This is a genomic window from Methanosphaera sp. BMS (genome assembly GCF_003268005.1).
Lineage (GTDB): Archaea > Methanobacteriota > Methanobacteria > Methanobacteriales > Methanobacteriaceae > Methanosphaera.
Genome location: NZ_CP014213.1, coordinates 2,182,844 through 2,240,514 on the forward strand (window position 1 = coordinate 2,182,844; position 57,671 = coordinate 2,240,514).

Sequence of the window (57,671 nt, forward strand, 5' to 3'; positions counted from 1 at the left end):
TCTTTTTTACTCTAATTTTTTTTTAAAAAAAATTATTAATATTACTTTTTTCATAAATAACACTTAATTTAATTTGCATCTATTAAACATAATCTTAATTATCCAGGGAGGTTTTTATTATTATTTCAAGAAATAAACTATCAGTAACATTGTTTGTAATTATTCTATTCTTATTTGCAGGTAGTGTTGCCGCCACAGAATCACAAAACAATGTAACTGCCGGTGATAATGCCGTAAAGTTGGATGTTGAGGATAATTCAATCATAACTGCAAAAAACAGTGTGGATATCAGTCATTCAAATATTGAATCTATTGATAAATCATCAAAGAATATCAAAAGTGCAGGTTATTCGGTAAACAATTATGAGGACATGTATAATTTAATAGCATCCAATATATCTCAGAAATCCATTGAAATAAACCTTAAGGGAAGCAGTAAATATGCACTGACAAAGCCGATAGTATTTAATAATAGTATCTATGCAAGCAGTATAACAATCAACGGTAATGGACACACGCTTGATGCAAAAAACAAGAACATATTCATGAACATATCCTATGCAAAGACAGTAACAATCAACAACTTAACCATTATCAACACTAACTATAAGAAGTCATCAACCTTTTCAAACAATGGTACGTTGACATTAAACAACTGCAACTTCACGGACAACTCCATTAAGGAGGGTGGATTGATATTCAACAGGGCCACCTTATACATGGATAATTGCCGTATAAGAAATAGCATTGATGATTTGGAGGAGTTTATAATCTCATATCCTAACGCTAAGGGTACAATCATAAACTATGGTGCTGCATATATCACAAACTCAAACATATCCAACATAGCATCAAGCAGTGCGTCATTTGTCGATAACTATGCATATCTATACTTGAAATCCAATTATTTGAATAATTCCGCTTCAGACTTTGGAAGCATAGTATCCCACATATATTCGGTTGCGGTAATGGAGGATAACATCTTCTCCAATTGTACGTCAACCTATGGCGGTGTTATATCAAATCATGCGGTTATAACGGTCAAAAATAACAAATTCTACTCAAACAGAGCATCCGTCGGAGGGGTATTGTATAATAATGGTAATGTAACATTTACATCCAATCTTTTAAGGGATAATGAGGCATCTCTTGCTGCCTGCATATATAATGAAGCATTTGCCGATAAGAATACGGGTGATGTTTACGGATTCATTAACTGTACTAAAAACACATTTACCTCCAACAAAGCCAGTATTGGTGCGGTACTGTCAAATTATGCAAGTGTCAACTTTGAGGATAATACGGTAAACGCTAACCTTGCAAGTGATGAGGCCTTCTTTGAAAACGATGGAAAAAGTGGGGGAACTGCCATTATAGATAACAATGCCTGGATGAATATACGTAACAATAAATTTAACTCAAATATTGCAAAAAGCTGTGCCGTGTTGTATAACAGGGGTAATGTGTCATTTGTAAAAAACAATCTGACAAGCAACCGTGTTTTGGATAATGATTCATTTGTCATAGAAAACAGTGGCCGGATAAATATCACGAATTCCTACTTCAACAACAATACCGACAACCTCAGGGACATGTTGATATATAGCAGTAATAAAAATTACAATATATCCGGAAACACCTACCTTAACAACAGGTTAAACAATAGCATAAAGACCTCCATTGTAAATAATACAATAAGGGTTCAAGTAAAATTAAGGGACATCTATAACTCAACAGTATACAATGGATCTGTTGTATTATATTCAAATGGTCGCCTGAATAATAATGCTAGTCTAACTAATGGTGTGGCAAATGTGGACGTACTTACAAAAAATGTCTATAAAACAAACAACAACATGACGCTAAATTATGTGTCCTTGGATAAACACTATCTCAACACGACAACCAACTTCAAATATAACTCCAACTTCACCTCTTATGTAACAGTAAACAATATAAATGACGTTACTGCCGGATGCATACTCACAGTCACTGCAAACATCCTTGATAAGAACGGCAAACCGATTAATGAGGGACATGTCATATTTAAGTATAACGGATTAACCATCAGGGATAACAGTTCCCAAACAGTAAAGGTGGATGTTAAAAATGGTAAAGTAACGTATAAGTATGCTATAGCAAACAATACCAAAACATCTAATGCAACGATGGAAGTGGTATATACGGGAACTGCCCGATATGAGGAGTCCCGAATGATGAAAGACTTCAAGGTGATAAACAAGGCAACAATAGTAGTTACTACCAATCAGACAACCGTTAAGATGGATGAAAAGATAAAGTTTATAGCAACAGTCAAATGGGACTCTAAGGTGGTCACTAAAGGATTTGTAATATTTAAGATAAATGGTGTCACGGTAAAGGATGCTAAAAACAATACTGTCAAGGCATATCTTAAAAATGGTGTTGCCAGCTATGACTTTACAATACCTGACGGCTGGAGTGCAAAGCCAAATAAGCTGACGGCTGTATACTCTGAACTGACATATACCCGACTTGAGAATAAGACGTACTTTTCACTTAATAAAACGCAGTCACATTTCAACCTGACAAACATAACCGGTAGACAAAACAAGACAGTTACTATTAAGGGTGGACTGCTTGATGAATATGATCATAGTGTATGTGGAACGTCGACGGCGATTATTAAAATCGATGGAGTAAGCTACTTAAATGATAATGGAAAGGTCAAGGTTTACGCTATTGTAAATGGTACTGTAAATATAAATTTCAGAGTACCTGTTGATTTGAAAAAGGGCAATCATACAATTGAAGTGGTTACAGGTACAAGAAATGCATATATCGGTACGAGGACTAAAATAATCCTCACAGTACAATAATACTTTATTTTTTTTTATAGGTAATATTTGATAATATACGAACATTATAATTCGTTTTTATTCGAACAATAATAAACTTTATATATGATAATCTATTAACCTTACATTATAGGATATAATTGTTAAATTTTTAACTAATTAACAACAAATTTTTAAACTTAAAATATTAAAAGATAATAATCTTTGTTAAATAGGTGATTTAACTTGGCAGAAAATGAAGAAATACGTATGGGAGTATACGTTTGTCACTGTGGAGTAAACATCGGTGGAGTAGTAGACTGTGTAGCAGTAAAAGAATACGCAGAAACACTACCTGATGTAGTAGTAGCACGTGAATACAAATACATGTGTTCAGACCCAGGACAAAAACTCATACAAGACGATATTAAAGAATTAAACTTAAACAGAGTAGTAGTAGCAGCATGTAGTCCTCGTTTACACGAACCTACATTCAGAAGAGCTGTAAAAGAAGCAGGATTAAACGAATACTTATTCGACTTCGTAAACTTAAGAGAACAAGACTCATGGGTACACGGAGACGACCCTGCAGGAGCAACCGAAAAAGCTAAAGATTTAGTAAGAATGGGTTGTGCAAAAACAAGATTACTCAACGCATTAACTGCTGAAAAAGTAGGCGTAAAAGACACTGCAATGGTTATCGGTGGTGGAGTAGCAGGTATCCAAACAGCACTCGACCTCGGTGACATGGGATTCAAAACCTACCTCATCGAAAGAAGACCAACCATCAGTGGAAGAATGGGACAATTAGACAAAACATTCCCAACACTCGACTGTTCAATGTGTATTCTAGCACCTAAAATGGTAGACGCAGGAAAACACGAAAACATCGAATTACTTTCCTACTCAGAAGTAAAAGATGTAGACGGATACATCGGTAACTTCACAGTAACAGTAGAGAAAAAAGCAAGATACGTTGATGAAGCTACCTGTACCGGTTGTGGATTATGTCAAGAAGCTTGTCCAATCGAAATACCAAACTACTTCGACGAAGGAACAGGTATGGTAAAAGCAGCTTACATTCCATTCCCACAAGCAGTACCTCTTGTAGCAACAATCGATAAAGACTACTGTATTAACTGTCACTTATGTGACAAAGCTTGTGAAAAAGGTTGTATTAACCACGACCAAGAACCAGAACTCGTGGAAATCGAAGTTGGTACAATTGTAGTAGCAACAGGTTACGACACATTCGATCCAACAGAAAAAGAAGAATACATCTTCGATCAAGCAGAAAACGTAATTACCGGTTTACAAATTGAAAGATACATAAACGCATCTGGACCAACACAAGGTCACGTAATCCAACCATCATCCGGTGAAACACCTAAAAAAGTTGCATTCATCCAATGTGTAGGTTCCCGTGACGAAAAAGTTGGAAACCCATACTGTTCCAGAGTATGTTGTATGTACGCAATGAAAAACGCACAATTATGTGTAGACCACGAACCAGATACACAAGTAACAATTTACTACATTGATATTCGTGCATTCGGTAAAGGTTACGAAGAATTCTACAGATTATCACAAGAAAAATACGGAATCAAATTTATCAGAGGTAAAGCAGCACAACTTATCGAAAACGAAGATAAGACCATTACAGTACGTGCAGAAGATACCTTACTCGGTAAAGCAACCGCATTTACTTATGACTTAGTAGTATTATCAGTAGGTCTTGTACCTCCTGAAGGACAAGAAACCTTAAGACAAACACTAGGATTATCCAGATCCGCAGACGGATTCTTTATGGAAGCTCACCCTAAACTCAGACCTGTCGACACAATGACCGACGGTATCTACCTAGCAGGTGTAGCACAAGGTCCTAAAGATATTCCTGACACAGTATCACAAGCTTCAGGTGCAGCAGCAAGAGCAGCAATTCCTATGATCCAAGGAGAAGTAGAAATTGAACCTATCATTGCTGAAGTAAATGAAGAAAACTGTGGTGGATGTGAAATCTGTGTTGAATTATGTCCATTCGGAGCTATTTCAATTGAAGATGGTAAATCCACAATCAACGTAGCTTTATGTAAAGGATGTGGAACATGTGTAGCAGCATGTCCAACCGGTGCATTAGACCAAGCACACTTCAAAAACGAACAAATCCTTGCTCAAATCGAAGCAGCTTTAGGAAAATAAGATTCGTAAACAGAACTGATAAGGAGCCTATATCTCCTTATCCTCTTCTTTTAAAATATAACCTCCGATATATAAACTCATATTTTTAATGTGACAATCCCCTTTAATCAATATCTTATTTTAAATATTTAGAACAGTTATTTTTAATAATTCAATGGTATATTTCTATATTTGAGATATTAACCTTAATTTAAGGAATAATCTTTTAACATCTAATTAATAAGAAAAAGAAGCCATGACGATTGAAATGTTTAATGATGAATGTAAAAATATATTGGATTTATGTAACAGTAGTGCTAGATAAAGATACTTTATCCCCTGTATCCATACTCATACACTCTGGAGCATCACACGACATTGTAATATACAAAGAAATATTAAAAGAATTAAAAAGAAGAAGATTATTTACTAAACGAACATTATTATGTCTTGATAGAAGATATTACTCATTAGAAAATTATAAAATAGGAATTAACCGTTATAAAATAGTTCCAATAATAGCCTCAAAATATGATAATACCATCCAAAAAATCAAAGACAATCTTTCATATCCACTCGAAGTATTTAATTCAAATAATAATGAGGACTCAAAAAAATAATATAAAATATTAAAAACAATATCAATAAAACAAATTGAAAATTGGGAAGATTTAAAACCAGTAAGAGGATTAATTGAAGATTTCTTTAAAGTGCCTAAGATGCCTTTGGATTGGGAAAATTCCACAAATATGCAATAAAATCAGTAAAGAAAAGTGTATATTTATGCATATTATTAACAACACTCGGTATACAACAAGGATTTATGACAAAAACAAAATGCAGCAATTATAAGAAGAAAATATAGAAGAAAGATCACCAATTAAACATAAAAGAAAAAATAAAACCGAAGAAACTTATACTAGAACTAATTATTCTGTACTTGAAACAACCAATCAAAAAACATTCTTAGATTACTAAAAAACCAATCAAAAAACATTATTTGATGGTCTTAATTCAAGTACCTATGGTATAAAATTTCGGTAAAAATTATAGTTTAAAAATTTTCATTATGTATTTGAATTATTTCTTCTTTACCATTAAAGCAGTATTACAATCCCTGTCATTAGTTGTTTATAGTGGGATTATGAAGGTAATCTCATATTTCTCTATATGGATATACTTTATTCTCTTCTTTATATTTTTTTAGCCATAACTTGAATATTTCATCATATATGTTATATTCTTTACCATTTTGCTCGATCATCATCATATTTTTAAGTTTAACTAGTGGTTTACTTATAGAACCTGTTGTTACTTTTAATTTTTCAGCTATTTCTTTTCGAATCAATGGTTTTTCTAGTAGTGATGTGATGATTTTTTGTTCTTGTAGAGTTAATCTTGACCAGAGATTGATATTATGTGTAGCCAGTAGTGATACTTTTCGTTTGAATTCATACTTAATATTATTTTCATCTAATCTTTCATTTTGTGGTAAAATGTTTGCAAATATGTTTATATATGCTGGAATTCCTCTTGTACATTTGTAAAATTGTTTTAGACCATTCTCTGTGAATTTAAGTTCAGGAGCTTTTTCTTGCATGTACTTTTTTGTAGTTTCGTATGAAAATGTTCGGATTTCCAAAGTTAACATTCGTCCACCAAATGCCCCTTCATTACCTGCAATCTTTTCTATGAATTCATCTTTTAAACTCATACTACCACTTAAAATATAAGTTACATTCTTATTTTCTTGAATATTACTTCTTAAAAACCATAAAAAACTATCGATATTTTCTAAATTTCTTAATATTTGAAATTCATCAATGAATATTATTATTCCTTTTATTTCTTTAGCATGTTGTCTATAAATATTTTGAGGTAATTTCATTACAAAATTTGCAAATTTTGAGTAATTTTTTTCAGTTGTTATAATGGGGAGGGATATGTATTCATAGTTTGCTATGTCCGCTATGTGAATATCATTCGTTTTTATCATTTTTTTCAATGTTTTATCAATTGTTTTTAAACCTTTTTCTTTGCAGGAATCAATAATTGAATCATATAATACTTGCATGAATGAAATTCTATCTAATCTCTTTTCTTGATATGCATCTGATTTGGAAATATCCATATATATGACTAAGTATTCTTTCATTAATTTATTTTTAATATTTTTCATCAATGCGGTTTTTCCCACTCCTCTAATCCCAGTAAGTAATAATGTTGGGGTTGAATTAGGATTGGCTGTTATTAAACTGGTAATAATATTAATATCCTCTACTCTGTTATAAAATTCACTTTCACTTAATTCAGAATCATTTCCCCATGCTATGTCCATATTATCATCCTTCTTAGTATAATGTGTTCTATGTTTCCCTTACTTTTTATAGTTATTGTTTTTTACAATAATTTTTATAGTTATTGTTTTTTACAATATAACCATATTTTCTTCCATTTACTATTATCCTCTCATTATTAGTTTTTAAGAGATCTAGCTACATATAATAGTTTATTTAAGTTATTATCACATTCCCACCCCCCCCCCCCCCCTTTATATAATTATTTTATTTTGTAATTTATTTACTTTGAGGGGTATAACATTCTTTTATAACTTTATATTAGTTATTCCTTTGAATTTATTGAATTCATTGGATTAAACTAGGTATTTGTTCTTTAAATAATGCCACATAATTATATTAATTAGGTATAATATACATTCTATTAATAATAAAAAAGATATAATGAATTTTCAAGTAATCTTTATAGATAAGTTAATGTAGGCTTTATTTATATTATTTTTTGTTTATTCTGTATTTTAGAATTTTTATCATAAAATACGACTCTTTTTTTGGAGTCTCATCTTTTTTTTATTATTATATGGGATTCTTTTTCATGAAATCTCATATTAAATTATAATATATTAATTGTCGTGATTAATATGAATAAAAATTTCAGTAACATTCGGTCAAGATTAAAAAAAATTGGAAGAAGAGGTATTTATACAATTTAGGGAGGGTAACAAAAATTCATTAGTACCTTATTTAACTTATGATGCTATTAAGATATCCATATGATGGTATGGGAAATATATTAGTTTTTATTGTTTTTTGGGCTCTGTAGAAATCCTATGAAAAAACAATTAAAAGTAATACTTTTATCAAAATATTTATATGCTATTTTAAATAAAATTATTAACTATACCATTAGTAATATTTTATTATATATATTTAATATTTTATTATATATATTTAATATTTTATTATATATATTTAATATTTTATTATTTTTTGTGTGTAGATAGTTGTTATGTATAAGAGTTTTGTTGTTCGTATTTATCCTGATGAAGTTCAGGAGAGTTTTTTTATTAATCAGTTTGGTTGTTGCCGTTTTGTTTTTAACACTTTTCTGGATGCTAAAAAGACTGTATACTCAGATAATGGAGAGTATTTGTCTTTTTATGATTGTTCGACTATGTTGACTGAGTTGAAGAAGTCTAAGACTTGGTTAAAACGAGTTGATTCACAAGCTTTGATTGAATCGTTGAAAAATTTAGAAAATGCTTTTGACAGATTTTTTAAACACCTTAGCAAGTATCCACGCTATAAAAGTAAGTATAATCCGGTACAATCTTATAAAACCAATAATATCAATAACAACATCAGAATTGAGGGTAAACGTATTCGTCTTCCTAAGGTGGGTTGGATTCGATTTCGTACACATCAAAAGATATCCGGCAAAATACAATCTGTCACTGTTAAACAAAAAGCATCCGGTAAGTATTTTGTTTCTATTTTATGTAAAGATGTCACAAGGCATGTTTTTAAGAGTAATGATCGTAGTTGTGGTATAGATTTGGGAATATCACGTTTTGTCACAATAAACACGGGCGAAATAATACATTTCCCACAACAAAACAAGATCATACAATTAGACAAGAAAATACAAAGATTTCAAAGAAAACTATCCAAAAAAGAAATTGGCAGCAAAAACTACAATAAAATCAAAAAGAAGATAGCCTTAGCATATGAAAAAAGACATAACATACTAGACTATCATTTCTATAAGATAGCACAACGATTAACAGAAAAATATCACGTAATCTCTATGGAAACACTAAACATTAAAGGCATGCTAAAAAACAGCAGACTATCACGAAGTATACAAGAAAAATCATGGCACATGTTCACCAGAATACTAGAACAAAAAGCATACGAACACGGACGAAAACTAATACACATAGACCAATGGTACCCATCCAGCAAAACATGCAACAACTGTAAATACCACAAAGAAGACCTAACACTAAACAACCGAACATGGACATGCCCCCATTGTGGTAATAGACATGATAGGGACATTAATGCTGCTAAAAATATACATCAGGAAGGATTAAAAATAATTAATCAAATACAATATTGATTACTATATTTATTTATATGAACCGAGGGTTTCCCGGGGATCGCCTGTACCACTTACTATGCTGCGTTGGCGGCAATTAGGCAGGAATCAAATGACAAATACAATTACTCAATATGAGTGAGAATTGTATATTGATGAAGAAAGGATAATATTGAAATAGAATATATTCCCTCTGTAAAAAATTATATTTGAGTTATTACTCATACTTCACTCAAATCAAGGTTTTCTACAGAGCCGTTTTTTGTTTTCAAGTTGTTATTATCCTATTTTTTTATTGAATTCTTTTTTTATTCTTTTTTTCTTGTATGTATTTTTGTATTTTTTGTTACTTTTTCGGTATATTAATATACTTGTATTATCAATAGTATATATTAGTGATTTAAAATGGCTACTACAATTAGAATTAATGAAGATGTTAAGCAACAATTAAAGATACAGAGTGCTAAATTAGGTGTTAAACAAATTGATTTAGTTAATAGGTATGTTATTGAAGGAATTAAGAGAGACATGCCATGTAATATTAAAAGTATTGAGGATATTGAAAGATTATTGTCACATGATAAACCTGAAGGAAATAATTTAAAATCATTTGTTAATTTAATCGATAATGATGAGTCAATTGATCCTGTTGAAGAGAAAAAATCAGCTTATAGGGGTTATTAAAGTGCTTTTTATCGATAGTTGTTATATTATTGCTTTAATGAATGTTAAAGCTAAAAAACATGACGAATCTTTAAAATTATTGGAGTATATTGATAATGAAAGGACGTTGATAAATTCTACCGTAATTTTGGAAATTTTTAATAATTTGAAGAAGAAACGTTATGAAGCTAAACGTTTGGATATTATCGATTTAATATATTCTATGGATAAAATTCATTATTTGGATGTACTAGAGTATAATAATGCTCTTGATTTGTGTAAATATTATAATTTTAGTGTTAATTATGGTGATTGTACTATAATACAGTCAATGGAAAAATATAATGTTAATAATATAGTTTCATTTGATAATGACTTTGATAAGGTAAAAGGAATTAATAGGGTTTATTTATAATATTTCTCTTATTTTTTTTATTTCAATAGGGGGTCGTGCAACAATTGTTATTTGAGGGTATGTTCTAGGATATACTCCAAGCATAATTCATAGGTCGTAGCTTTACACAAGAATATTATAGACAAATAGAAAAGTATAAACACTTTAAAATTGTCGAAATAAATAAAAATTATGAAGTAACCACAATGATAAACGTGGTATTTGGAAATCCAAGACATTTATGAAGTTTATCTGTTGGATTATGCTAATGTTTTTAGCAAGCAAGGCATTATCTGTTAAGAAAGCGATGTAGCCTAGATGCCTAATGATAATTTACTCATTCAATAGTTGTATGTTATCGGAATTAGTATTGAAATATATCAAGCTGTCAGGGTTAAGAAATGTATTTTTTTTTATTTTAAAATCTGATTTCCAAATTTTTTTCATAGATATATTATTTTTTTTTAATGTTGGGATAATGTTTGAGCTATATTTTTTCTATTAATCCTTCACTTTCCCCCCCCCCCCCCCCCCCCTAAAAATTAGATAATTGTATTGATTTACATGTTCATTGGTTAATCGATGTTTTTCTATTTATTCAGGAGATTTAAATACGCTTTTTATTTGTGTTATTGTTGGGTTAAATTTATTAACTATCTTTGATATAACCAAGTATAGTAGTAAAGATTATGCTAATAATTGTAAATTATTTCTTAAAGGTATATTGATTATGTCCTTAATTAATATTTATTGCTTCTGGGGGATGTGTTTTTTCGAGTTCCGGTAAGTATAGTAACTTACCAAACTTTTAATATATATGTTTTATATATATAATATTATGTCAAGAAAAAGTGAAATTAATGTGGATAATAAAACTAATATTACAGAGATTAGAAAAGAATTAGCTGGATGTAAAGATACTGTAAGGTATTATGAACGTCTAATAGCTATGGAATATATTTTAGAAGGTCATACTATCAAAGAAGCGTCTGAATTTGTTAATGTGTCATATAATACAGTCCATAGATGGGCTAAAATTTGTGAAAAGAGTGGATTAAGTGGTTTAAAACCTAATTTTGGTGGTGGAAGACCCTCTAATTTATCATTTGATCAATTAGTTGAATTGGACCAATATATAATGAATCATAAAGGTATGACCCAATTAGATGTATTAAATCATGTTAAAAATGAATACGAGGTTGAATATAGTTTAAAACAAATAGGGTTTATCGTAAAGAAATTAGGATACAATTATAGTAAAGCATATCCTAGATTTTCTAAAACTCCCGATGATGCCGAAGAACAACTAAAAAAAACTTAAAAGAACATTATGTAACTCAAAAAGACATAATAGTTTTATTTGACGAATCCTCATTTCAAAATCAACCTAATAGAATTAGAACCCTATATAAAAAAGGAACAAAGAATATGGCAATTGTTTCACCATATAAATTTAAAGTAAATGAAACAGGTTCATTAAAATTAATGGTAAAAGTGATTTACTCACTACTCACTCTTCAACAGCTCTAGAAGTAGCTTTAGCATTAATAAATCTTAGATTATCTAATATGAATAATTTAAATAACAAAGATATACTTTCAACAATAATTAATGATATAGACCTTTCTGAAGAAGAAGTAACGAAGGGTTTAAACTCTAAAAATATGCCCAAAGATAAATTCTTAGAACTTATTGGAAAAACACTAGATAAATATAGTGAAGAAAATTTAGAAACTATTGCAAGAATTTTAAGTAAAAAATGTAAAAGCGTTTCGACAGATAATGTCTCTAAAAGAAGAAATGAACAAAGAGAAATTATTCTAGAGTCAATTGATACAGAACTAGTTAGAGAAATATGTAATAAAAAAGACAGAATATGTTTAATTTTAGATAATTACAGCACTCACAGATCAAAATATATTCAAGAAGTGGCTAAAATATTGAATATTACTTTAATTTATTTACCACCTTATTCTCCACATCTAAACCCTATAGAACAGATATGGAGAATATTAAAAAGAAAACTAAAACAATACGACTTAGAATCAGAAGAATTTCTCAATAATACAATAATCCAATCCTATGCTGAAATAATCAATGATAATCATGTCATTGATAACTGGTATGAAAAATATATACCAAAAGTTTGGTAAGTTACTATAATAATTTTTTCAAAGTTTATATTCATCTCATATTTCCAATTGATAAAACTAATATAATATTAAGAATATATATTAATAATATAATAGGATAATATATCCCATAATATTTTTACGTTTATATCAAATTATATTAAATCTTTTTACGGAGGATTATATTGAATGTCTAATTTAGAGAAAGCACAAGAAATAAAAAACTTGACAAAAGAACATCATAAATGGATGAAAAACAGTTTGAACATGATTGCCAGTGAAAACATCACTAGCCGAGCTGTAAGAGAAGCGGTTGCAACTGATCTTTCCCACAGATACGCTGAAGGACTTCCTGGTGAAAGATTATATGAAGGATGTGACTACATTGATGACATTGAACAGATAACAATCGACTTGTCAAAAGAGTTATTCGGCTGTGACCATGCAAATGTACAGCCAACAAGTGGTGTAGTAGCAAACCTTGCATGTTTCTTTGCAGTAGCAAAACCTGGTGACACATTAATGAGTATCAACGTACCTGAAGGAGGACATATCAGTCACGCTGGTGTAAGTGCAGCAGGTATAAGAGGACTTAAGACAACATCCGTTCCAATGGACACCGAAAGGATGAATGTGGACATGGATAAACTTGCAGCAAAAATGAGAGATAAGGAACCTGAAGCAATGGTACTTGGAGGAAGTTTATTCTTATTCCCACAGCCAGTCAAGGAAGCAGTGGAAGTAGCACAGGAAACAGGTACAAAGGTTATTTATGACGGAGCACACGTGTTAGGATTAATTGCAGGAAAACAATTCCAAGACCCGGTAGCAGATGGTGCTGACATGATAACTGGTAGTACACATAAGACCTTCCCTGGACCACAGGGTGGAATCATCCTCTGTAAAGAAGAATTACATAAAAAGATAGATAACTGTGTATTCCCGGGTGTGGTAAGTAACCATCATCTACATCACATGGCAGGACTGGGTATAGCAACAGCTGAAATGCTGGAATTTGGTGAAGACTATGCAAAACAAACCATAGCCAACGCTAAGGCATTAGCCCAAAACCTCTATGAATTAGGATTCAATGTATTATGTGAAGACCAGGGATTTACAGAATCCCATCAGGTAGCTATGGATGTAGCAGAACTTGGTGATGTCTCCAAAATGGCAAAAACACTTCAATACAACAATATAATCCTAAACAAAAACCTTCTTCCATGGGATGACGTAAATAACAGTGACAACCCATCAGGTATCAGAATGGGAACACAGGAATTAACACACCGTGGACTTAAAGAGGACAACATGAAAGACGTGGCCGAATTCATTAAAGCAGTAGTTATGGATAATAAGGATGTAACAGATGATGTAACCGAATATATGAGTAACTACACAACCGTACACTATGCATTTGATGAAGGTGCTGAAGGTTACGACTACATTGAATTTTAAATAAAAACAAGTAAATAAAGGGTTTTAACAACCTTCTTATCCAATTCTTTTTTTGGTATGGATTCTTCTGGGAGGTTATCTAAAATATGTTAAATATTGTCAGAAGAAATCTAGGCAGATTATTTAAGTTATCAATATTTCTCTTTTTAGAGGTATTGTTGTTTTTTATCATTAACAATTATTTTTCACTGATTACAATCACCGACTTCAAAACAACATTCATGATAATTGTTTTTCTATCAATTTTAAATGCAATATTATGGCCGACAATATCATATATTTCACTGAGATTTATTGTATTCACATTGGGCTTTGGAACATTTCTGATTGACGGGTTGCTGCTATGGCTCATGAGTAGTTATCTGGGCGGGTTTCAAATAAGTGGATGGTCACTCTTTCTAGTACCTCTGATAATAGGACTTATAAACTCCCTGCTATCAATACTTCTAAGCGTTGACATGGATGAATCATATTATCAGCGTATTTTAAGAAATCAATTAAACAATGATAAAATCAGTAAAAAGGATGGATATCTCTTTATTGAAATTGATGGACTGGCAAAAGATGTTTTAACTGATGCAATAGATAATGGACATATGCCTCATCTGAAACGATTGCTTGAATCCACACATAAATTATTATCCTGGCAGACAGATTTATCCAGTCAAACCAGTGCATCACAGGCAGGAATATTACATGGAAACAATGAAAATATAGTGGCATTCCGTTGGGTTGAAAAGGAAAATGATAACAGGATAATATCATCAAACTCCTTGGCCGATGCAGGTAAAATAGAAAAAAGAATATCAAACAAGAAAGGACTATTGTCAGATCATGGAGCAAGTAGAAGTAACCTATTTTCAGGTGATGCAGAGGATTATCTTTTAACCTACAGCAAGCTTAAGAATTTCTATTCCAAATCATGGTATTATCTGTATTCAACGCCATATTTCATTGCCAGGTTGTTATTATTGTTCGCATTTGATATGCTGATGGAAGTAACCTCAAGGATAAGACAACTCATTACCAATAAAAAGCCACGTATGCATAGGGGACTTAAATATTTCATTGCAAGGGCGGGGGCAAATGTCGTGATGAGAGAAGCATCAACATACTCATTGATAGGGGATATATATTCAGGTAAATATAACGTGATATACTCGACATACATGGGTTATGATGAAATAGCACATCACTCTGGTATAAGGGATTTTGATTCATTCTATGCATTAAAACAGATTGATAAACAGTTTAAGCACATACTTTATGCTATTGATCATTCAAATCGAAAATATAATATTGTAATTTTATCTGATCATGGACAATCACAGGGGCCAACATTCAAACAGAAATATGATAAGACATTGGATGATTTGGTTCAAGAAAACATACCTGAAACAATGAAAATCCACAGTATACTTCATTCAAATGATGATCACCTGCTTGAGACGATAAAACTTAAGTCATACATGAAATATAATAAGCAAAGAATCACTAAAAAAATCGACAACACCAAAGACAATATCGCCGGGCGTATCGACAATACCAAGGACAGTATCGCAAATCGTCTCGACAATAGTGTGGAAAATATAACCGAACGTGTGGATAGCTCAAGGCAACAACTTTCAAATATCAAAATAAAAGCACGTAATAAATTACCCATAGATGAATTTAAAAATAAGAAGGTTTTAATAAAAGGTAATGAACCAATAATGGATAAATTAAACAAGATAAACGATGAATATTCATTGGATGTGGATTTGAATAATGATGAAGTTATAACTAAGAATGAAGCACAGTCAATAGTACTTGCCTCGGGGAATCTGGGATTAATATACTTTACTGACTGGGGTGGCAGGATGACTTATGAACAGATTGAAGATGCATTTCCTAATCTAATAACTACTCTTGCAAATCACCCCGGAATAGGATTTGTACTGGTAAAATCAGCATTATATGGCAGTATTGTATTGTCTGATGACAATGTATACTATCTGGATGATAATAAACTGGTAGGAGAAGACTTCTTAAAGGTCTATGGAAAGAATATCATTAAACAGCTTAAAAGAACGGACAAATTCAAACATGTACCAGATATACTTGTAAACAGCACATATGATGTTGAAAATGACGAGGTTTATGCCTTCGAAGAGTTGATAGGAAGTCACGGTGGAGCAGGTGGATCACAGCAACAGCCATTTATCCTATGTCCACGTGACTGGTCAGATCCTGGTGAAATATTCGGAGCCCAGAAGGTGTATAAGTTCTTTAAGGAGAATATAAATAGGAAGTAATTGATTAATTTAATTTTTCTTTTTTTCTATTATTTTTTCCATCTTCAATATAACAGGCAGTATGTCATAGGGGTGTCTGCAGGTTTTAATATTCTCTATTTTCTCCAGTTTTCTTGTATTTTCCGCATCTATTGGTCTGATGTATAATTCTATTTCTCTGCCGATGATTATAGCTTCCTCTGGGCACGTGTCAACACATTTTTTGCAGCAGGTACATTTCTTTGTATCAAGTATTGGTGGAGTCAATGCATCAAAAGCACATGCGTTTATACATTTGTTACATTCTATGCATAACTTTTTATCAATGTATGGTGGTATAATGGTGGTAATTAATCCTTCATCATAGTCTACAGGTACAACTACGCATTTTATCTGTCCTTTACCTGATTGTGCGGCTACATTTGTTACAAGGGTATCCGCTATCCCATGCACGATTTTAGCCGTGGTATTTGCCGTGGTAGGGGAGATTACTATCAAGTCATATTTGTCGTGTGTGAGCTTTCCCGAAAAGGGGTAGCTGTATTTTTGTTCTTCTTCTTTTATCATCTTGTTATTGGGATTTCTGTCCATGATTTCTTCAATATTCTTATCATAACCGTATAGTTTAAGAACTTCCCTGCCTGCACATGAGTAGATTATTGTCAGTTCATGTTTGTATGATAACTTTTCTAGTACATCTATACTTTCCTTTAATAGATGACCCGCACCTGTTATTGCCCATAGTATTCTCATATTTCACACCTTTTTCAGTATTATCTTCGTGATTTCCGGTGGACAGTTTATTCTTAGCCAGAATGCGTTTGTTCCAATTCCCCTACTTGTATATTGGATCATTTCATTTACCTTATACTCTCCTGAAGGATATTTAAGGAAATTTTTTCCCCTTATTGGTGTTCCTATCTTGGGTATGCTTATCTGACATCCATGGCTATGGCCGGATAATTGAAGTATGAATGGATCATATCTGCTTGTTATGTCTGCAAAGTCAGGTTCATGTGCCAGCATGATTGCAGGTGAATTTTCATCTATCCTTTCCATTATTTGATTTATATCATCCTTATCATAGGTTATACTGTCTACGCCGGCTATTTGAAGTTTTGAACCATCTTTATATATTGTATATACCTCATTTTCCAGATTTATGATGTTACATCTTTCAAGTGAATGTTTAACTTTAACGGGATTTATCCAATGATCATGATTTCCAAGTACTGATAATATGGCATCTTCTGCTTTCAGGTGTTTTAATGTTTCTTCAAGGTCATCAAGACAATCATCCACCTTATATGATACATAATCTCCAGTTAATACTATTAAATCAGCATTTTCTTTATTAATTAACTCTACAATTCCCATAAGTTTTTCTTTGGTAATCCACTGTCCAAGATGTATGTCTGTTAACTGTATAATTGTATAGTTATCAAATGCACTGTCAATCTTGTCTGATTCGATTTCTACACTTACAACTTCAAACTCATCCACGTTGAACTTTCCTTTCTTTAGCTTGTTTCGTGTATAATTCATGGCTGTTTGTATTTTTTTCCTGGCATAGGGAGGAGTATCGGGTGGTATTTCTTCGTTATTCATAAACATTCACCAACTTGACTTTAGTATTAATCTTTATGTTTTTCATATTTATACTATTTTCTCTTAATTCAAGTATGTATTTTGTATTATCATCTTTTGGTATGAATATATTCCATGGATTTAATGTTGTTGTTTGACTTTTTCTTTCCATAAGTGTTTACACAATATTTATTATATTGTATTGTTTGAAAAGGAAGATCTGAATTAATGTGGGTTAATATATTTTTTATAATTAAAATTTTTTTGATACTTTTTATCTCAGTATTATCTCTTATTGATATTGTTAATCATTTTTTTTGGGAAGTGTTGGGAAGTGTTGGGAAGTGTTGGGAAGTGTTGGGAAGTGTTGGGAAGTGTTGGGAAGTGTTGGGAAGTGTTGGGAAGTGTTACTAAAAGTGTCTAAATCATCGTATTTTTACTTTTAGGGATTTTATTTTATTTTTTTATTCATCATACTATTTCATTATTCTCATCTTTTTGAATTTTTTTTGGTAACTCATGTACTATTTTTGGGAAGTGTTGGGAAAATATTATTAATGACAAAAGTATATAAATTGTATTAATAGTTGGTGTACTTATGGTTCTAAAAATATTTATAAGTAGTGTAAGGAATGAATTTGAAGAAGAACGGATGTATTTAAAACAAAAATTGATGGAAGATTCAAATTTAAATAAGTATATTGAAATATTTTTATTTGAAACGGATGTAGAATCTACTTCACAAGCACCTCCTGAAATTTATATTAATGAAGTAAGAACTTCTGATATTTATATTGGTATAATAGGTTCAACATATGGTAATTTGACTGATAAGGGTATATCTGCTACAGAATTGGAATATAATGAATATAGTAAACTTAAGTCATATTATTACTTCTATGTTAAAAATCTTGAAGAAAGAGAAGAACGTACTTTGGAATTTTTACATAGGATCCAGAATGAAGCAACTTATACTACATTTGATACTAAAGAAGAACTTTTTTATGAAGTAAAAAGAAGTTTATTATCCTATATAAATTCAAAACTTTCTTCATCCGAATTTGATTTATCAATCATAGATAATTCCTCTATTAATAATGTAGATATTAATGTGTATGATAATTATTTCAATATATTAACAGATGATGCATTATTATCTTTAAAACAATATCGAAACAAAGAAGAGATATTAACATTAATTAAAGCAGGTAGTATTTTAAATAATAACTTTCATCTTACAAATGCAGGTGCATTATTTTTTAGTAATGATATAGAAAAATTTGGTATAGAACATGAAATAAAGATGGTTCGTTTCCAAGGAGAAGATAGATTAACCATAATTGATTATCAAGAATCACACGCACCAATTCCTATTCTACTGGATGAGGTTGAAAAGTTTTTTAGAAGAAATACAAGGCATGGTGTAATTGTGAAGGATTGGGGTCGTGTAGCCATTCCGGAATATCCTATTGATGCAATTAAAGAAGCAATAGTTAATGCTATTGCTCATAGGGATTACACCATAGTTGGAGATACAATAACATTTTATATTTATTCTAATCGGATTGAAATAATAAGTCCTGGTCGTTCATTAGTTCCAATAGAAGATTTAGGGAATATAAATCCTGTCCATAGAAATAAAGCATTATGTAATATTTTCAGATATACAAAATATATGGAACATGTTGGGACAGGTATTTTACGCATGAAAGAGTCAATGAAAAATGAAGGATTATCTGAACCTGAATTTCATAATTTCACGAACAATTTCAGAGTAACATTCTATGGTCGTAAAAATACAGAACAATTACCATTAAAATTAACTAATAATGATAAAATAATTAATTTAAATGAATTAAACTTAAAAGATCGTCAGATTACAGCATTAAAAATGATGTTAAATAATAATTATATTTTCACCACTAAGAAATACATTGATAAATTCAAAGTATCTAAATCAACTGCAGCAAGAGATTTAACTGAGTTAGTTGATAAAAATTTAATATCAAAAGAATCAGATAAAAGACCTATATTGTATTTGAAAAAATAATTCATTATACAATCGAAAAAATGGGGAAGTTAAATTATTGAAATTCATATAAATTATTGGAAATAGTAACATCATATTAGTCATATATATTTTCAGAATATAATTTGCTCGAAAAACTTTTTAATCACTTTTTTATATTTTTTTTAATTTTAATTGTATTATTTACTTTTATATCATTATTTTTTATACTATTTTTGGGTAATTCAAGGATATATTTTGTATTATCATCTTTTGGTATGAATATATTCCATGGATTTAATGTTGTTGTTTGACTTATTCTCATATTCTTATCTATGTATATCAAGTCAATGGGTACCAGCATGAAAGAGGTATGTATTGATGAGCAAAATCTATTTGAATATTTTTGTTTGAACAGTAATCCGCTGAATTTTTTCTTTCCCATAAGTCCAAATAATCGTTTTTTGAATGTATCTGCACATTCTACTTCTATATTATAATCATTAATTGTTATTTTATACATAATATTTTAACTAAATAATATTTTTATCAGTATTATTATTTAAAACTTAATCATTGATTAATTCATAGTTTATAATATTAAATAATCTAAGTTGAATAAATTGATTTAGTTTTTATTCAAATATTTGATAGGATTAATTTCGTGTTTCAAATTATTTTTTAATAGTGGTTTTACCAATATGGATAAACTATTAAATATTTAACAGATAAATATATAAATAGGATAAAATTTTTATTAACAATTTTAATCTAAATAATTTCATAAAAATAAGATAACAATAACTTAAAATAATAAAATCACTACCTGAGGTGTATTAATGCGCAATATAAAAATAGAAAAAGCAACTCAAAAACCAATAGAACAAAATGAAATAGAAATAGTTGAAAGAAAAGGAATAGGACATCCTGATAGTATAAGTGATGGAATAGCAGAAGCAGTAAGCCGAGTACTATCACAAACATATAAGGAAAAAGCAGGACATGTACTCCACCACAACACAGATGAAGTACAAATCACTGCCGGTGAATCAGATCCAAAATTCGGTGGAGGACAAATAATAAAACCTATCGAAATCCTACTAACCGGTAGAGCTGCAAAGGAATTCACCCTACCAAACGGTGAAACACACAAGGTAGGAGTAGACACAATAGCAATAGAAGCAGCAAAAGAATTCCTAAAAGATACAATCATAAACCTTGACGTGGAATATGGGACAGTAGTAGAATGTAAAATAGGACAAGGATCAGCAGACCTAAGAGATGTATTCCAAAGAACAGATCAAATACCATCCTCAAACGACACATCATTCGGTGTAGGATTTGCACCACTATCACAGACAGAAAACCTAGTGCTTAAAACAGAAGAACTCTTAAACAGCAAAGACTTCAAAAAACAATATCCTCATGTAGGAGAAGACATCAAAGTAATGGGGCTACGTGAAAAGGATAATATAACACTAACCATTGCAGCAGCATTCGTATCAAAATATGTTGACGATGTAGATGCATACCTAAACATGAAACAGGAATTAAATGACATAGTAAGGGATTTAGCAGCAAAAACAACAGATTACTCAGTAGATACATTAATCAACACAGCAGATGACGAATCCAAAAGAGACGAATCCGGTTACTACTTAACAGTAACAGGTACAAGTGCAGAAATGGGAGATGACGGATCAGTAGGAAGAGGAAACCGTGCAAACGGATTAATCACACCAAACAGGCCAATGAGTATGGAAGCAACCAGTGGTAAAAATCCAATCAACCACGTAGGAAAAATATACAACTTATTATCCAATGAAATAACAAAAGAAGTAGTAAGTGATGTTGAAGGAGTACAAAACATTGACATGATAATCTTAAGTCAAATAGGAAAACCAATCGACCAGCCAAGAACCGCAACAGCACACATACAAACAGAAGAAGGATACTCCGTGGATGATGTAGAAGATGATGTTGCAAAAATCATAGACAAATGGCTTGCAAACATCACAGATATAAAAGACTTCATGCTTGAAGGAAAACTCAGAACATTCTAGATTATGGATAAAAATCCATAACCAAACCACTTTTTTTTTTAAATTTAGAGTGTTGGCATAAATTATGTTTTTTCACTCTTGAGTAATAGTTTTATACACTTACTAATTTATTAGCATCTGTTTTAGTTAAAATTTAAAATAATTATATTATTAATACTTATCATGACTCCCCTTTGAATACTTATCAGATGCTCGCATTTTATTTATATAGTATCTATGAATAATATAATAATATAATCATGTAATATGTTATGTCTTTATAATGGGGGACTGTTATGAATGTTTATCATTAAACATTTAATTGTTAGATATTATGTGATTATGTTTATTCAGTTATTATAGGGGAGGTGAACTAAGATAGGTATTATGTCAGATGATTGTGTTTTATTAACTCAAAGTATTCTTATTCGTGGTCTTACCATGAAACAATATAATGTTTTGGTGGATATTTCCTTGAAACTTAACTCTTTGAGAAATTGTGCGGTGGAAAAGACGCCATTTGTTAAATCTACTGATAAAAAGCATTTTAAGAAAATTAATTTTAAATCAATAATTAGCAAGGTCAAAGAGGAATTTAAGGTGGATTATTCTTTTCTTCAGGCTCATTTAGCTAATGCTGCTATAAAAAAGCATGTTGAATCATTCAATAGCTATGTTGAGTTGAAAAATAAAAAAATTGATGGTGAATATGATCAAAAGGTTAATCCGCCTAAAAAACATGAGAATTATCGATTACATAACATTATAATTCCCCGAGAATCTATTACTTCTTCTAAAAAGAAGCTAAGTGGGGGTTTTATAGAATTGCCATTAAGTAGGGAGTATAAGAAAGTGTTGGAATCAAAGAATTGTAGACCTAGAATAAAAATTCCTGAGAATATACGAGATAAAAAGATTATTCAAGTGGAAATCATTCCTATAAATAATGGAAAGATGTTTAAGGCAAATTTCACTTATGAAGCTGAAAAAGAGCCATTGGATTTGGATAAGGATAAGATTATGGGTATTGATCCTGGTGTAAATAATTTTGCAACAATTGTTACAACCGAAGGGCCTCACGTGCAATTGTGGACGGGAGAAAATTAAAAAATCAAATATACTTCAAATGTAAGAAAACAGCACACTACAGATCAATTCTTGATAAGCAAGGACGTAAAACATCCAATAGAATCCGAAAAATAAACCAAAAATTCAAAAACATACAAGACAACTTCCTCAACCAAACAGTAAACTTCATCATAGAAAGATGTAAAGAACAAGATGTAGGTACAATTGTGCTTGGATACAACAATAATTTCCAGCACAAGACCAATATGGGAAAAAAACAAAACCAAATATTTTCACACATAGCATTCAAACAATTCAAACAAAAACTAGAAACACGATGCCAAATACACGAAATAGACCTTATAATACAGGAAGAATCATACACAAGCCTAAGCAGCTTCCTAGATGAAGACATACTACCAAAATACCAAGAAAAAGATGATGAAAAAGAGGAGGATGATGTGGAATATGAATTCAAAGGTAAGCGAATCAAACGCGGATTATACGAAACACAAAATGGAAAAATTATTAACGCAGATGTAAACGCTGCAGCCAATATTATAAGAAAATGTAAGCATGGGTTCGATTTTGAGCTATTGTGTAAGTGGGTCCAGACTACTCCAAGTAAAATCAAATTATAACCAAGACATCCAGATATATAATAGATGCGATATAAAAAAAATGTTTATCCCTTATTGTCCATTATTGTTATTATCACATGTTTGTTGTTATTTGATTTGAACAAAGGCAAAAGAGAGTATTCCATGCAGTATGATTATTTCTGGGTTTTAAATCTTTTATAATAAAAGAAAGAGAGGTTGTACTGTTTATTGTTTACTTGCTTTAAAATGAAAAAATGGTTGTATTATCTATTATATATGTTTATGGAAGTTTTTTTTCTTCTTGACTTATATGAGTAATACTTTTTTTTGTTTTAAAATACTTTTGGCCAAGTCTCATTTATTTAACCCTACATATTTTATTGATTTTCATCCTTTTGAATACTATTCTTGCTAATAAACTTTAACATTATCTTATAGAATATCTTAAATGGAAGTTTCTTAATTATATTGCATGGAATGTCCGGATGAAATTCACTATCAATTAGATTATTCTCTCTCCAGTACTTAGCATCTATTTCTATTGTATTGCCTGCTGCCATTGCCCTCCAGATGTTATACATGAAGAGTGCCTTCATGCTTGGACTTTTAAGTTTTCCTGATTTAACGCTATTGTAGAAATTCAGGGTAACCTTATCCGTTTTTTCCTTTGTCTTAAGTGGAAGGTATCCATGACCATCATGGGCATGTATGAACGACAATACAAATCTTTGGTTATAACCCATGTTTCTAAGGTTTTCATCCATGTAACTTGCTACCTTCTTATGGCCGTTTCCTGCTGTTGTAACGACTATCAATGCCTTCTTGTTAAAAAAGCATGGTCTGTGATAGCAGTATGCCAGGTGATCAAAGAATGTCTTTATAAGTCCTGTGACATTTAGCACATAAACTGGGCTTGTTATGATAAGTCCGTCACATTCTTTCATCTTCTCAACGATAGGTGCTATTTTATCTTTATGTGGACATTTATCTTCTCCATAGTTAAAGCAGTTATAGCAGGCAGTACATTGTGGTAGGTCTAAGTCAATCAAGTCAATTTCATCATAGGTGTTTTCTTCCTGTTTATCCAATGTTTCCTTAATTCTTTCTACTATTTTCCATGTGTTTGCTCTTCGAGGGCTTCCATTTATAATAAGGTAATTCAATCTTAACACTCCTTGCTATTATATATGTTCTTCTTATGGATATTCTTATCCTTTATAACATATTGTGATAACTTATAAGTTATATCTTTAATATGTGGATTGTCTATTCATATAAGTGTGATTCGTATTATTCTCTATTTTTTGATTAAGTATTTTTTTATAAATTAATTTTTGTTTATTCTTATTTTTAGTTATTATCTCTATTTATTTTTTTATTTAATTAGAGTGTTGGCATAAAGTCTGTTTTTTCACTCTTGAGTAATACTTTTATACGCTTACTATTTATTAGCATCTGTTTTAGTTAAAATTTAAAATAATTATATTATTAATACTTATCATGACTCCCCTTTGAATACTTATCAGATGCTCTCATTTTATTTATATAGTATCTATGAATAATATAATAATATAATCATGTAATATTTTATATCATTATTAATATGAGAGTGTTATGAATGTTTATTTGGGAACATTTTGTTAGATATTATGTGATTATGTTTATTCAGTGATTATAGAGGAGGTGAACTAAGAGAGATTATGTCAGATGAAAATGTTTTATTAACTCAAAGTATTCTTATTCGTGGTCTTACTAAGAAACAATATAATATTTTGGTGGATATTTCCTCGAAACTTAACTATTTGAGAAATTGTGCTGTGGAAAAGACACCATTTGTTAAATCTACTGACAGAAAGCATTTTAAGAAAATAAATTTTAAATCAATAATTAGCAAGGTCAAAGAGGAATTTAAGATGGATTATTCTTTTCTTCAGGCTCATTTAGCTAATGCTGCTGTAAAGAAGCATGTTGAATCATTCAATGGTTATGTTGAGTTGAAAAATAAAAAAATTGATGGTGAATATGATCAAAAGGTTAATCCGCCTAAAAAACATAAGAATTATCGATTACATAACATTATAATTCCAAAAGAATCTATTACTTCTTCTAAAAAGAAGCTAAGGGAGGGTTTTATAGAATTGCCATTAAGTAGGGAGTATAAGAAACTTTTGGAATCAAAGAATTGTAGACCTAGAATAAAAATTCCTGAGAATATACGAGATAAAAAGATTATTCAAGTGGAAATTATTCCTATAAATAATGGAAAGATGTTTAAGGCAAATTTCACTTATGAAGCTGAAAAAGAGCCGTTGGATTTGGATAAGGATAAAATTATGGGTATTGATCCTGGTGTAAATAATTTTGCAACAATTGTTACAACCGAAGGGCCTCCATATATCATGGACGGGAGAAAATTAAAAAATCAAATATACTTCAAATGTAAGAAAACAGCACACTACCAATCAATTCTTGATAAGCAAGGACGTAAAACATCCAATAGAATCCGAAAAATAAACCAAAAATTCAAAAACATACAAGACAACTTCCTCAACCAAACAGTAAACTTCATCATAAAAAAATGCAAACAACAAGATGTAGGTACAATTGTGCTTGGATACAACAATAATTTCCAGCACAAGACCAATATGGGAAAAAAACAAAACCAAATATTTTCACACATAGCATTCAAACAATTCAAACAAAAACTAGAAACACGATGCCAAATACACGAAATAGACCTTATAATACAGGAAGAATCATACACAAGCCTAAGCAGCTTCCTAGATGAAGATATACTACCAGAATACCAAGAAAAAGATGATGAAAAAGAGGAGGATGAAGTGAAATATGAATTTAAGGGCAATAGAATCAAACGTGGATTATACGAAACACAAAATGGAAAAATTATTAACGCAGATGTAAACGCTGCAGCCAATATTATACGAAAATGTAAGCATGGGTTCGATTTTGAGCTATTGTGTAAGTGGGTCCGGACTACTCCAAGTAAAATCAAATTATAACCAAGACATCCAGATATCATAATAGATGCGGTATAAAAAAAATGTTTATCCCTTATTGTCCATTATTGTTATTATCACATGTTTGTCGTTATTTGATTTGAACAAAGGCAAAAGAGAGTTCTCCATGCAGTATGATTGTTTCTGGGTTTTAAATCTTTAATAAGAAAGAAAGAAATGTTATGCTGTTTATTGTTTACTTGCTTTAAGGTGAAAAAATGGGTGTATTATAAAATATATGTTTATGGAAGTTTTTTTTTCTTCTTGACTTATATGAGTAATACTTTTTTTTTGTTTTAAAATACTTTTGGCCAAGTCTCAATTAGATTCATGATTTATAATTCTTATGATTTATTTATTTTGTTTTAATGTGGCGTTTGAAAAGATGGTTGAATTATTATGACTTTCTTTTTTTTCTGAGAAATTTGTCGGATTTATTACAAAAAAATAACATTGTCATATTCTTCTCGTGTTAAAAAAGGAGATTGATTTATGATTAGTTGGTATGGGTTTGTTGGTTGTTTAAGAGTAATGTGAGTTTGTATAAGTCTGTTTCTGTTTTGTATTTTATATTTATATGATTTTTATAAATAATTTGTTAATAATTCTATTATTATTTATTATTTTAATATTTTTATATTATTTTGTTCAGATTTGGTTCTCGTATTTGTGGGGGTAAGTTCTTTTTGTTGATTTCTTCTTAATCCCTTTGTTTGTTGAATAGTTACTTATTATTGTAAGAAGTTACAAATATATAAATCAGTATAATGTTACTTAATCTAAATTTTATGTTAACATTTAATAAACGGGAATTAATCATTTATAAAACCATAAACTCAATTAGGATTAACTTTCCCATCATATAAACTTAAAAGGAGATACTGTATGCCAATACATGAGGTAGAACAGGGTTATAATAAGAATTTAGAAAAGAAAATACAAGATTTCTGGAAAGAAAATGACATATATAATAAGACTAGTCAGTTAAGAGAAAACAGGCCAAAATATTCATTCCTTGACGGACCGCCATACTGTAGTGGTAGAATACACTTGGGAACCGCCTGGAACAAGACAATTAAGGATTCATTTCTTAGATATAAAAGCATGAACGGTTTCAGTCTTAGACGTCAGGCAGGATGGGATACACATGGTCTTCCAATAGAACATAAAGTAGAACAGTTGCTTGAAATTCAAAGTAAACAGGAAATCGAGGAAAAATATGGAATAGATAACTTCGTCGACAAGTGTAAGGAATTTGCAATTAAAAACAAGGAAGATATGACCCAACAGTTTAAGTCAATGGGTGTATGGATGGACTGGGAAGATCCATATGTAACATATGACAACCAGTATATGGAATCCTGCTGGTGGACACTAAAAAAAGCCGATGAAAACGGCCTATTGGAGCATGATAAACGTGTAATCACATGGTGTCCGCATTGTCAGACAGCACTTGCTAATGCAGAGATTGAATATGATGAAATACAGGATCCATCAATCTATGTTAAATTCGAACTTAAAGAACAAGAATTTGAAGGCATGACAAGTTACGTATTAATTTGGACAACCACTCCATGGACAATTCCTGCAAACATGGCAGTAAGTGTACATCCAGACTTTGACTATGCATATGTGAAAGTACAAAACAAAGAAACAGGAAAAGATGAAGTACTTCTAATGGCAGAAGGATTAATAACATCCGTATTTGGCCAAGAAGAAGTGGAAATCATAAAAACAGTCAAAGGAGAACAACTCAAAGGATTGGAATACATTCATCCACTAAAAGAGGAAGTGCCAGCTCAAAAAGAATTCAACCACATGTTAATACTAGGAGACCATGTAACCCTGGAGGATGGTACAGGATGTGTACATACAGCTCCAGGTCATGGGCCTGAGGATTATGAAGTAGGTATGAAAAACGGCATAACACTCTTCTGTCCAGTAGGAGAAGATGGATGCTACACAGAAGAGGCAGGAAAATATAAAGGACAATATATTAAAGACTGCAATCCTGAAATTACACATGACTTATACCATAACAATGCATTACTATATGAAGGAACAATAGACCACCGTGTAGGATTATGTTGGAGATGTAAAACACCAATCATGTACATTGCTACAAAACAATGGTTTATCAAAGTAACTTCAATAAAAGACCAGATGCTAGAACAGGTAGATGCAGTTGAATGGGTACCATCATGGGCAGGAGAAAGCAGATTTAAGGATTGGGTATCAAATGCACGTGACTGGACAATATCCAGACAAAGATACTGGGGAATACCACTGCCAATATGGCTATGTGAAGAATGTGACAATAAGATAGTAGTCGGTTCAAAACAGGAACTAAAGGATTTATCAGGAAATCAAGACCTTACAGGTGACTTTGTACACAGACCACACGTGGATAACATAACAATTCCATGTGAATGTGGAGGACAAATGCATAGGGTACCGGATGTACTTGATGTATGGATAGACAGTGGAGTAGCAGGATGGGCGGCACTACACTATCCGGAAAATCCAACAGAACACTTTGATGAATGGTTCCCATATGACTTTATCACAGAAGGACATGACCAGACACGTGGATGGTTCTACTCACAATTAGGACTGGGAGTAGCAGCATTCGGAAAGGCACCATACAAGAAAGTATTAATGCACGGATTTACCCTAGACTCTGAAGGAAAGAAAATGAGTAAATCCATAGGAAACGTTGTAAGTCCAGAGCAAGTAATAGAAAAATACTCGGCAGACACACTAAGATACTATCTATTGGATGCTAACAAGCCATGGGATGACCTTAAATTCAACTGGGATGAAGTGCAGAATTCATCAAAACTATTTAACATACTATGGAATGTATACTACTTCTCCACTACATACATGAGTCTTGACAACTTCAACCCAACAGAACACAAAAAAGAAGACCTTCACTTCAGACAGGAAGACCTATGGATAAGAAGTCGTATAAACACACTTATCAAAGAGGTAGGAGAAGACATTGAAGCATTAACATTCAACCGTGCAACAGAAAAAATCACGGACTTCATCCTGGAAGATTTAAGCCGCTGGTATGTAAGACTCATCAGGGGAAGAACATGGGTAGAAAGTGACGACCCTGATAAATTGGGTGCTTACTACACATTATACTACACACTAAAAGACCTTATAAGAACATTAGCACCAATAGCACCACACGTAACGGAGGAAATATATCAAAATCTTGTACGTGGAGTGGAAACAGATGAAGTAGAAAGTGTACATATGCTAGACTGGACATACAATGAAGACGAAATAGACACCGAGCTTGAAAACAACATGAACTACATCCGTGACATACTTGAGGCTAGTGCACATGCAAGAGATGTTGCAAGATTCAAGCTACGATGGCCGGTACAAAACATAACAGTAGTGACAGAGGAGGACGATGTAAAAACAGCAATCACATCATTAGAGGATGTGCTTCTTGAACAGGCAAATACAAAAAACATAACCGTAGAGCATGAACTGGAAAACGCCATAGTAATAGCAAAACCTAACATGTCAATTCTCGGACCTAAACTAAGAGGTGACCTGGGTCGTGTAAAGGCATACTTTGAACGTGATGATGTGGATGCAGCTGCAATTCAAAGTGAAGTTCAATCAAACGGTACATATACAATAAGCTTTGATGATAAGGACATAACCCTAAGCGAAGAGGAAATACTATTTGAAAAAGAAGTACCTGAAAACCTTGTAAGCTGTGACTTTGAAGGTGGAAGCGTCTATGTAAATACAGAACTAACACCGGAAATATACTCCGAGGCAATGGCAAGAGAATTAATCCGTCGTATACAGGATATGCGTAAGGACTTGGACTTAAACGTCGAGGCAAATATCCACGTTCAGGTAGAATGCAGTGATGAATTTAAGGAAGCTGTAACACCACATATTGATTACATATCAAATGAAGTACGTACAGAAGATTTGTCATTTGATAAAATCACTGATGGTGATTCATATACAAAAGATTGGAAAATAGAAGAAGAACAGCTAACAATAGCAATAAAAGAATAATATCTAAAAAAATATATACTAAATAAAGGTTGTATGAGTTTATGGTTTTAACTGATGATGAATTAAAATATATAGAAGAAGTATTAGGAAGACAACCTAATGAATTAGAACTTGGAATGATGGACGTAATGTTCTCTGAGCATTGTTCCTACAAAAGCAGTAGACCAATACTAAGAAACTTCCCAACAGATGGGCCTGATGTAATACTCGGTCCGGGGGATGATGCGGGAATAGTAAACCTAACAGATGAATATGCACTTGCAATCGGTATGGAAAGTCATAACCATCCATCAGCCGTCGAACCATACGGTGGAGCAGGTACAGGTATAGGCGGAATCGTACGTGACATCATAAGTATGGGAGCAAAACCGGTAGTGCTACTTGATGCACTAAGATTCGGACATATGGATGATCAAAGGTCAAAATACATCTTCGACTATGTGGTAAAGGGAATCTCCGACTATGGAAACCGTATAGGGGTACCGACGGTAGGTGGAGAAATAGAATTCGACGACAACTTCCAATACAATCCAATGGTAAACGTGGTATGTGCAGGACTAGTAAAGAAGGATGAAATAGTCTACGGATCAGCACCGGTCGTGGGAGACGTATACCTTTTAATGGGTGGAACCACAGGACGTGACGGAATACACGGTGTAACGTTTGCCTCAGAGGAACTGACAAGTAACTCCGAAATAGAGGACAGACCTGCCGTACAGGTAGCAGATCCATTTACCAAGAAACGTGTAATGGAAGCAACATACGAACTCTTGGACACCCTTGACATCCACGGAGTAAAAGACCTTGGTGGTGGAGGACTCACATGTTGTCTATCGGAAATGGCAGATAAGGGTGGAAACGGTTCATGTATCGACCTGGAGAAAATACCGCTAAGAGAGGAAGGTATGACTCCATATGAGATAATGCTATCAGAATCACAGGAAAGAATGGTATTTGCCATAAGTAAGGATGACGTGGAAAAGGCATCCCAGATATGTGACAAGCACGACCTGTCCCATGCTGTTATCGGTGAAATAATAGATAAAAGAGAATTCATAGTTAAACATAACGGTGAGGAAATCTGTCATGCACCAAATATACTCTTTACAGATGCACCTATAATTGAAAGAGAAGCTAAAGCTCCGGAGAAAATCATAAAAGAAGTGGAAATAGAGGATATAGACCCACAGGAAGCACTTCTCAGACTACTTTCAAGTGAGAACATCACAAGCAAAGAATGGGTGTACTCACAGTATGACCATGAAGTACAACTTCACACTGTAGTAAAACCGGGGGATGATGCGGCAGTAATCAAGGTTGATGAGGATACCTCATTTACAATTGGTACAGACTGTAACAGTACACATGTACTCCTTAACCCATATGACGGTGCGGCAAGTGCAGTACTTGAATCAATCAACAATGCTATAACAATGGGTGCAAGACCAGTGGCACTTGTCGATTGTCTTAACTTTGGAAATCCTGAAAAGCCGGAGGTATTCTGGCAATTTACAGAAGCCATTAGTGGTATGAGTGATGTGGCACGTAAATTCAATGTGGCATTTATCAGCGGTAACGTAAGTTTCTATAATGAAACCGAGGGTGTAACAGTAAATCCATCTCCTATTGTAGGATGTGTTGGATTAGTGGATAATAAACATATTAAGACCATGACATATGATGAGGAAGGTGATGTTGTACTATTGCTTGGTAATACATATCCTGAACTTGACGGTTCACAATACTATAAGGAGATATATGACCTGGTACAGGGTTATCCACCTAAACTAAGACTTGAAGAAAACTACTCAGTATCTGTCCTGGTACAGAATTTAATACAAGAATGTAATGATTCAATAACCTCTGTACATGACTTGTCCAAGGGTGGACTTGCAACTGCACTGGCATTAATGAGTATTAAATCAGAAATGGGTCTAAAAGTATGTGTTGAAGATATTCCATCAACAGGTGATTTAACAATCAGTGAAAAATTATTCTCCGAGTCATATAGTAGATTTATAATAACTGTAAAAGAGGATAATCTTGATGAAGTAACATCAATAATTAAAGATGCTGGTGTTGCATATGCAAAAATAGGATTTGTCGGTGGAAATAACCTTGTCATATGCTCTGATGAGGGCAAACTAATCGACGTATCCGTTGATGAATTAAACAAGGCTAACACTACAACCATTGAAGAACACATGGCTTAAACAGTGGATTTAAACATACTTTAAATCCAAACACCTTACTTTTTTAAAGTGATAATGATGAATGTTTTATGGTATTATGCAATAGGCTTTATCATCGTATGGGTTTTGGCATTTCTATTGAAGGGTAAATATAATATAACGATAGATGGTATTGTATTAATGCTTAAAACTGAAAAGTTGGAACATCTGATTACAAGAATTGCCAATATATCTCCTCGTTTTTGGAAGTACCTTATTAACCTGTCGATTCCACTGGGGATATTTTTCATGATACTGATGCTTGTTTCATTAATTATCTCCTTGCAGATGATGTTTAAAACACCAACGGTATCATTAATACTGCCGGGTGTTGATATTCCAGGTTCACCAATATATATCCCATTTGTAACGGGTTTTATAGCACTGGCAACGGTACTTATAATCCATGAAGGAGGCCATGGAGTACTTGCAAGAGCCGAAGGTGTATCAATTGATTCGGTAGGATTAATTCTTCTTGCAATCATACCCGGTGCATTTGTAGAGCCAAATGAAAATGAAATAAAAAAGTTAAACACCTGGAGTAAAATAAGAATATACTTTGCCGGGCCAATGTTCAATATAACGTTGTGTCTAATTGCTCTAATAATAACGGCCGGAATCGGTGGATTCATGGCATCAGAGGACTTGTACACCAGTGATGGAATGGAAATATCCAGTGTAATACCTGCAAGTCCCGCTGAAGGCGTACTGTCAGAGGGTATGGTTATAAACCAAATAAATGGGATAAATACAAATAACTATTCGGCATATACAAAGTATCTTAACACAACCCATGTGGGTGATAATCTCACATTTACAACGGATAAGGGAACATACTCGCTGATAACATCATCAAATCCAAATAATGCTTCACTATCATATATCGGTATACGTTCATCACAGCATGAGGTAGTATCGGATAACGCTAAAGCTAAGTACGGTACAATTATTCCTGCGATTCTTCCAACAATAAATGAAATATTCTATTATATATTCTTTTTGAACTTCGCGGTGGGAACATTCAATCTGCTTCCTATGAAACCGTTGGATGGTGGATTAATACTTGAAGAAATACTTAAGACAAAGATCGTGCCTGAAAGAAGACTGGAATTTAACAAGGCATTAAACAGATACACACGCCTATTTCCAAGAAGCATAAGATGCATTATAAGCAGGATATTTAATGACATTCTTAACTTTATCCATAATCATGAACTATCTGATGAAAAATCAGAGAAGATAACGGTATGGATGAGTACAATATTGATAGTTATATTGGTAATACTTATACTATATGGGTTTGTTCCGGCAATACTCTCACTATTCTAACCTCCATTATTTTTATTTTTTCAATTCAATTGTTGGCAAAAGTAATTATTAGATATCAACTGGCAAAACAACATCAATACACGGGAGACATCCGGACAAGTACATACAATCAGATAACAAACAGCAACGTACCAACAATAAAATATACAAGAAACAATAAAGAAATATTTGCTGTTGATGAAATGGTATTCGATAACTTCATATACAATCCCAACATAATAAAAACAAGCGTTACAATCAATGTTAAAAACACAAGCAGTACAGTTTTTAAAGTGTGAACACATTTTGATTGAAAGTATTGAAACAATAAATTTCGGCCATAACAATGAGATAATTGATTTTAATGATATGGGGCTTGTGGAAGTAAAAAAAGAACATATGTTAATAAATTTAATAATGTAACTCGGAAGATGAGTTAAGGTCTTTATACTCTTTTATATGGGACTAATTGCCGATTAGGAAGATTATTTTCTTTTGTTATTGGTAATGCTTTTTGTTGTGAATTAATTTATGTCAAGTTATTTCACTTAAATAATAATCTTAAATGTATTGAAAGATAAATGTATACATAGAATTATAATTTTATCAAAGATGTGGTAATATATGAAATCTAATAAAATGAATATTGTGGGAATTGGTCCTGGAGCTAAAGAGTATTTGACGTTAGGTGTTGTGGAAGTTATAGAAAACAGTGACGTGCTTGTCGGAAGTCAAAGATCACTTGACTTATTTGATTACGTTAATGCTGAGATGGTAGTATTACAGCCAAGGGATATCCCTCAAACAGTCAAAACCGCAGTACGCTATGTTAATGAAGGAAAAGTTGTAACAATATTATCCACGGGTGATCCCGGTTTTTCAGGCATGCTTAAGACTGTTCAAAGATTATCACCGGAGACAAAACTTAATGTCGTGCCGGGTATTAGTTCGGTTCAACTTGCCGCTGCAAAGCTTCAAATACCATGGGATACTGCAAATCTCATAACAATTCACGGGGGCAAGGCACCAACCGATGACTTGGTAGATAGGATAGATAATAGCACGGCCAATATAATTCTTCCCAATAGGCATATTAGTGAGCTTGCCGAGTACTTGATAGAACATGGTTTCAGCCCGGATACTCCTATAACCATATGTGAAAAATTAAGTTATCCTGATGAACAGATTGTTAAAGTAACACTAAGGGAAGCAACAAATATGGACTTCGGTTACATGTGCGTGGTTGTAATATAATCTAATTGTAATTATTTTTTTATTTTATCTTTTTAAATATCTTTTTTTGAGTAATTTTCATTATTTATTATATTATTTTTATCTTTTCAAATATTTTATTATCAATGTTTAATTTTGCAAAGGGTATTTTTTTGATATTTACGGAGTATTTAACAAAAGATTTTTATATTTTAATGAATTTTAATATATATAGGAATCTATTTAATTTATTTGAATTATATAATAAAATTTTAAATAACAAGTATAATAACAAAGTTTACAATAAACTTAATAATCTTACAAAATATATATTTTATTTTGGTAGTTTTATAACTAAAATTAAATATTTTCCGAATATATCTAAATTTTTTTCATGTGATTTTATGAATAAGAATATTAAAAAAATATTACTCTTCAGTATTTTTATTATCATATTAATCGGAATATCTGGAGTTAATGCTCAAGAAGTATCCAACGACACAATTGGTTCTGATTTAAGTGATAATGTACAAGTATCAACAGATACAGTTTATAATACTGATTTAAACAGTAATATAAATAATAAGGATAATATGGAAAAAATCACTACAAAACAAAAGAATATTAAAACAGATGACTCATCAATTGACATAACTAATGAAAATTATGATCAATTAGGTACATACATGAATCAATATTCAACATTGAATTTTGTAGATGATTTTGACGGTAAAACGATAGATATTACAAATGGGGTTACAATAACAAGTTCACCTGACTACACATTCACAAACTCCCATTTCACAGTAAACGCCAATGGCGTAACAATAAACAACTTAAACATTGTAAATACAGATAATAGTGACAGCTCTGCAATTTTTGTCAACGCCAAAAACAATGTAAACATTAACAACAACCATATCACAGTTACAAAAACAACAAGTGGAACAACATATGCGATAGAATTAAACGGTACATCAAATTCAGTTATAAATTCAAACACAATAGTGGTAAATGCTTATCCACAGGCAAAACAATGGATAAATACCAGTGCTACAAATTATATTGGAATAGTAAAAGTATCTGGTATAGTTGTGGACGATTCTGATTATGTTGATGTTACATATAATGATATAACCGTTACTAATTCAACAGAAACCGGTTATTCCACTTCAACATTTGAAGGTATTACAATAAGAAATGAATCTACATATGTATCAGCAAGAAATAATGATATTGATGTAAGCAATGCAAATTATACCTATGGTATAACCATTGAAAAAAGTGACCGCTGTAATGCTACATATAACACAATAGCATTAACCAGTGAAAACTATGTATGTGGTATTGAAGTAATGGAAGATAAACACACACTGCTTTCACATAACACAATAACCGGTACAGCATACAAGTATCAAAATACTAATCTGGTTGGTGAATCCTTTGCATATGGTATATATTTAAGTGCAAATTACATTACAGACATGACTCAAAATGTTACTGTAAGTTATAACACAATAAACTTAGCATCAAATATCGTTTATGGTATTGAAGGATATAAAATCAGTACAACTTCTACTTTAACACGTAATTACATTAATTATAATACCATTACTGTTACTGGTAATGTTAGTATGGGTATGGGATTTGATACCACTTACCGAACATATGTACAAAATAATGTAATAATAGTAAATGGGTATAATAGGACATTAGGTTATTATTATGAGGAAATAACGCCAATTACAACAGGAATTGAATTAGAAGATTCAACACTTTCTCTTGAAAATCAAATAACTAATAATCACATATTGGTTACTGAACACAATGCTGTTGTAGATGTAATTTATTCAATTGTTTTAAAATCTGCCACTACTGCCCAAAATAATTATATAACAAGCAATTATCCTACCAATCAACAATTAACTGGAAATAATGCTGTTTACAAAGCAGGTATTATTGGTTATTCTGTTTCAGGCAATGTTGCTTATGATTTAACAAATAATAATAATATTTTAATTAATAAAGCCAAATCAAATATTAAATCAGATTCTAAAACAATAATATTAAATACATCAAATTTTGCAGAATATGTTACAGATGGATTATTTAATGATAATGTCACTGAAGGTGATGTCATTGATATCCAAGGAGAATTGATAGGTTCACAGTATGCCATTACAGTAAATAAGGCTGTTAATGTTACATCCACTACAAATAATGCATTTTTAAACTTTGATGATCAATCATTTATAATCAGTTCAACAGCTTCTGGTAGTAATATAACTGGATTGACTTTAAGGGATACTTCAATGAACATTGAAGCAAGCAACATATTCTTAAATAATAATACAATCAGTGTTTCTGATGAGGAATATGCCATTATTTTAGCTGAAGAAATAACAGATATAACTATTTCAAATAATGCTATTGCTAGTTTAAGTGGTAGAGGGAATAATGCTATAAATAGTAATTCAGTCACTTATTCATCAGAAAATAATACTAATACACCATTATATTTTGTTATAACAGATAGTAATTATGGCGTGTATATTCCAGATGGTATGACGATGGCTCGTTTTATAATTAATGGGGATTATCTTTCATTTAATGTCACTTCCCTTTTTAGTGTTTATCTGTGTTATGATGATTTTACTTCTCCAAACATAACAATATATAATACAACTTCATATGTTGCAACTCTTATTCTAGGTACTAATTCAGTAACTATTGAAAATTCAATAATTAATGTAGCTCCATATATGTCTACTACTGAATCAGTACTTAAATTAGTAAATAGTACGGTCATTCAAGTTCCATCTGAATTAGTTGGTGTAGAAAGTCCATTTACATTGGATATGGATGAAAATTCATTATTTATTAAACAAAATAACTCTGTGGGTATATATGGTGGATGGATAACAATGGGTCAAGTAGCTGGTGGAAAAGCATTTGAAAATACAGCAACTACCGTTTATGTTCTATTTTATCTGGATCAATATCTTCCGGATGTTATTCAAGAAATAGAATCAACTAATGGAAGACCAATTGTTACAAAAACTACTAATATTACGGGTATAATTGGAAAAATATGGTTAGAAACTTTATTTGAAGAAGGTTCTGATGATTCAATTGTCACCAATGTATTTTTCAATGAAAGTGTTAATGTAACATCACCAATTAATAATGTTAAATTTATCAATTGTACTTTCAACAAGGGAATATTGGTAGCTAATGGAAGTAACATAACATTTGAAGGATGTACTGGTGATATTACTTATTATGAATATGTTCCAATACCTCCAAAAACGATTGTACTCACATCCGAAAACTACAATGAGTATGTGACAAATAGGACATTTAATAATAATGTTAGAAAAGGTGATACAATAGATATGCAGGGATTATTTGATAGTTCACTTAAAGGATTAACAGTTAACAAAGCTGTTAACATCATTTCATCAACTAATGATGCAAATATTAGCCTTGACAGTGGATTGGATACTAGAAGAACAGGAAATCAATTTATAATCTCATCTAAAGCCTCTGGAACAAACATTACAGGAATAAGTTTCTATAATACGAGAGTAACAGTTGATGGAGCATCCGATGTATCCATAAATAATATTACCTACACTAATTATATGGAGCAAATCGGATCTAATGTTGGTGGATTCAGTATAAGAAATAATGCTGCTAATGTAAATGTTACGAACAGCACATTCTTTACTCATGGAAACTATGGTCACAGTACGCTTGTAGTTGCCGGTGCTAGTTCTGTATTACTTGAAAATAACACAATAATAGGTGAAACTGATGATGTAAATGTCTTAGGTAAAATTGGAAATCTGGTCTACATTACAACATATAATACTGATGGAGAAAACTACAATATTACAGTAAAAAACAACTACATTGATGGTAGCAAAATCCTTCGTGATAATGAAATTGCCAACACTTTTAGAATACAGGGAGAAAACATCACTGTTGAAAACAATACTATACTGGCTACAGACTATGCAATATTGGAACAGTGGGTTCAAGGCGTTGATGTTCTCCTTAAAAATTTAATTATAAAAGATAACAACTTAACAGGAGCAGTTTATTTAGCTTCACAAAATGTAACTATGATTAATAATAAGTTAGACAGTACTACAATTACCAATTCCACGTTAATTAACAATACTATTGAATCATTAAATCTGGGACATGATTCTGTTCTAAGGGGTAATACCATTCTAAATTCATTAAAACTGGATGAAAACATTACCATAGAAAATAATGTAATCAACGCTGAAGTAAATATAAACACTTCCAATATTATATGTAATAATGTAACATTCAATGATAAGGTAGTTTTAAATAACACTGCATCTAACATAACATTTACTGACTCTACATTCAACAAGGGATTATATGTAACTGGTACTAATATAACCATAGATAATTGTACTGGAAACATAATATATCTGGATGCTGTCCTTAAAGTAGATACTACTGAATTCGTTGCTGGTTCAACTGCCAATATTATTGCGGGCATTTACTTTGATGATAAATTAACGACCATTAACAAAGGAAAAATTACATTCAAAGTTAACGGTAAAACACTTAAAGATGCCAGTGGTAAAGTAATCTATGCAAAAGTAGTAAACGGAACGGCAAAGATTGAAGATTATGAAATACCATCATCATGGAATAATGATTCAACAATTGAAGCAGTATATTCAGGTTCTATTCAGTGCGATTCACTTAGAAGTGAAAAAACAAACATGACAATAACACCAAAAGCATTAACACTGGAAACAAGTGATATCACTGCAACAATTGGAAGTAACATAACCCTTAAAGCAACGTTAAGTGACAACACAATAAACACTGGTAAAGTAATATTTAAAATCAACGGTAAAACAGTTAAAGATGCTAATGGTAAAGTAATCTATGCTAAGATAGTAAACGGTACGGCTAGTGTTGATTATCTATTGGATGGCTATAAAACCGGAACATATACTATAACTTGCATATATACAAGTAGTGTATATGATCGTATGCAGCAGAATGCTACATTAACGATTACTAAAGCATAATCCTCAACATTCAATCGGTAGGTTGTATCAGTTATTAACCTACTTCTATTTTTCTTTTTTTCATCCTAATTTTTTTAAGATATAACGGATAAATATTATTATATGATATAATTTTTAAATAAAAAACAAGTTAAATGATGGAATTAATTATTTATTTTACTACTTTAATATAAGGATTAATTAAAAAAATATGAGGAGACATTAAATGTTAGAAATAGCAGTAACAGGAAAACCAAATGTGGGAAAATCATCACTCTTTGCAGCGGCAACATTATCCGAGGCAGAAATAGCAAATTATCCATTCACAACAATTGACGCTAACAAGGCCGTGGCATATATTACCGCCGATTGTCCATGTAAGGAATTGGGATTAACATGTAATCCACGTACAAGTAAATGCGTAGACGGTACGCGATACATACCAGTAGAACTTATAGATGTTGCAGGATTAGTTCCAGGGGCACATGAAGGAAAAGGATTGGGAAACCAATTCCTGGATGATCTTCGTCAGGCAAAGGCATTGATACATGTAATTGACGCGTCAGGTTCAACCGATATCGAGGGAACACCATGTGAAGCTGGAAGCCATGACCCGTTGGATGATGTTAACTTCCTGCAGGATGAGGTAACGATGTGGATGTACTCAATACTTGAGCGCAACTGGCCAAGACTAATCAGAAAGGTAATGAGTGAACACCTGAATTTTGCAAAGGTTATAGCAGACCAGTTAAGCGGTACCGGTGTACAAGTGGAGGATGTAATCGAGGCAGAACGTATAATGAATGACGAATATGACAAGTGGGAAAAAGAGGATATACTCAAATTCCTATCCAAGCTGCTTGAATTGTCAAAGCCAATAATAATCGTTGCAAATAAGACCGATGCACCAACAGCTGAAGAAAACATTAAAAGACTTAAGGAAAAATATCCGCTTGTAATACCTGCCAGTGCCCAGTCGGAATTAGCACTGGTAAATGCTGCCAAAGCAGGACTTATCAAGTATAATTCCGGTGATAATCACTTTGAAATCATAGCCGAGGACAAGTTGTCAGCCAAACAAAAAGAGGCACTTGATTATATCGATGAACATGTACTTAAAAAGTATGGTTCAACTGGAATACAGGAAGCATTAAACACTGCAGTATATGAGCTGCTTGATCAAATTGCAGTTTATCCGGTAGAGGATGAACACAAATATTCTGACCATAAGGGTAATGTACTTCCTGATGCACTTCTAATACCAAGGGGTTCAACGCCAAGGGACATGGCTTACTGTATTCATACAGATATTGGTGATGGATTTACCCATGCAATTGATGCAAGGCGTAACATGAGAATAGCAAGTGACCAGGAACTTAAACAGGGAGATATCATAAGCATCATATCAAACAAGTAGGTGTAAAAGTATGAACGTAACATTATATCCGGATAGTTATACTGATATTCAGAAATATGAAGCTATAGGAAACATTGAAGTGTATGACCCTGATAATATGGTGCAAACACCATTAGGTAAAGTAGACAACATATCAAATTCGGAGGTCATTATCTTCACACAAAATGCTTGCGTGGATGGTCAATATAACACTAAGAAATTACAAGAGGCATGTGAAAGAATACGTGATGATATAAGATTGGACGCATTACTAATATTTGATACAAAAGTGCCACCACGAACGGTATATAAGATGTCTAAAATAATCGATGAATACGATTTAATCCCAGAGATTAACATGGCATATACAACTACAATAAATGCCAATACAAGAGTGGTAGCGGCTACAAACGATATATCCCTGGAAAAGACAATAGAAATATACAAAAATCTGCCCGAAGAAATCAAAACCGTAAAGCACATACAGACGGCTGAAGTAATACCCCTACTGCAGAACGCATACACGGATACCGTCATAGCATTATCCAATCAGATGGCAATACTATCGGAGGCATTGACGATAGACTTGATAGAAGCGATAGACCTGGCAAATGAGGATGAAAACACCCACATATCATATCCACAGCCTGTACTAAAAAATGAAATAAGCCGTGACTCACAGGAAATAGTCAATCTGGCAGATGAATACGGAGAGCCAGCACAACTATCACAGACAAGTCGTGAAACAAACAACTACGTGGCATACCATATGTCCTATATGGCAGAAAAGGAACTATACCTAAAGGAACACCTTGCAATGTTCGAGACGACAGTGGCAGTACTGGGAGTAACTGAAGATGACACGCTAGAAAGCGAGGACAACAATGCATCACTGACCCTGATAGATGACTTCGTCTCAAGGGACGTTGAGGTATGGGTACATGACGACAAAATATCCGAAGAATTGATTCAAAGCCATGGTGCTAAAAAGATAACCCTGGATGAAGCATATGAAGCAGATTGTATAATAGTCATGACAGATACAAAGGAATATCGTAATTTAGATCCTGACAGAATAGAAAAGGTAATCATCACGGCAAGACCAATTTTAGATGAGGAAAAATTCAGTAACAAAAAATACAGCAGTCTAGGCCAATACAGACTAAAAAAAGGTGAAATGTTATGATACATCCAAGACCAAGCCCGATAGCAGCAGCTCTCTACACCCTGCGTGACATGGAAGTAGACGTGATAATAATGCACGGACCTTCAGGGTGCTGCTTTAGAACTGGAAGACTACTAGAAGATGAAGGAATACGAGTAATAACAACGGCCATGACAGAAAATGACTTCATATTCGGAGCAGCAGACAAACTGATTGAAACGATACAGGAAGTCTATGAAGCGTTCCATCCAAAGAACATTGGAATAGTCGGAACATGTGCAAGCATGATAATCGGAGAAAACATGAAGGATGCGGCAAGAGAAGCCGGCGTTGACTCAAACATAATAGTAGTGGAAACACATGGGGGATACTCCTCTGGTGACAACACATCTGGTGCCATACAGGCACTTGAAGCTGCAAACGAAGCTGGAATAATAAGTGATGAAGAGGTCGAAAGACAATCGCTTATGCTCAAGAAGGCCACCGAACTGGAAAAGACACGTGGAATGGCAAAAGGAGAATACATCCAGCCAGACTATGGAGACAATAAGGTAAAGGTAGCACAGGTCATACTTGATTACATAAACAACAATAAAAAGGTGGCACTGGTGTTAAATGCCAAGAAAGAGACAAGCTACCTTTTTGCCGATATAATGACAATAAGCTGGACAGCTTATAACCCGGACAACATACCTCTGTTTATAGCAAATACTGATGAGGATATAGGACTTCCATACATCAAAAGTCATGCTGTAGAGGTAAACGAGAAGATAAACAAGAATGCAGATTACATCACCGGAGGACTTGACGAGTACCCGATAACAGGAGACAAGGCACTTGAAATACTCCAAAAAGATAATGTGGACTTGGCGGTAATAGTGGGAGTTCCACATGCAGTTGACGTGGCTAAATTGGATGCAAAAACAGTAGCACTAACTGATGGGCCAAGACTAGTAAAACCACTAAGAGAAATGGGATTTGATTATGTGGTTACGGAGTTGGATGCTCATTCAAAAACACTCGGGGCAAAATCAATCGTAGAATCAGAATTTGCACAGACAATAAGAGGATTAATGGAATAATAATTTATTTTTTTCCATTTTTAATTCTTGTAAAAGGAAAAGGCTTAAACTACTTTTTTAATATACTGCTCTTATATATGAGAATTAATAATTATCATATATCCTTAATTTTCAGTGATAACTATGTAAATAGTGGAGTCATGATTTAAAAGATTGATATATGCATTTATGGAGTACCCTTATTAATATGTGAGTTTAAATATATTTTTTCATGTTTTTGCAGTAATTTTTATCTTTACTTGATTCTATTATTAATCATTATCTTCTAACTTTATTCTTGTTATTCATTGTTTATTTTATTTTTCATTTATTGAATTTTGTATTTTTTCCTCTTTTCATTTCCCATAAAAACTAAACACCTAAATAATACTAGTTATAAATATAATATCATAGTAAATTTTAATACTAATATAATTATTAACTACAGGTGACAGGATTGAATATAGTAATTATAGGCGGAGGAGCATCCGGATTAACAACAGCATCTAATATAAGAAAGTTTGATGAAGATTCACAGATAATAGTGTTTACAACGCAAAAACACGTGGCATATTCACCATGTGCAATTCCATATGTAATTGGTGGACATATTGATAGCTTTAATGATATTATCATGCACAGACCAGAAGAATACATGCGTAAGAATATTAGGATACTTACTGAAACTACTGTTACAGAAATCGATAAAGATCTAAGTGAAGTTGTCTATGAAGATAAAAACGGTAATAAACAGATTATGAAATATGATAAGCTTGTCATAGCAACTGGTGGAAAACCATTAATCCCACCGATTCCAGGAAAAGACTTAGAAGGAGTATTTAAGGTCAGAACAGTTGAAGATGGTCTTGATATACAGAATTATGCTAACAAATCCAAACGTGTAGTATTAGTCGGTGGTGGAGCTATTGGATTAGAATTAGGTTCCGAGTTAGCTAATAAAGGTTTAGAAGTAACGATAGCTGAAATGGTGCCACAGCTCTTCCCAAGATCATTTGATAAGGAAATGAGTGATAAGTTCCAAGAACACCTTCAGAGCAATAAAATTGAAATATTAACGGGGGCAGCTGTTGAATCAATCAACGGTGAGACTAAAGTGGAATCTGTTACTATTGATGGGGTGGAAAGGCCTGCTGATATGGTTATCTTATCAACTGGTGTAAGGCCACAGACTGAACTTGCTGAAAGTATCGGATGTAAAATGGGTAAGTTTGCCATTGAAGTGGATGATCATATGGAAACATCCGTTGAAAATGTATATGCTGCAGGAGATTGTGTACAGGTAACCAATGCTATTACCGGTGAAATTACATTATCACCACTCGGTACTACCGCGGTACGTCAGGGTATAATACTTGCAAAACACTTAACCGGTCATGATATTGAATTCCAACCTGTTCTTAACTCTACCGTTTCACAGATTGGTAAAATGGAAATGGGTGCTATTGGTATAACCGAACAGGAAGCAGTTAATCAGGGTATTGACGTGGTAGTCAGTAGGGTTGATTCATTGTCACGTGCACGTTATTATCCTGGCAGTGAGCCATTATTCATCAAATTAATTGCCAAAACTGATGGTACGATTATTGGTTGTCAGATGTTTGGACAGGAAGCTGTTGCTGAACGTGTAGATACAATGACTGCTATTATGAGTCAGAAACTCAAATGTGAAGATGTAGTTTCAATGGAATTTTCATATGCACCACCACTTTCTACCGTGGTTGATCCTATAGCTCAAGCAGCAGAGGATTGTCTTGAACAGATAGAACGTTTGGAAGCGGGAGAGGAACTTGATGTTGATGATAGTCATGATGTATCTGATGAAGAGTTAGCTGATGCAACTGAAGCTCAAAATACTGATGAATCACAGGATGAACAGGTTGATAATGCTGATGAAGAAAGTGAATCTGAGGAAGTAGAGGATGATGATGTTAAGGAAGATGCAGTTGATGAATCTACTGAAGAAGAACCTGATAGTAGTGTAGAATCGGATGATGAAGCTGAAGAAGTATCTGAAGATGCAGTTGAAGAATCTGATGATGAGGCTAAGGAAATTAAATCCGTCGTCAGGGATGAAAACATGACTCCTGAAATGACATTCACGGAATACTTAAGAAGTAATGGTTTTTTAGATAACTAATCCATTATTTTTTTTTCATTTTTAATCATATATCTTATTTTTAATTTTTTATCGTTAGTTAATTCTTTTTTTGAAACTATTTTTCGTATATTGTTGTTATATGTAGTTTTTTTCGTTTTACTATTGGTTTTTGTATTTATTCTTTAATTGACTAAAAATAGTTATTATGATGTTTTAGTTAAAATTAGCTTTGTTGTATTATGTGGGGTTTAATTTAAAAAAAGAAATGAATAAGTGATTTATTCACTTATATACAGGTGTATCCACCGTCAACTGCTATAGCTTGACCGGTTACGTAACTTGAACTTGGGGAAGCTAAGTATACTACGGTTGAATCTAATTCGCCGTCAACACCTGATCTTCCTACAGGAACTACTGTTTTTGTGTATGCTACATATTCATCACTGGTAATTATGTCTACTGTTAATTCTGTTGGGAATGTACCTGGACATACTGCGTTTACTGTGATGTTGTATTTTGCCCATTCAGCTGCTAATTGTCTGGTTAGGTTTACTACTCCACCTTTTGCTGCTGCGTATGGTGATGTTGGGGTTGCCATTGTTCCTACTAATCCGAACATGGATGCGGTGTTTATGATACGTCCATATTTTTGTGGAATCATTGCTTCACGTGCTACTGCTCTTGACATTTTGAATGTACCGGTTAAGTCTACGTCTACGGTTTTGTTCCATTCGTCGTCTGTTAAGAGTTCTGCTTCTTTTGTTGCACCGTAACCTGCGTTGTTGTGTAATATATCTATTCTTCCGTAGTGGTCCATTACTTCTTTTACGCAGTTATCTACACTTTCTGTGTCTGTTACATCACATACTACTCCTATGCAGTCTACTCCTAATTCTTTGATTTCTTCTGCTACTTGGTCGAGTCTTTCTTTTCTTCTTCCGGTTACAACAATGTCTGCTCCGTATCTTGCGTATGCTTTTGCCATTTGTACTCCTATACCTGAGCTTGCTCCACTTACTAATGCTACTTGTCCTGATAAGTTAAATAAATCGTTCATGTTTTTTATTCTCCTTTATTTTTCATAAGATTTTGTATCTTATTATTTATTCTTATAATTAATTATTTGTCATTTTTTATTTATATATTTATCACTATTTGTAGTAAATTATCTTGCTATTGGTAATTGTTTTTTCTTTTTTTCATTTCTAGAATTTTTTCATTTTTATTATTGTTTTTTGATGTAATCACCTCAAAAACCTTATTTTTGTTAATTAATATTGTATATTATTTTTTATTATTTTTGTAATTTTTTTATTTCTTTTTATTATTTTTAAAAATTATCTTTTCTAAAATCTATTATCTATTCTTTTGTTGAACGTTTTTTATTCTTTGATGTAATACTAAAGTATTACTTTTTAGTAAATTCCTTTATATAGTAGTATTACAATAGTATTACTATACAACAATAATATTTATAAGGAGGTAATACTATGAATAAGTTTTTAAAACTTATTGAACTTTTTGAAGGATTAAAAATGACGATAGTTGGAGGTGTGTTTCTAGCAATAAGTTTAATTTTGGTTATTACTGGAACAAAAGTACCGGCTTATCTTGATCCTGCATGGGTAACAATAATTATATGTGGATTACCACTATTATATCTGGCCATAAGTAGATTAATATATGAACATTGGATATCTTCAGCACTTTTAATTGTAATGGCAATGTTTGCATCATTATATATTGGTGAGATATTTGCAGCCGGAGAAGTATGTTTTATCATGGCACTTGGAGCACTGCTTGAAGATTATACAGTTGAAAGATCTAAACGTGGACTAGCAGATTTAATCAATTTAAAACCACAAAAAGCAAGAATATTAATAGAAGAAAATGGAAAAATTATAGAAAAAGAAGTTGAAGCTAAAGATGTAAACATCAATGATACAATAAGAGTACTTCCTGGTGAAACCATACCAGCAGATGGTATAATAATTACCGGTGACACGTCAGTCGATCAATCCGTAATGACCGGTGAATCATTACCTCTAGATAAATCAGTTGATGATGAAGTATTTGCGGGAACACTAAATTTATATGGTGCAATCGATTTTAAAGCTACCAAGGTAGGTAAGGATTCATCCTTAGAAAAACTCATAAGAATGGTACAGGAAGCGGATGAAAAACAGGCACCAACACAGAGAATAGCAGATAAATGGGCAACATGGTTAGTTCCTATAGCATTAGCAATCGCAATAGTAACATACTTTATAACCGGCGAATTAATCCGGGCCGTTACAATACTGGTCGTATTCTGTCCATGTGCATTAATACTTGCTACACCAACTGCTATAATGGCCGCTATAGGTCAGGCAACAAAACAGGGTGTACTAATCAAATCAGGTGAAGCACTAGAAAAAATGGGTAAAGTTGATTGTATCGGATTTGATAAGACGGGAACATTAACCTATGGTAACCTTGAAGTATCCCAACTTATATCCCTGGATGAAAATATCTCAGAGGATAAATTACTGGAATATGTTGCAGTAGCAGAACAAAAATCAGAACATCCAATAGGAAAAGCAGTAGTTAATTATGCAAAACAAAAAATGGGTAATATACAGGATGTCGATGACTTTGAAATGATTCCGGGTAAAGGAGTTAAAGTTAAATACAACAACGATACGATATATGCGGGTAATAAAAAACTATTAAGCGATTATGATATGCAACTTGATAACGCCGCTTCAGAAAATCTTGATTCATTAAGGGATTCCGGTATGGCATCTATTATAGTGGCACTAAATAATAAAATAATCGGACTCGTAGGTTTATCAGATGTATTACGTGAAAACTCTGCAAAAGTTGTTCATACGCTGGAAAATAACTTAGACACTAGTGTTGAATTAATTACTGGTGATAATCAAAAAGCGGCAAATTATTTTGCAAATAAAATTGGTATAAAAAATATTCACTCCGAATTATTACCTGAAAATAAGGTGGAAGTTGTACAGCAATTAAAAGATTCAGGTAAAAATGTATGTATGGTTGGAGATGGAGTTAATGATGCTCCAGCACTTAAAACTGCTGATGTAAGTGTTGCAATGGCAGGTATGGGTAGTGATATAGCAATAGAAGCAGCAGATATTGCATTATTAGGGGATGATATTGAAAAACTACCATATCTTAAAAAATTATCAAATTCAACCTTATTCACGATACATTTAAGTATTACAATTTCCATGTTAATAAATGCACTTGCAATCATATGTTCAGTATTAGGACTTTTAAATCCAATTACCGGTGCACTTGTACATAACATCGGTTCATGTGCAGTAGTAATACTTGCAGCATCACTATATGACAGGGACTTTAGTGACTATGTGATTAAAAAAGAAACGACAGAAGCTCAGCATGTTGATAATTTAAGGGAAAGTGTTGCAGTATAGTTATGTAACAATTTACCTCCATTATTTTTTTTAATTATCTGTTTTGTTTTTTTCCGTTTGCAAGTCGAATGCTTGTTCTTTCTACTTTTAAAAACGTTATACATTCTATTTTTGATATTTGTCTGAAATATTATTTTTGCCGTCTTATTTTCATAAGTTTTTTTGTCAGATTGAGTGTTGGCATAAAATATGTTTTTTCACTCTTGAGTAATACTTTTATAAACTTACTATTTATTAGTATCGGCTTAGTTATCATTTTAAATAATTATATATTATTACTTATCATGACACCCCTTTGAATATTTATCATATGCTCGCATTTTAAAAAATTAATAATGTCACGGTCGAATTCAAAAATGGAAAATACTATGAGTAATTAATATTGAAACAACACACAAACAATTATCTGCATCTAAAGCAAGTGTGGGTATTGACATGGGATTAAAAACCTTCGCAATATTAATAATGGTCTGAAGATAGCCAATTTAGACGTTTCTTATGAAGAAGAAATGATCAAAAAATACCAGAGAAGCCTCAGCAGAAAAAATCCTGACAGTAAAAACTACCGAAAAGAACTAAAAAATATTGGAAATGGTATATAAAAAAACCAATAAAATACAAGATTTCATTGATAAAATCAGCCATATGATAGTTTTAAAATATCAAAATATTTGTATGGAAACTCTAAATATTAAATCAATGATGAAAAACAACAAGTTTTCCTCTAAACTACAAAGGATAAGTATCAGCAAATTCGTAGACACCTTAAAATATAAATCATCCTGGAATAATAGAAATTTCATACAAGTAGACCGATTTTACCTATCCAATAAACTATGCAGAATATGTGGTTACAAATTCGACCTAACGTTGGATATGAGAAAATGGACTTGTCCAATTGTAAAACCACACATGACCGCGACTTCAACGCAGCGATTAACATATTAAGAGAAGGTTTAAACATACTTTCAAAAAAAGAAATACTAAAATAAATGATAATGAAACAATACTATTTAGAACCCACGGGACGTGGGGGATAGCTTGGTATACTTAATTTCCACAAAAACTTACAACCCAAGAATCTCCATCTTTTACAAGATGGAGAGGTTCAATATCCAAATAATTCAATAATTTTTGATTTTTTAATAATAAAATATATTATTCATTAATAATAAATAATTATATAGCTTATTTGATGAGTGAAAGTAAAATTCTGAATAACATTTTAAAAAAAATTATTCATTCATGTAAATAGATTATAAATTAATTTTTTTTAAAAGTAGACAATATTTCAATAATATGCATGTTTTTACCTTCATTTAAATGAGAGTAAGCTTCTAATAATACAATGATATGAATTATTTGATTTAAAAACTATCCCCTTACATTACTGAATTTAATCAAGAGTATTTCGTTATCATTGATATATGTATCGTAATGGAAATAGTTTTGAATATCAGTATTTTATAATAGATACAATAAGAGGAAACAATCATGTTTAATAAGAAATACCTAGTTATTTTCCTTGCATTGTTAATTGCTTGTATGAGCGTAGTGGTTGCTGCAGATGTTGATGATTCAACAGCTGACACAACTGTTATGGCAGATGATACTCCAATGGTATCAAACGTACAAGAGCAGACAACTGTAAGTGAAGATAATATAATAACAAAAGAAACAAGGAATTTAAAACAGGATCCGACACCAATAATCGTTAATTCAGAAGCAGATTTTAATAATCTGTTTGATTCTGACGGTTATTTAACTGGTGTAACGGATGGTTCAACAATTAAAATTAATGCCGACATTTCAAAAAATGACAAATCATATATTATTAACAAGGCCATTAATTTAACAAGTGATAACAATAACACAATAGATTTGAATACTTCCATGGGATATAATCTTCCCAACAGTCAGTTACATTATACGTCATTTAACTTTGTAGCAGGAGCTGCAGGCTCAAACATCACGAACATACATTTCCATAACACTGAAATATATGTAAACAATACAAACAGCATAGTATTTGATGGTGTTAGTGTTACCGTTACAGACAATACTGTAGGAACAGAAGTAGGAATAATGTCCATACGTGATGATTCAACCAACATCACAGTTAAAAACAGTTACTTCAATACAAACAATAATGGTGGATACAGCACATTGGTACTTGCTGGAACCAGTTATTCAACAATAGATAATAATACAATAATTGGAAGTGGAACTGTTGGTAATTTACTATATTTAACCACTTACAATGTGGCAAATATAGCAGAAGATGATATTGAATTAAATTCATATAATAATATTACGAATAATACTATTAGTCGTGCAGAAGGTGAATCCGACATTACCTATGGTATAACGTTAACAGGACATGATAACTTAATTGCAAACAATATTGTGAACATTTATGGTCAAGGTATCACTACACAATGGGCTTATACTGATCCTGCAACACCACAAATTGGTAATAATAGTGAAAGATATAAAGGAAACTATTATTATAATAATACCGTAAATAATGGTGCATCCTTCAAGGCAACCAATAACAGTACTATTGAAAACAACACACTTACGGGTACCGTTACAAGCGGTGCAAACTCAACACTAACCAACAATACCATTACTAAAAAAGTTACTGCTCAGACAGGTTCCTCATTATACAATAACACAATATTTGATGGAGTACTTGTCAATACACAAAATGTTCGATTAATCGGCAATAATATCAGTAAAATGGTGAACATAACTAAAAACAATGTTTATCTAGAATACAACCATATTTGTGGAAATATTAAAATCACCTCAGATTTTACCAATGTAACTGTTAAAAATAATATTTTCTGTGGAGAATTTTTAGGAAACTATCCAAGTACTTACACTAATAATACTCCTTGTGGAAGTGGGTGTACTGCTGTAACCTGTACTTGTCATCAAGCTACTCCTACATCCCATGGAAACATTAAGACTGCCGGTGAAATCATTGAAATTACAAGTGAAAACATATATAACTGGTTTGACATAGATGATGGATGGGTAAGTTTTAATAATCAAAAAATACGTCAGCATAATGATAGTATATGGGTACTGGATCAGTCCGCATGTACTATATTTAATCAACAATCTGTTTTAGCATTCGCTGTAGGTTCAAATGTTGGATGTATAAGTCTTGTAGGTAAAGACAATCCTACATTAAGAGTAGATGAGCTTATGGTTTCTCAAGGATTAAAATTATTTGCTAATTTCACAATCAAGTTAGGAATAAATGGTGAGGGAACACCAAGAGTAATGAGTCTGGTCAGATTTAATGCCAGAAACAATCACACGGCAATTGTTGAAAACTTAACAATAAGTGGAGAATTATGGGATATTCCAGAAGATATTACCAATATCATAACTTTCCAAAATCAAAGGGAACAGGACATTCCTGAATTAGCAGGTATTGTCAGAAACTGTAAAATTGATTTGGGAATAATGACTGATGATATTGACTGGAGTAATGATGCCAGACCAAAAGTTGCTCCAATTTATTTCCAACAATCATCACAAGGTAGATATGTAAGATTTGACAATAATACAATTAACCTTACAGAATTATCCTACAGGGGAAACTATTCAACTTTGTGGTCAATTTACAACTGCAATAACCATACGGAATTAATAAATAATAACATGTACTTAAGTGGTCATAAATATTTATATGCAATAGAAAACTGTGCCTCAAATACCAACATATCAGGTAACAATATTGTAGTAAATGGTACACATTATACTGCAGGTGTATATATTACCGGAGTGGATATGCAGAATAACACTGTAGAAAACAATAATATTACCTTATACTCTGGTTATGGACATGCAGGAATCAATGGTAAAGAAGAAGACAGTGGATATGCAGTTGTAATTGAGGACCGAGGATATGGTGGAGCAACATATGATGAAAATAAAGGAACTGCAGTATATAACAACAAGATACTAAACAACAACATCACATCATACGGTAATAACCCATACAGTATAGAACATTTCGGTGGAAAAAACACTACAATAGCAGGAAACAACATAACAGCACAGGGATACAACCCAGCAGGTATAGCACTCACAGGAGTAAATGTAACCATAGAAAACAACACCATAAAATCATATGCACTTACCAACATAACTGGTGGAACAGTAGACTACTTCCCTGCAGTAAGTACAGGAGTATTACTCCAATGGTCCAGAAACACAACCCTTAACAACAATGTTATAGAAGTGGAAAACGGAACGGGAGTTACCGCCAACAAGTATACAGAACTTTACCTAATAAATAACAACATTACAACGACAGATGACTATGCAGTTGCATTATATAATGTGAAAGATTCATCAGTAACTGAGAATACCCTCATTGCAAGAACCCTTGTGGGTGATGCTGCAGTACTTGACAACAATGGAACAAATAATGTAATACAACTCAATCTACCTGCAGAGCCTGTCAAGGAATACTCACTTCAAATAGACACGACAGAATTTACACAAGGTACAAATGCAACAATCACGGCAAGCATATACTACGGTGATGATATAGCAACAGACATCAACAAGGGAAAAGTAACCTTCAAAGTAAACGGTAAAACCCTTAAAGACACAAACGGTAAGATAATCTATGTAAAAGTAGTAAACGGACAGGCAACAATAGAAAACTATCTTGTACCAGATACATGGAATAACCAATCCACAATAGAGGCAATATACTCCGGTTCTGCGGATCTGGAAAAAATGTCAAGTGGAAAGATAGACATGACAGTAACACCAAAAGAAGTAACATTAACAACTAGTGACATCACGTCAACTGCCGGTTCACAGGTACAACTTACGGCAACACTAAGTGACAATACAATCAATACCGGTAAAATAGTATTTAAAATCAACGGTAAAACTGTCAAAGATGAAAATGGTAAAGTAATATACGCTAAAGTGGTTAACGGCCAGGTAACTGTAAATTACACAATACCAGAATCCATGAAGACGGATACTTATACTATTACTGCTGTGTACATATCATCAAACAGTGAAAAACTAACAGCAGAGGCAACGTTAACTGTAGCAAAGCCATCAAATAATTAGATCCATTAAAAAGGATTTAAATCTTCACCCCCTTTTTTTTCTATCCTCTCCACTATAAATACGAGACTTGGCCAAAAGTATTTGGGGTGTTGGCAAAAAAGATTTTTCCTATTTTTTGAGTAATACTTTTTTTTAAAATTCAATTTTTTCTTTGATAAAAGCACTTATTTTTTTAAAATATTTTATATTTAATTTTATTTTATGATTATAATAATTATTATAGCATAACATTTAAAAAAAATTAGTAATTAGTTGCTGTTGAAAATCAGGTTGCTTAAATCAGAAATTAAAGTATTATTAAAACTTTAATTAGAAATTATTGCATAAATTAATCTTTATTTTTTAATCTAAAAATAACAAACTCTTTTTATTTTGAATTGATAATTATATATTTGTTATTCATTATTTTAATAGTTTTAGGTAAGTTTTTATAATATTTAATTAGGGCTTTGTTTAAATTATTAAAACAGTGATTTATATCATTATTTATTAATATTGTGATAAATATTAAGTCTATTATAAATATTAATATTGTTTAGAATGTTATTTTTGAAAATAAGGTTGTATAAATGTTTATATAATGTGTGGAGTAATATATATTATTATGAAGAAAAATACAAACTCCACATATAAATGTTTGAGTGAACTTCCATTTATTTTTTGTGGTCCCTCTGGTGATGTAGAAGTTTACGAAGATATCAATCCCGAATTAATTGAACACCTCTTAGTTATCTGTAAAATATGTAATAAAAAATTACGTATCATAAAAAGAGAAACTATTTGTCATGTATGTAATAAACCTCTTACACGTAATGGATATAAGTCTGATTATATCAACAATACAGATGAAATACATTTACAAAAATATAACCATAGAAAATGTGAAAACAGTAGTTGGATGGCTTCAGCAAAATCTATTAAAGAAAAAAATTGTACGTATACTAAATCAGTACAAGAAAAGAGCGTATTGATTAATTTGGTTAATTATGAATCATATGAGAAAAAATCAGAGGAAATAGCCAATCAAATGGGTGCAAAACCCCACAGATCTACCTTGTTCTATTATCATAAAAAATACTCAACAGAACTCTTCGAATATTTAGAACACCTACAATTCAAAAGAATAAAAGAACTCGATATAAAAGCTTCCGGCATATATTGCTTTGACGAACAGTACGTCTTTGTAAATAAAAAACTATATTTAAGACTTACATTGATAGATTACCATAATAAACTTATTATAGGCGATTTTCTTGTATGTGAAGAAGATTACAATAACCAAACCATACAAGAATTCCTAGAAGAATCATTGAAAGATCAACCAGTTGAAGTCATAGTTACTGACGGACGTAAAGGATACAAAAGCATAATAGAAGCAGTAGGAGCAATACAACATCGATGCTTCTTCCACATAATGCAAAACCTCATGACACCACTAACCAAATACATAAACAGAAAAAACAGACAAATCAAAACACTAGAAGGAAAAATCAAAGATAATAAAGAAAAAATAGCAAATATCAAGGCAGTAAAAAAGATTTATACAGGAAGAACACCATATTCAGACAAAAAAACAATAAGACAAGAAAAAAGAATAAAAAAATACGAAAACAAAATAAAAGACTACAAAAAAGAAATCAAAGAAATAGAAAAGGAACTCAAAAAAATTGACAAACAAAAAGAACGAGTACATAAAATATGGGAATCCAAAACATTCAAACAAGCAAAAAGAAGATACGACACAATACACAACCAAAAAGACCAACTAAACCCCATAATAGCATCATTCTTAGATAAAATAGAATCCAAATTAGACGTAATGCTAAATCACCTAGAAAACGAATCAATACCAGCAACAAACAACAGAGTAGAAAACTACTACAGAACAACCCTACCAAGATGTCAAAAAAGAATATACAGAACACTAGAAGGACTAAAAAGAAGAATACGAGAACAACAAATACGATGGACACACAGAAACATACTAAACCAAAACACACCACTCAACTACCAAACCACATACAACTAAAAAAAAAACAACCTCATATTCAACAGCAACGTAATTACATATATTTATATTGGAAATTAAAAATAATTTGGTGTTTATATATTGGGAGTAAAAGTTGTGGATTTGAAACAGAGAAAAGGGTATTGCGGTTGTTTAGATGATGAGATTCCAAGTGATGATATTGTGTTTTTGTTAACTTATTTTGTGTTATCCAATAAAGATAGGATATATGAAGTTGTGGATATTAAAGAGAAGGGTAAGCCTGTTAATCCTCCAGAATATCTCGTATCTCTTTTAATTTACAGTGCATTACGTCATGTTGATGGAACTGATGAATTAGCTGAAATGGCCAGGTTTCATCAGAAATTCAGATATGCATGTGGTGATTTACAACCTTCTGGAAGAGTTTTACGTAAATTTATGCAGGATTATGGTAATTTATTTAAGCAAATGTTTAGCTCTTACCTTAAATTTAGCGTATACTTTAGGATTAACTGATTTTGATTTTGTTTGTGTCGTTGGAACCATAATTAAAGCAATTAACTCTTAATTTAATGTAATTTACTATGAAGATGCTTTAGTTTTGATAAAAAACTTGAAATCTGATTCGCCATCAAGTGAAGCGATTGATGATCTTCGTCGTCCAGCAAGAAAATTCTATTATAATCCTGTTATGACTACTGAACGTAAACTAGAGTTATTAAAGAAAATGATTGAAATTATGGACAATAATGGAAAAAATAAGATTCCTGCATTCGATATTGATTTACAAAGTATGCAGACTAAAAAAAGGTCATAAAGAGCCATCACATAACATGCAATTAGCAACAGACACACAATCAAAGTTAATTT

The 57,671-nt window shown here is 32.1% G+C and carries 40 protein-coding genes (2 of these 40 running past the window's edge); 33 read left to right on the forward strand and 7 right to left on the reverse strand.

The genetic code is table 11. The features are described from left to right. The 4 genes from AW729_RS08085 to AW729_RS08100 form a co-directional block, all read left to right on the forward strand. Positions 1–15, forward strand: partial view of an AEC family transporter gene (locus tag AW729_RS08085; protein ID WP_112124633.1) — the 3' end only. The gene continues 888 nt to the left of window position 1, outside the view; the window shows 15 of its 903 coding nt (coding positions 889–903); its start codon lies beyond the left edge, outside the window; the stop codon is at positions 13–15. A gap of 134 nt (positions 16–149) precedes the next feature. Continuing rightward, positions 150–2,858, forward strand: a complete 2,709-nt coding sequence (locus AW729_RS08090) for a hypothetical protein (protein WP_112124634.1) — start codon at positions 150–152, stop codon at positions 2,856–2,858. Positions 2,859–3,086: 228 nt separating this feature from the next. After that, a complete protein-coding gene (locus AW729_RS08095; RefSeq protein WP_112125264.1) occupies positions 3,087–5,015 on the forward strand; it encodes a CoB--CoM heterodisulfide reductase iron-sulfur subunit A family protein in 1,929 nt (642 codons plus the stop codon). 257 nt (positions 5,016–5,272) lie between these two features. Next, the gene (locus AW729_RS08100) at positions 5,273–5,614 is read left to right on the forward strand and encodes a transposase (RefSeq protein ID WP_162685859.1); all 342 of its coding nucleotides are present in this window, start codon (positions 5,273–5,275) and stop codon (positions 5,612–5,614) included. A 536-nt stretch (positions 5,615–6,150) separates the two neighbouring features. Here the strand turns inward: AW729_RS08100 and AW729_RS08105 are convergent. Continuing rightward, the gene (locus AW729_RS08105; RefSeq protein WP_112124636.1) at positions 6,151–7,332 is read right to left on the reverse strand and encodes an ATP-binding protein; all 1,182 of its coding nucleotides are present in this window, start codon (positions 7,330–7,332) and stop codon (positions 6,151–6,153) included. Positions 7,333–8,300: 968 nt separating this feature from the next. On the opposite strand from AW729_RS08105, the gene AW729_RS08110 reads away from it, so the two are divergent. From AW729_RS08110 to AW729_RS08140, 7 genes are all read left to right on the forward strand, one after another. After that, the gene (locus AW729_RS08110; protein ID WP_112124637.1) at positions 8,301–9,413 is read left to right on the forward strand and encodes an RNA-guided endonuclease TnpB family protein; all 1,113 of its coding nucleotides are present in this window, start codon (positions 8,301–8,303) and stop codon (positions 9,411–9,413) included. A 384-nt stretch (positions 9,414–9,797) separates the two neighbouring features. Beyond that, the gene (locus AW729_RS08115) at positions 9,798–10,076 is read left to right on the forward strand and encodes a hypothetical protein (RefSeq protein WP_112124638.1); all 279 of its coding nucleotides are present in this window, start codon (positions 9,798–9,800) and stop codon (positions 10,074–10,076) included. Beyond that, positions 10,024–10,470: a type II toxin-antitoxin system VapC family toxin gene (locus tag AW729_RS08120; protein WP_257791378.1), complete on the forward strand. Its 447-nt coding sequence runs from the start codon at positions 10,024–10,026 to the stop codon at positions 10,468–10,470. Before AW729_RS08115 ends, AW729_RS08120 begins: the two co-directional genes overlap by 53 nt. Positions 10,471–11,311: 841 nt before the next feature. Further along, on the forward strand, positions 11,312–11,770 hold the full coding sequence (locus tag AW729_RS08125) for a helix-turn-helix domain-containing protein (protein WP_236951218.1): 459 nt from the start codon (positions 11,312–11,314) through the stop codon (positions 11,768–11,770). A 247-nt stretch (positions 11,771–12,017) separates the two neighbouring features. Continuing rightward, positions 12,018–12,602: a transposase gene (locus AW729_RS08130; protein WP_112124640.1), complete on the forward strand. Its 585-nt coding sequence runs from the start codon at positions 12,018–12,020 to the stop codon at positions 12,600–12,602. 168 nt (positions 12,603–12,770) lie between these two features. Beyond that, positions 12,771–14,039 carry a serine hydroxymethyltransferase gene (gene glyA, locus AW729_RS08135; RefSeq protein WP_112124641.1) on the forward strand — a complete coding sequence of 423 codons (1,269 nt, stop codon included), beginning with the start codon at positions 12,771–12,773 and terminating at the stop codon, positions 14,037–14,039. 86 nt (positions 14,040–14,125) lie between these two features. Next, positions 14,126–16,333, forward strand: a complete 2,208-nt coding sequence (locus tag AW729_RS08140; RefSeq protein WP_112124642.1) for a phage holin family protein — start codon at positions 14,126–14,128, stop codon at positions 16,331–16,333. 9 nt (positions 16,334–16,342) lie between these two features. On the opposite strand, the gene AW729_RS08145 is transcribed toward AW729_RS08140, so the two are convergent. The 3 genes from AW729_RS08145 to AW729_RS11315 are packed head-to-tail and all read right to left on the reverse strand — an operon-like array spanning position 16,343 to position 18,071. Next, complete coding sequence (locus tag AW729_RS08145; RefSeq protein WP_112124643.1) at positions 16,343–17,065, reverse strand: flavoprotein; 723 nt, start codon at positions 17,063–17,065, stop codon at positions 16,343–16,345. Positions 17,066–17,068: 3 nt separating this feature from the next. Further along, positions 17,069–17,920, reverse strand: coding sequence for a metallophosphoesterase (locus tag AW729_RS08150; RefSeq protein ID WP_204355176.1), 852 nt, complete (start codon positions 17,918–17,920; stop codon positions 17,069–17,071). Beyond that, positions 17,913–18,071 (reverse strand): hypothetical protein, encoded by a 159-nt coding sequence (locus tag AW729_RS11315; RefSeq protein WP_162685861.1) that lies wholly within the window; start codon positions 18,069–18,071, stop codon positions 17,913–17,915. The genes AW729_RS08150 and AW729_RS11315 overlap by 8 nt, the downstream gene beginning before the upstream one ends. Positions 18,072–18,497: 426 nt before the next feature. On the opposite strand from AW729_RS11315, the gene AW729_RS08160 reads away from it, so the two are divergent. Continuing rightward, positions 18,498–19,949 carry an ATP-binding protein gene (locus AW729_RS08160; RefSeq protein WP_112124646.1) on the forward strand — a complete coding sequence of 484 codons (1,452 nt, stop codon included), beginning with the start codon at positions 18,498–18,500 and terminating at the stop codon, positions 19,947–19,949. 124 nt (positions 19,950–20,073) lie between these two features. Here the strand turns inward: AW729_RS08160 and AW729_RS08165 are convergent, their stop codons facing one another. Continuing rightward, positions 20,074–20,430: a DUF192 domain-containing protein gene (locus AW729_RS08165; RefSeq protein WP_112124647.1), complete on the reverse strand. Its 357-nt coding sequence runs from the start codon at positions 20,428–20,430 to the stop codon at positions 20,074–20,076. 316 nt (positions 20,431–20,746) lie between these two features. On the opposite strand from AW729_RS08165, the gene AW729_RS08170 reads away from it, so the two are divergent. The 3 genes from AW729_RS08170 to AW729_RS08180 all read left to right on the forward strand — a co-directional run bounded on the left by AW729_RS08170 (position 20,747) and on the right by AW729_RS08180 (position 23,658). Next, on the forward strand, positions 20,747–21,970 hold the full coding sequence (locus AW729_RS08170; RefSeq protein ID WP_112124648.1) for a methionine adenosyltransferase: 1,224 nt from the start codon (positions 20,747–20,749) through the stop codon (positions 21,968–21,970). Positions 21,971–22,336: 366 nt separating this feature from the next. Then, positions 22,337–23,056, forward strand: coding sequence for a hypothetical protein (locus AW729_RS08175; RefSeq protein ID WP_112124649.1), 720 nt, complete (start codon positions 22,337–22,339; stop codon positions 23,054–23,056). Continuing rightward, positions 23,038–23,658, forward strand: coding sequence for an IS200/IS605 family accessory protein TnpB-related protein (locus AW729_RS08180; protein ID WP_162685862.1), 621 nt, complete (start codon positions 23,038–23,040; stop codon positions 23,656–23,658). Before AW729_RS08175 ends, AW729_RS08180 begins: the two co-directional genes overlap by 19 nt. 338 nt (positions 23,659–23,996) lie before the next feature. Here AW729_RS08180 and AW729_RS08185 read toward each other — a convergent pair whose 3' ends face one another. Next, a complete protein-coding gene (locus AW729_RS08185; RefSeq protein WP_162685863.1) occupies positions 23,997–24,782 on the reverse strand; it encodes a flavodoxin family protein in 786 nt (261 codons plus the stop codon). Between the two features lie 537 nt (positions 24,783–25,319). Here AW729_RS08185 and AW729_RS08190 point away from each other — a divergent pair. The 11 genes from AW729_RS08190 to AW729_RS08240 all read left to right on the forward strand — a co-directional run bounded on the left by AW729_RS08190 (position 25,320) and on the right by AW729_RS08240 (position 46,289). Continuing rightward, a complete protein-coding gene (locus tag AW729_RS08190; protein WP_112124652.1) occupies positions 25,320–26,639 on the forward strand; it encodes an RNA-guided endonuclease TnpB family protein in 1,320 nt (439 codons plus the stop codon). Between the two features lie 882 nt (positions 26,640–27,521). Next, positions 27,522–30,695, forward strand: a complete 3,174-nt coding sequence (ileS, locus tag AW729_RS08195; protein ID WP_112124653.1) for an isoleucine--tRNA ligase — start codon at positions 27,522–27,524, stop codon at positions 30,693–30,695. A 41-nt stretch (positions 30,696–30,736) separates the two neighbouring features. Then, positions 30,737–32,908, forward strand: coding sequence for a phosphoribosylformylglycinamidine synthase subunit PurL (gene purL / locus AW729_RS08200; protein ID WP_112124654.1), 2,172 nt, complete (start codon positions 30,737–30,739; stop codon positions 32,906–32,908). A gap of 57 nt (positions 32,909–32,965) precedes the next feature. Then, entirely contained in the window at positions 32,966–34,255 is a 1,290-nt protein-coding gene (locus tag AW729_RS08205) for a site-2 protease family protein (RefSeq protein ID WP_112124655.1), read from the forward strand. 32 nt (positions 34,256–34,287) lie between these two features. Beyond that, positions 34,288–34,533, forward strand: coding sequence for a hypothetical protein (locus AW729_RS08210; RefSeq protein WP_112124656.1), 246 nt, complete (start codon positions 34,288–34,290; stop codon positions 34,531–34,533). Between the two features lie 325 nt (positions 34,534–34,858). Continuing rightward, a complete protein-coding gene (locus AW729_RS08215) occupies positions 34,859–35,488 on the forward strand; it encodes a cobalt-precorrin-7 (C(5))-methyltransferase (protein ID WP_112124657.1) in 630 nt (209 codons plus the stop codon). 362 nt (positions 35,489–35,850) lie between these two features. Next, positions 35,851–40,530, forward strand: a complete 4,680-nt coding sequence (locus AW729_RS08220) for a hypothetical protein (protein WP_112124658.1) — start codon at positions 35,851–35,853, stop codon at positions 40,528–40,530. Between the two features lie 205 nt (positions 40,531–40,735). Further along, complete coding sequence (locus AW729_RS08225; RefSeq protein WP_112124659.1) at positions 40,736–41,926, forward strand: redox-regulated ATPase YchF; 1,191 nt, start codon at positions 40,736–40,738, stop codon at positions 41,924–41,926. A gap of 10 nt (positions 41,927–41,936) precedes the next feature. Continuing rightward, positions 41,937–43,091 (forward strand): UDP binding domain-containing protein, encoded by a 1,155-nt coding sequence (locus AW729_RS08230; protein WP_112124660.1) that lies wholly within the window; start codon positions 41,937–41,939, stop codon positions 43,089–43,091. Next, complete coding sequence (cfbD, locus tag AW729_RS08235) at positions 43,091–44,152, forward strand: Ni-sirohydrochlorin a,c-diamide reductive cyclase catalytic subunit (protein ID WP_112125266.1); 1,062 nt, start codon at positions 43,091–43,093, stop codon at positions 44,150–44,152. Before AW729_RS08230 ends, cfbD begins: the two co-directional genes overlap by 1 nt. A gap of 436 nt (positions 44,153–44,588) precedes the next feature. Beyond that, a complete protein-coding gene (locus AW729_RS08240; RefSeq protein ID WP_236951219.1) occupies positions 44,589–46,289 on the forward strand; it encodes an NAD(P)/FAD-dependent oxidoreductase in 1,701 nt (566 codons plus the stop codon). A gap of 247 nt (positions 46,290–46,536) precedes the next feature. On the opposite strand, the gene AW729_RS08245 is transcribed toward AW729_RS08240, so the two are convergent. After that, entirely contained in the window at positions 46,537–47,307 is a 771-nt protein-coding gene (locus AW729_RS08245) for an SDR family NAD(P)-dependent oxidoreductase (protein WP_112124661.1), read from the reverse strand. Between the two features lie 433 nt (positions 47,308–47,740). Between AW729_RS08245 and AW729_RS08250 the strand changes: the two genes are divergently transcribed. The 7 genes from AW729_RS08250 to AW729_RS08280 form a co-directional block, all read left to right on the forward strand. Continuing rightward, positions 47,741–49,696, forward strand: coding sequence for a cation-translocating P-type ATPase (locus tag AW729_RS08250; RefSeq protein WP_112124662.1), 1,956 nt, complete (start codon positions 47,741–47,743; stop codon positions 49,694–49,696). A 591-nt stretch (positions 49,697–50,287) separates the two neighbouring features. Beyond that, entirely contained in the window at positions 50,288–50,644 is a 357-nt protein-coding gene (locus AW729_RS08255; RefSeq protein ID WP_162685864.1) for an IS200/IS605 family accessory protein TnpB-related protein, read from the forward strand. Positions 50,645–51,190: 546 nt separating this feature from the next. Next, complete coding sequence (locus AW729_RS08260; protein ID WP_112124664.1) at positions 51,191–54,811, forward strand: right-handed parallel beta-helix repeat-containing protein; 3,621 nt, start codon at positions 51,191–51,193, stop codon at positions 54,809–54,811. A 604-nt stretch (positions 54,812–55,415) separates the two neighbouring features. Then, a complete protein-coding gene (locus AW729_RS11320) occupies positions 55,416–56,840 on the forward strand; it encodes a hypothetical protein (RefSeq protein ID WP_162685865.1) in 1,425 nt (474 codons plus the stop codon). An 81-nt stretch (positions 56,841–56,921) separates the two neighbouring features. After that, a complete protein-coding gene (locus AW729_RS08275; protein ID WP_162685866.1) occupies positions 56,922–57,317 on the forward strand; it encodes a transposase in 396 nt (131 codons plus the stop codon). A gap of 97 nt (positions 57,318–57,414) precedes the next feature. After that, positions 57,415–57,618, forward strand: coding sequence for a hypothetical protein (locus AW729_RS11325; RefSeq protein WP_162685867.1), 204 nt, complete (start codon positions 57,415–57,417; stop codon positions 57,616–57,618). 16 nt (positions 57,619–57,634) lie between these two features. Beyond that, a protein-coding gene (locus tag AW729_RS08280; protein WP_162685868.1) for a transposase crosses the window boundary here: on the forward strand, positions 57,635–57,671 show its 5' end (the start). Its footprint extends 299 nt past the window's final position; the window shows 37 of its 336 coding nt (coding positions 1–37); it begins with the start codon at positions 57,635–57,637; the stop codon falls past the right edge of the window.

What these genes read in the sequence shown, in the direction of transcription:
- AW729_RS08245 (WP_112124661.1), bottom strand. Translation starts at nt 47,307, where the DNA reads ATGAACGATTTATTTAACTTATCAGGACAAGTAGCATTAGTAAGTGGA.
- ileS (WP_112124653.1), top strand. Translation starts at nt 27,522, where the DNA reads ATGCCAATACATGAGGTAGAACAGGGTTATAATAAGAATTTAGAAAAG.
- AW729_RS08225 (WP_112124659.1), top strand. Translation starts at nt 40,736, where the DNA reads ATGTTAGAAATAGCAGTAACAGGAAAACCAAATGTGGGAAAATCATCA.
- AW729_RS08230 (WP_112124660.1), top strand. Translation starts at nt 41,937, where the DNA reads ATGAACGTAACATTATATCCGGATAGTTATACTGATATTCAGAAATAT.
- glyA (WP_112124641.1), top strand. Translation starts at nt 12,771, where the DNA reads ATGTCTAATTTAGAGAAAGCACAAGAAATAAAAAACTTGACAAAAGAA.
- AW729_RS08140 (WP_112124642.1), top strand. Translation starts at nt 14,126, where the DNA reads ATGTTAAATATTGTCAGAAGAAATCTAGGCAGATTATTTAAGTTATCA.
- AW729_RS08130 (WP_112124640.1), top strand. Translation starts at nt 12,018, where the DNA reads ATGAATAATTTAAATAACAAAGATATACTTTCAACAATAATTAATGAT.
- AW729_RS08260 (WP_112124664.1), top strand. Translation starts at nt 51,191, where the DNA reads ATGTTTAATAAGAAATACCTAGTTATTTTCCTTGCATTGTTAATTGCT.
- AW729_RS08150 (WP_204355176.1), bottom strand. Translation starts at nt 17,920, where the DNA reads ATGAATAACGAAGAAATACCACCCGATACTCCTCCCTATGCCAGGAAA.
- AW729_RS11315 (WP_162685861.1), bottom strand. Translation starts at nt 18,071, where the DNA reads ATGGAAAGAAAAAGTCAAACAACAACATTAAATCCATGGAATATATTC.
- AW729_RS08095 (WP_112125264.1), top strand. Translation starts at nt 3,087, where the DNA reads ATGGGAGTATACGTTTGTCACTGTGGAGTAAACATCGGTGGAGTAGTA.
- AW729_RS08100 (WP_162685859.1), top strand. Translation starts at nt 5,273, where the DNA reads ATGAATGTAAAAATATATTGGATTTATGTAACAGTAGTGCTAGATAAA.
- AW729_RS08145 (WP_112124643.1), bottom strand. Translation starts at nt 17,065, where the DNA reads ATGAGAATACTATGGGCAATAACAGGTGCGGGTCATCTATTAAAGGAA.
- AW729_RS08105 (WP_112124636.1), bottom strand. Translation starts at nt 7,332, where the DNA reads ATGGACATAGCATGGGGAAATGATTCTGAATTAAGTGAAAGTGAATTT.
- AW729_RS08165 (WP_112124647.1), bottom strand. Translation starts at nt 20,430, where the DNA reads ATGTATAAAATAACAATTAATGATTATAATATAGAAGTAGAATGTGCA.
- AW729_RS08255 (WP_162685864.1), top strand. Translation starts at nt 50,288, where the DNA reads ATGGTATATAAAAAAACCAATAAAATACAAGATTTCATTGATAAAATC.
- AW729_RS08160 (WP_112124646.1), top strand. Translation starts at nt 18,498, where the DNA reads ATGGTTCTAAAAATATTTATAAGTAGTGTAAGGAATGAATTTGAAGAA.
- AW729_RS11320 (WP_162685865.1), top strand. Translation starts at nt 55,416, where the DNA reads ATGAAGAAAAATACAAACTCCACATATAAATGTTTGAGTGAACTTCCA.
- AW729_RS08120 (WP_257791378.1), top strand. Translation starts at nt 10,024, where the DNA reads ATGAGTCAATTGATCCTGTTGAAGAGAAAAAATCAGCTTATAGGGGTT.
- purL (WP_112124654.1), top strand. Translation starts at nt 30,737, where the DNA reads ATGGTTTTAACTGATGATGAATTAAAATATATAGAAGAAGTATTAGGA.
- AW729_RS08110 (WP_112124637.1), top strand. Translation starts at nt 8,301, where the DNA reads ATGTATAAGAGTTTTGTTGTTCGTATTTATCCTGATGAAGTTCAGGAG.
- AW729_RS08220 (WP_112124658.1), top strand. Translation starts at nt 35,851, where the DNA reads ATGAATAAGAATATTAAAAAAATATTACTCTTCAGTATTTTTATTATC.
- AW729_RS08170 (WP_112124648.1), top strand. Translation starts at nt 20,747, where the DNA reads ATGCGCAATATAAAAATAGAAAAAGCAACTCAAAAACCAATAGAACAA.
- AW729_RS08175 (WP_112124649.1), top strand. Translation starts at nt 22,337, where the DNA reads ATGTCAGATGATTGTGTTTTATTAACTCAAAGTATTCTTATTCGTGGT.
- AW729_RS08205 (WP_112124655.1), top strand. Translation starts at nt 32,966, where the DNA reads ATGAATGTTTTATGGTATTATGCAATAGGCTTTATCATCGTATGGGTT.
- AW729_RS08190 (WP_112124652.1), top strand. Translation starts at nt 25,320, where the DNA reads ATGTCAGATGAAAATGTTTTATTAACTCAAAGTATTCTTATTCGTGGT.
- AW729_RS08115 (WP_112124638.1), top strand. Translation starts at nt 9,798, where the DNA reads ATGGCTACTACAATTAGAATTAATGAAGATGTTAAGCAACAATTAAAG.
- AW729_RS08215 (WP_112124657.1), top strand. Translation starts at nt 34,859, where the DNA reads ATGAAATCTAATAAAATGAATATTGTGGGAATTGGTCCTGGAGCTAAA.
- AW729_RS08250 (WP_112124662.1), top strand. Translation starts at nt 47,741, where the DNA reads ATGAATAAGTTTTTAAAACTTATTGAACTTTTTGAAGGATTAAAAATG.